This window comes from Candidatus Rickettsia kedanie (assembly GCF_045865205.1).
Taxonomy (GTDB): domain Bacteria; phylum Pseudomonadota; class Alphaproteobacteria; order Rickettsiales; family Rickettsiaceae; genus Rickettsia; species Rickettsia australis.
This window is the reverse complement of sequence record NZ_BAABMM010000016.1, coordinates 1-50,558: the sequence shown is the minus strand read 5'-3', so window position 1 is coordinate 50,558 and position 50,558 is coordinate 1. Positions and strand designations below refer to the sequence as shown.

Here is a 50,558-nt window from a genome sequence, read left to right as displayed (position 1 = left end):
AAACTTCTTTAAAAATTTACGAATAGCTTGGGTAAGTTTTTGCTTAAAAGATAAATATAGGAAAACAAAAAAATCTACTTTATCTTCTCTTAAACTTATAAACATCCCTTAACTTGACGCGTATGGTTGCGTGGATACTCTAGCCATCATTGCGAGGAGCAAAGCGACGCGGCAACCCAGAAAAATAATTAAAAAATTCTGTAAATCAGAATTTTTTACTGAATTGCTTCATCGAATTACTACGTAATTCTTCTCGCAATGACGGAAAACCGGTCCACGCAACAACGCCGCTTTGAGCTAGGAATGACATCAAAATCATCAAGTACACTAAAATTTGATAAAAAATGATTTGATGAACTATAAAGGTTATTTAGGATCAGTACATTTTAATGCTTACGAAGAACTATTTTTCGGTAAAGTAGACTTTATAAGAGATTCGATAAGCTATGAAGTATCCGACGCTAAAACTTTAATAAAGTCATTTCAAGAAGCTATAGATAGTTATCTAGAAGATTGTAATATAGTCGTAAAATACCCGATAAACCTTTTAACGGTAGTGTTAATGTAAGAATTGAGCCTGCACTACATAAAGAGTATGCTTATATGCGATGCAACACGGCTATACTTTAAACGGTATAGTTAAAAAATCTTTAAACGAATTTATAAAAATATAAGAGGTTGTTTGCATCAACTATTTTAAAAAGGAGCATAATGTATGAAAAATTTTATATTCACATCTGAATCAGTTTCTGAGGGACATCCAGACAAAATTGCTGATCAAATTTCAGATACAGTACTTGATGAAATTCTAAAGCATGACCCTAGTGGTCGTGTTGCCTGTGAAACATTTGTAACAGCCGGTCTAGTTCTAGTGGGTGGCGAAATTACTACTAGTACCTATGTGGATATTGAGCAAATAGTACGTAGCAAGATACAAGAAATCAGCTATAATAATCCAAATTATGGATTTGACAGTAGCTGTTGTGCCGTAATTTCATCCATCATTAAATAATCGCCCGATATAGCTATGGGCGTTGACAATGCAAATGACGATGTAATAGGTGCGGGAGACCAGGGTATGGTTTTCGGTTATGCCTGTAATGAAACAGATATAATGCCTGCACCGATTTACTACGCTCATCTTTTAGTGAGAAGACAAGCATATTTACGTAAACAACATGTCTTGCCTTGGCTTAGACCAGATGCAAAATCACAAGTCACGTTATGATATGAAAATAACAAACCTGTTGCCATTGATGCAGTAGTTTTATCAACTCAGCATCATCCGGAAATACAACAAAAAGATCTTATTGAAGCAGTAATAGAAGAAATCATTAAACCTACCTTACCAAGCAGTTGGCTAAATAAAGACACTAAATACTTAATTAACCCGACAGGTAGGTTTATTATAGGCACTCCTGTTGCCGATTGCGGTTTAACCGGTAGGAAAATTATCGTGGACAGCTATGGAGGCATGGCAAGACACGGCTGGCGGTTGTTTTTCAGGAAAAGACCCAACCAAAATAGATAGGTCTGCTGCTTATATGGCGCGCTATATTGCTAAGAATATAGTAGGAGCAGGACTTGCCGATCGATGTGAGATACAAATATCTTATGCAATCGGTGTTGCTGCTCCCGTATCTGTGTACGCTAAAACTTTCGGTACTAACAAATTAAGCAACGCACAAATTACTAAACTAATAACGCAACATTTTTATATGCGTCCTGGTAAAAATTAAACATCTTAAACTGCGCACTCCATGCTATCAAAAAACGGCTGCTTACGGTCATTTCGGCCGTGAAGACGCAGATTTTACATGGGAGCAATTAGATAAAATAGATATATTGAAGTGAGTATACCCCAAAGTGAAATGAAGAGTTGGTATACGAAGATCAACTTGAAAAATAGCAAAGAGTTTGTAAGCCGAGGAGCAGGGCGTACAGAACATTCAATGTCTTACAAAGACGACACAGCCAATTTTACAAGTTCATCGAGTATAATTTATTGACATTTATTTATTCGTAATACATATTAGTTGAAAATATAGCTAAGAATATAAATAATGATAGAAAGTTCAGTAACTTAGAAAATTATGATAATGAACTTACAAATACTGCTCTAAAAGAGAATAATCAAAATAAGCTGAGAGAGCATTATGAAAATATCACTCAAACCTTAAATAACATACGGGAATATGAGTATGAAGCGAAAGCAACTCAGTACCGCGAAATGCTTGATGGTGCCCGTACCTATGATAAATCCACAAAAGATTATAATTTAGGCTCAGCTCATTTTATAACGGCTAGCGGTTATAAAGCCTTACTTGGAGCTTATAAGGTTTTATATCCTGACGAAAATACAGATAAAAAATTAGACCATTTTATGAATGGCTTAGATGAGATTTATAAGCAATCCTTTTCAGCACGTCATTTAACTAGCTCAAATAAATTACCACCCGCAGAGTTAAAAAAATTTTTAGAAAAAACTACAGATGAAATATATGATAAACTGTAAAAAACCGGAGAAGCATATTTATCATATTCTAATGCTCCTACTAATACAGGATTACATGCAAATGTTATAAAATATTCTAAAGAAAACGGAAAAAATTATCATATTATATATAATGCTGGTGCTGGAGTAAGAGCAGATAATTCAAAGCTAAATCAAACACCACAAGATCAATTATCTAAAATAAATGAAACAATAGAAGCAAGAAGTAAAGCAAAATTCAGCTCCATTAAGTATGAACTTAAAAATCAAACAGATAAAGAAATAAAAGATAATATATTATCTATAAATGCACTAGAAGCAATAAAAGCTCATAATAACGAAATTAACAAGTGCAAATCGGAGAAACTTATTAACCCAACAGATGATTCAAGAAGAACAGTTACTGGACAAATTTTAGGGAATTGTAGCAGCAGATCAATAAGAGAAGCTTTAAGAGACAATATACCAGATTCAGAATTTCGTGAGATACTTGATTTTATTACACAAAATCAAGTATCTCAAATACAACTCATCAAAATCAATTCCAAAAAGATATTGACAATTCAGCTACTAATCATTTTGATGCTTTTTTTTATAATGAAGGGCATACACCAAGCACGAAGGAAAAGTTATTTAATAACGTTGCTGAAGAATCTCTGAAGAATCTAATTTAAAGTATATCAAGATTGATCTAGTAGATTTTTTACCTACTATGTTGTGTTTCCCTATAAGGATACTGATTTACCTATTACCGAGGATCTTTTAAAGCCTGTCATAAACCATATTCAAACTTGTTTTGAAGAATACAAAATAGCTCCCTCAAAAACAGTTTTAGAAAATTATAGATTATATAAATCTAATAAAGAACAAATCATTAAAGAACTATCAGAAAAATGCTTAAATGATAAAGATGTAAATATACTTATCAAAGCACAAATACAAGCAAAAATAGAAAGCCGGCCATCTATAGAGATTTTCCGGTAAATGCAACAAAGTAATACTAACCTTAAACCGCTAGAGCTATCGGAAGAACATAAGAAATTGAATGATTTCATAAAAGATATGGCATAAAAATACAAAATGACCATACTGGAAACAAAAGCGTCTAAAGAAATCACTCAAGTAGTTAAAGATTATAGTGAAAATAAATTTAATGAAGAAATAACACCTATACAGGCTCAAAAATTAGTAGATGAATTTACGCAAGAAACGCTAGATATTTTTGGAGAGAATAAATTAATAGACTCACCTATAGAAACAAAAAACGAGCATATTAATATACCGCTCCCGAACTTAGAAAAACAAGAAACTACTAATCTTAACTTGGATACAATACACTCAAAAAATTCACCTGTATCAAGCTTTTTGCATGACGCTGTACTTAAAGAAGAAAAACAAAATTTAGTAAATGAACTAATAACTGAAGCTAATAAAAATCTACCTGATTACGCAAGTAGTAGACGATAAAAAAACAAGAAGTTAAAACCGATAATATATTCAACCAAAACTCAGATCCTAAAAAACAAACTATAAAAAACAAATTTTATAAGTATTTAAGCAAATTAACGGGAAAATTGAGATTAAAATCCATAAGTAATTATTTTAAAGCATTAATTAAAGATCCAAATCTTGAGAAAATATCAATTTAGAAAAAGAAGCAAAGTTAATAGCAGACAAACATCGACTAACAAAATATATGGAGCTTATCGATAATAAAAATAATAATGTAGTATTTAGCGGTAAAACAATATCAAAGAATATTACTCAATTATATATTTATTTTACCGTCAATTCAGGTATTGCCTATAAAAAATTGACTCAAGGTTTCTACGTCATTCTTGCGAGGCATTGTTGCGTGTATACCACCCAGTCATTGCGAGCAGTCGTAGACTGCATGGATCAACTTTATCTCTGTCCACCCCCCCCCGTTGCTTGACCACGGGATCCAGTTAAAAATACTCAAATTGTTAGTATTTTAAATTTTTTCTGGATACCGTGGTCAAGCAACGGTATGACAACGGAGCGTTTTTCAAGAATCACACAATAATGTCTCGCAGAAATGACAGAAAAAGCCGAGCAACAACACTATTTACTATATCCTGTTAAAATCTCAAAATCTTGCCCTTGGAGAAAAAGCTTTTCAGATAATGTAATTTTTGCTACAAAATTCTTTACATCTTCACTTTGTAAATAGATTGTAGCTTTAGCATTACTCTGATCTCCGTTATTAGTGCGAGCTGCAAGTAAGGTTACTATCTGCTCTAATTCTTCATAATTTTTGGGATAAAGCTGTAACTCAAATTGTTTATTATTAATTGCATCCTCAATTGATGAAAAGCTTTTTGCCGTTAGTTTTATTCCTCCTTCATCTTTAACTATATCACAATTAACCACTACCAAACTTTTAACATCGAGTAAATGTACATAATCTTTTAAGACTTCTTCGCTAAAAATACTAAGTTCAAAGATATTCTCAGGATCGGAAAGCACAAGTGTCACGAATCTGCCTCTTGCCGACATACGAGAATCCTTTTTTTGTATCACACCGGCAAGATTTACTCGGTTAGTACCTTCAGGTAAATTATTATGCAAATCCGCAGTATTTAAAATATTTAAACGACTAAATATTTCTTGATATTCCGTAAGAGGATGATTAGAGATAAATAAACCCATAGACTCAAATTCATAAAAGGCTAAAGTATTTTTATCGGCATAATCACTTGATACTAAAATAGTTGGACTTAAACTAGAAACTTTAATGAAGCTAAATTGATTAGACTCCTGCTCTTCGTGATATGAAGTTGAATAAGCAAGCAACTTTGAAATACTTGAAAACAATTGCAATCGATTATCATGTAGCTCATCAAAGCAGCCAGATTTAATTAAATTTTCCAGTAATTTACTGTTAATAGACTTTGGCGGTAATCGTTCAATAAAATCAGTAATTGATTTAAAGGCTCCTCTTGCCTTTCGCTCATCTGTTACTAACTTACCGAAATTTGGCGTAACTCCCTTAATAGCACCTAAAGCGAAGATTATTGCACTTTCTTCTTTGTCATATCCGGTACCTTCTATGTCATTCCCGCAAAAGCGGGAATCCATTTTCATTGCACTCATTTTTTCTAGATCCCCGCCTACACGAGGATGACATGGAGAACTGCCGAAATGACAAGTTGTAAAATACCCTTCAGAAATATTAATATTAGGAGCAATAATTTTTATACCGCTATCTTTTGCTTCTTGTAAAAATAAATTAATTTTATCATGATTATTTAATTCAAGGTTTAAACATGCTACTAAAAACTCAACCGAATAATTAGCTTTAAGATAAGCAGTTTGGTATGAAATAACACCATAAGCCGCAGCATGTGCTTTATTAAAACCGTAACCGGCAAATTTAGCCACAGTTGCAAAAATGGATTTAGCTTGAGATTCCGAAATATTATTAGCAATCGCTCCTTTAACGAAGATTTCTTCCTGCTCCTCCATTTCTTTCTTTATCTTCTTACCCATTGCTCTACGAAGCAAATCAGCAGCTCCTAGGGTATAACCGGCAAGAATCTGAGCAATTCTTTGTACCTGCTCCTGATATATCACCACTCCGTAAGTTTCTTCTAAGATTGGCTTTAATAGCTCATGTAAATAATCAGGCTGTTGTAATTTATGCTTACAAGCTATATAGGTAGGGATATTTTCCATAGGACCCGGACGATATAAAGCCCCAAGAGCTATCAAATCATGTATAGAATCAGGTTTAAGGCGTCTAAGTGCATCTTTCATCCCAATACTTTCAAATTGAAAAACGCCGACTCCTTTACCTTTACACAACATTTGATAAGTCTTATTATCATCAAAGGTCATATTGTTAAAATCTACTTCTATTCCTTGCTCTTTAAGTAGTTTCTTACAATCGGTAATAACCGTTAGGGTTTGCAGTCCTAAAAAATCAAATTTAATTAAACCGGCAATTTCGGAATATTTCATAGAATAACCGACTACCAGCATATCGGAATTAGCATCTTTATATACCGGTACTATATCGACTAAATCAGTACCTGCTATTACGATTCCTGCAGCATGAGTTGAGGAATGCCTATGTAATCCCTCAAGAATTAACGAAGTATCAAGCACTAGCTTAATTAACTCCGCTTCACCCTCCAAATTATACAGCCCATTACCTTTAGCGGCATTTGCAAGCTCCGGAACTTCACGCATCGCCTGTTCAAGTGTAACGGGATTAACCGCACTAAAAGGTACAAGCTCCGTTAGATAATCAGCGAATTTATAAGGTAAACTAAGCACACGAGCAATATCCTTAATTACAGCCTTTGCCTGCATTTTACCAAAAGTTATAATCTGCCCTACTCGATTATTGCCGTATTTAGAACGTACGTAATTAATCACCTCCTCACGTCTTTCTTGACAAAAATCAATATCGAAGTCAGGCATCGAAATACGTTCGGGATTTAAAAATCTTTCAAATAATAAGCCGAATTTAATCGGATCGAGATCAGTAATAAGCAAGCTCCAAGCAACAACCGAGCCTGCTCCCGAACCTCTACCCGGTCCAACTAAAATCCCCTCTTTTTTACTCCATTTAATAAAATCGGATACAATCAAAAAATAACCGGCAAAATTCATATTACAGATAATATCCAGCTCATAATTAAGACGATCAAAATATTCGGTTTTCAATTCTTCTTGATTCTCTAATGAAATATTTTCAGATTTAAACTTTGTAGCAAGCCTTGCACGCAACCCTTCTTTTGCATCTTTTCTAATTAAATCCGTTTCACTAATATCTTTGGTAGCAAAATTAGGCAGCATCGGCGGGTTTGCATGTGCTGCAAAATAACAACGCTCTCTTAAATTCACAGTATTTTGTATGGCATTAGGTAGATCAGAAAAAAGCTCTCTCATCTCATGCGGTGACTTAAAATAACAATTTTCACTAACTGTTTTACGATCAGGATATTCTTTAGTAACACCGGCTGATATACATAACAGCACATCATGTGCATCATGCATGCTTTTTTCGCTAAACAAAACTTTATTAGTAGCAACAAGCGGAATAGATAATTCCGAAGCTATCTTAATATAACTATCCTCAATAAACTGTTCTTCCGGCAGATCGTGCCTCATAATCTCAAAATAAAAACGATCTCCTAAGATTTCCTGTAGAGTGCGGGCAAACAACATCGCTTGTTCTTGCTCATGAGCTAGTAAGCATTTTCCGACAATACCGTCAGTATAACAACATAATGCTATTAGCCCTTCTTGATATTCGATTAAATCTTCAAAAGTAATATGATCGCATATCTTACGATCATTTTTAGTGAAAGTAAGGCTTGATAGTTTGAGTAAATTTTTATAACCGGTTTCATCTTTAGCTATAAGCAAAATTTGAGCAAAAATATCTACATCATATTTTATATTTAGAATAACTCCATGTATCGGCTGCAGTCCTTTTTTTACTGCGTATAATGCAAATTCTAACGAGCCAAATAAATTTCCCTTATCTGCCAAACAAATAGCAGGCATTTTATTCGATGAAGCAAGTTCTACTATCTTCTCAAGCGTTAATGCACTTTCTAGAAAAGAATAAGAGCTTTGAGTTCTTAAATGAATAAATTCAGGTTGCATTTTTTATTAATGTTAAAGTTTATTGTCTTCATGACACTGTGTCACCCCGTGGCTTGACCACGGGGTCCAGTCTTTTTTAATTTTTTTTTGATACCGCGGTCAAGCCGCAGTATGACACCGAGTATATTTTCCGTTCCATACACCAAGGCTACATCTTACTCCCGACTGCATAATATCTAAAACCGATTTTTTTCATTGCTTCATTATCTAGTATGTTTCTAAGGTCAATGATTATCGGGGATTTTACTAAATCATAAATTCCGTGCCAATTAAGTTCTTTGAATTCTAACCATTCAGTTGCAATAACTATAATATCTACTGATTTACAGGCTTCAGCTACCAAATCTAAATATAGCAAATTTTTATGTTCTAAATTCTTTTTAGCATTTTCAAGCCCAATAGGATCAAATGCTTTAACATATACATCTTTATTTAATAAGATCTTTACAATTTCAATGGCAGGACTTGCCCTAACATCATCTGTTCCTGCTTTGTATGTTAAGCCTAAAATTGCTATATTTTTACCTTTTAAATCTCCGTCTAACAAAGTAGCTATTTTATCTACCATATTACTTGGACGCTGCTTATTACTTTTCATTACTGCCTTAAGAATCTGACAATCGATATGATGATTTTCTACAAGATTATTTAATGCTAGAATATCTTTTGGAAAACATGAACCACCAAAACCAGGACCTGCATTTAAAAAATTTTGACCGATTCTTTGATCAAGTCCTACACCTTTAGATAAATCTTTAATATTACCGCCAATTTTTTCGCATAAGTCAGCCATTTCGTTAATAAAAGCAATTTTGGTAGCTAAAAAACTATTTGAAGCATATTTAATAAGCTCACTCGTCACGAAATCGGTAACCACGAACTTTGCTCCTTGTTCTATTAAAGGTGCATAAATTTTTCGTAATATTTCCTCTGATTCTTTATTATGTATACCGATAACTATACGATCAGGATATAAAAAATTTTCTACCGCACTGCCCTCTCTTAAAAACTCAGGATTAGAAGCAACATTAAATGAAAAACCTTGTGATTTTAAAGAAGTTATAATATTAATGCAACTACCAGGCGGAACAGTAGATTTTATGACTATTAAACAATCTTTATTTATATGCTTAGAAACTTTATTAATAGCATCATAGACATATTTTAAATCTGCTTCTCCCGACTCTTTTGAAGGCGTACCGACCGTAATAAATATTGCCTCGGCATTTTGAAGTGCATTATTATAAATATTTGTAAATTTTAACCTATTAGCTTCTAAAGCTTGCTTAAGATATTCATCAAGCTTAGCTTCATAAATCGGCAATATTTGCTTATTTAATTTGGATATTTTCACCTCATCATTATCAAGACAAGTAACATTATGGCCTAAATAGCTCATAATAATACCTGAGACTAATCCCACATATCCGCTACCGATAAATGTAATATTCATAATTTTATATGATTTTTATATTAAATTTTTAAATTATACGTTATATTCCAAGTGTATACCTCAAATAAATGAAGAGTAGTATAGACGAAGATCAACTTCAAAAAGAGCAAGAAATCCACAAGACGAGGAATGGCGCGTATACTTAGAGTACCGCAGTACTTGTAGGATGACGTAGCCAATTTTTGAAGTTCATCGAGTATATAAAGCTTTTATCATATTTCAATAGATTTACAAGCTCAAATGAATTTTATTAAAAAAACCTTTATTAGTATTTTTATAATTCTAATTGCATTATCTTTGGCTATAACTCTAACTGTTTATAGTGTAAATAAAGGACTCTTAAATGAACCTTTGAAAAAAATAATTGAATTTTATTTAAGTAAAAATGATATAAAGGCTGTACTACATAATTTAGAATTTAAAGAAAACCGATTATCCATAGATAAAATTTCCTTAAGGCTTATAGATAATGCTAAAGGAGAAATTAACAATTTTAATCTTTTCTTTAATTTCAAAAATTTCTTCTCTAATTCGTTAATAGAGGCTAATTTTAATATTAATAAAATTTCCATAATCTCAAATAACTATGAAGAGATTATAAATACTTCAACAACCGGTGATTATTCGTTAAATATAATTAAAAAAGATTCCTTAACCGACATACGGCTAACTTCAATAAAAAGTGATATCTTAACGGATGAGCAAGGAGCAGACTTACCTCTAGGAAATGCTTTTTGCTCATATAAAACCACCTATTCTAAAGATAATCCAAAGATCGTTAATTGCAAACTCACATTTGGGGACAAAGCTTTTTTATCACTAAATGGTATAATAACCGATAAAAATATTGATGCAAGTGCAGCTGCCGCAAATATGCCTTTAATAATTTATCAAACAGTCGAAAAAATTATTCCGGATAATCCTATAATCTCATATTTACGAGCACATATAAAACAAGGTTACATCCAAAACGGAGAATTAAATATTAAATTAGATAAAAAATTTTTTAAAAAAAATATTTTAGTAGAAGATAATTTAAAAGCAAATTTACATATCTCGAATTTTGAATATAAATATCATACAGATTTACCGCCTTTGACTAAAGTTGATACTAATATAATCATTTCAGGACCAGAAATAAAATTTCTAATTAATGAAGCATATAGCGGTAAAAGTGTTGTTTCAGACGGTATTATGACTTTCAAATGGGAAGGACCGGATAAATCGCAATTTGTTTTTAATGCTACTGCTAAAGGTGAAATTAACGACTTAATTGCCTTTATTCCAAATGATGCATATCAAAATATTAAAACTCAAAATATTGATCTTAAACAAATCACAGGAACAGCAAATTCAATAATAGAGCTAATAATTCCTATTAGCCCAAATATCCCTAATAGCTATAATGTTTTGTCGACATTAACAAATATCTCTTTTAACACCTTAGACAATAATATCCTATTACAAAACGGTGAAGCCAAAGGTAGTTTTAAAGATAATAAACTAAATATTAGCGGTAAAGGTAAAATTAATAATTATACAAGCAGCTTTACTTATGATCATGATATATCAGATAAAAATAATGAGTGTTTACTTAAAATAAAAAGTAATATTACGGCAAATAATCAAAGATTTGGAGTATTTAAATTAATTTCAGGCAGCACCGTTTTAAATTTTGAGTATAAAAAACAGCATAATAATGAGAGTTTTATTACCGTTAATTCTAATCTTGATAATTTAGAATTTTATATAGATAAAGTATCTATTCATAAAAAATTACATAAAAAAGCTAATTTATATTTATATATTAAATTAAATGATAAAAATTTGGATAGCAATATTGAATTTAACCTTTCAGGGCAGGATAATCTAAAAATTAACGGTCATGCCTTAATTAAGAAAAATATTTATAATATTAATCTAGCCTCTGTTAAACATAATCATACGGATTTAAAAGGAAAAATAATCATAGATAACCATAATCTTAATACGGAACTTTATGGCAGCGGATTAGATTTATCAAATGCTAATATGATGCAGTTTTTAGAAAAAGAGGGCGATTCTACACGTAATATTAATTTAAAAACTAATATATCAAAAATCATTTTAAAGAATAATATAATTCTAGATAATCTTGATTTAGCAATTAAATGTGATAAAGTGCGGTGTTTCTCCGGTTTTCTAAACGCTAATATTGATAATAAAAAAGTTAAGATGTCGCTTACCGCTAAAGAAACTTTTGAACAATGGCTAATTGCATCCGATAATGCCGGAGCATTGCTTCAGGGACTTGGAATGTATACCACTATGCAAAACGGTCAGATTAACATCAACTTAAATACAAAAAGATATGAAGTAAAAAAAGGAGAAATAGTGCCGATATTAGACGGCAAATTTTCTATAAAACATTTTACGGTAGTCGATACTCCTTTTTTAACACGGCTTGTTTCCTTTGTTTCGTTGCCCGGTTTTCTTAGTTCAATAACTAATAATAAAAATATTTTATTTGAAGATATGACCGGTAAATTTAATTATAGAGGAAATATAATTACAATTTTCGATACGGAAGCACATGGACCGTTCTTTGATTTTACTATGAAAGGTAATATTGATACCAAGCAGCAATTAATTACGGTTAAAGGAAATGTTATTCCTTCATTTTTCTTAATCAGTACTATTGTAACTAAAATACCGGTAGTCGGTAAAATATTTTCCAAAGTAGCCCCTTACTCCTTAAAAATGAACTATAAATAGTTATATTCTGTGTACAAAAAATTATATTTAATCGGTATTTTACTTTTAGGCTTAATTTCCGGTCTTACGTTTAATTTAATTTTTTTCACGGTTCCATACCAATTATCCGAAGCAAAATACACCACTGATATAATAGGTTCGATATCACTAGCTGCTTTTCCGTATTGCTTAAAGGTCATATGGTCACCTTTTATAGATAAATACTCTATACCTTTTTTATGTTCTAAATTCGGTCACAGACGTGGCTGGGCATTGGTATCACAAATATTTTTAATCCTAGCGATGACGGGGTTCTTAAACATAAGCCCTTGTAATCACTTATATATTACTGCAATTATCTTATTTATTATTTCATTCTGCAGTTCTACGCAAGATATTGTACTTGACGCCTATAGAATTGAGAGACCTATATCTAAAGCAGAGCTTTCAATGGCTTTTACCTTTAGTAGCATAGGGTTTCGTTTAGGTATGTTACTTGGCAGCGTCGGTGCTTTATATTTATCAATTATTTTCGGCTGGAATACAGTATATAAATTTGCTTTATTCATTACTATAGTTGGACCTATAGTAATCTTATGTATCAAAGAACCGAAACCTAAAGAAAAACGTCATACGGCTAATAATTTAATAGGATTACAACAATATTTTGAAGTTATTAAAAAAAGTATTATATCCTTAAAAAATGAACAACAATATTTATTGCTAATTATATTGTTTGTCTTTTTATATAAAGCTGCAGATTCCATACCGATGGCTATGAGTTCGCCTTTATTGATAGATTTAAGTTTTACTACTCATGAAATTGCCGTTATTTACAAAGCTTACGGGTTATTAATCATGATAGTCGGAGGAGCTTTAGGCGGAGTTTTAGCTGCAAAAATAGGTATATTTCATAGTGTCTTAATTGGCGGAGTTATTCAATTATTGTCACCTCTTATGTTTATGATTCTTGCGACCATCGGCTATGATATAAGGACATTTATAATAACCGTTACAGTACAAAATTTTTGTGCAGGCTTTGCAGGAACTATTATCTCTATCTATTTTGCTAGTCTTTGTAATAGCGAATTTGTTGCCACACAATATTCTATTATTGCATCTTTTAGCTCTCTTAGCCGTATTATTCTAGCTAGCCTTGGCGGTATTTGTGCAAAATATCTTACTTGGTCTGTATTCTTTTTAGGTAATACTCTGTTTAGCATGTTATTTATACCGATATTTTATAAAATATATAGAAAGAAACTAGACTTTGTGAATATTTCTAAAAAGATATGACAATTATTAAAAAAGGTTTATAATATTGATATGTATACTTCTGCGAAATGAAGAGTCAGAATTTTTATGAAATTATATAGTTTTCAAGAACATTTATTAGAATTAAAAATAAGACTGCTTAGAATATTTACTGCTTTTATAATGATATTTGCTATTTGCTATTATTTTAGCGACAATATTTATAGTTTTTTATTAAAACCGCTTGCTAAGCTAAGCGGTGATACGGTACGAAATATAATTTATACAGGGCTTACAGAAGCATTTTTTACCTATATTAAACTTGCAGCTTTTACTGCTTTTACTATTATTATACCTATAATCGCTTTGGAGTGTTATTTATTTATCAACCCAGGGTTATATCACCATGAAAAAAAAATTATCGCTTTTATTCTTTTTATGTCGCCTATTTTATTTTGGTGCGGTAGTATTTTTGTTTTTTACTTTGTAATGCCAAAAGCTTGGAATTTTTTTCTTAGTTTTGAAAAACGTGATATGACAGTACCGATAGTTTTAGAAGCAAGAATTAGCGAGTATCTAAATTTAGTTATTCATTTAATTATTGCTTTTGGAGTTGCTTTTCAACTGCCGATTATGATAATAATATTAAATATACTCAAAATAGTTAAGGTACAAACACTTAAGCAGAAAAGACGCATTGCTGTGGTAATTAACTTTATTATTGCAGGAATATTAACGCCTCCTGACATTTTAAGCCAGTTTGCTCTTGCAATACCGCTACTTTTATTATATGAAACTTCAATAATGATATGTAATTTTATAGAAAAACCGAGGACACTAAATGTTAAATATCAAATGGATTAGAGAAAATCAAGAATTATTCGATGAAAAGCTTAGCCAAAGATTTATTGAACCTATGTCTAGTAAAATTGCTATGCTCGACGGAGAGAAAAGAAAAATTACGAGTTTAATTCAAGAATTGCAGCATGCACGTAAGGTAAAATCAAAGATTTTAGGTAATATGGCCTCTAAAAGCGGCGAAGAGTTTGAGGGGCTACAAAGAGATGTCAAACATATAAATGAGAAGTTGGAAGAACTTGCACAGGATCTAAATAACAATAACGAATTAAATGAACTATTAAATATGCTTCCTAATATTCCGGACGAAGAAGTACCTTACGGAATGGATGAAAGTATGAATAAATTAGTTCGTACTTACGGAGAGACAAATCCAAATGCTTTAAATAAACAGCATTTTGAACTAGGTACAAAATTAAATTTAATGGATTTTGAACAAACTGCTAAAATTTCTGGAGCTAGATTTGTAACGTTAAAAGGTGATTTAGCAAAGTTAGAACGTGCTTTAATTAACTTTATGATTGATGTTCATACTAAAGAGTTTAACTTCTTTGAGATGTCACCTCCAGTATTAGTTCGAGATAATGCTATGTATAATTCAGGACAACTACCTAAATTTGCCGAAGAGTCTTTTGCAACAACAAATGGTTACAGACTAATTCCAACTGCAGAAGTATCTTTAGTAAATATAGTCGCCGATACTATTATACCAAGGGAAAAATTACCGATGCGTTATGTTGCTTACACCCCGTGCTTTAGATCAGAAGCAGGTAGTAGCGGTAGAGATACAAGAGGTATGATTAGATTACATCAGTTCGGTAAAGTTGAGCTAGTATCTATTACTCCCCCGGAAGAATCAAAAAATGAGCATGAATATATAACTAATGCATCAGAGACTATTTTACAAAAACTGGATCTTCCTTATCGTGTTATGTTACTTTGCACCGGAGATATGGGATTTGCGGCAAAAAAAACCTATGATATAGAAGTGTGGCTTCCGGGACAAAAGCAATATCGTGAAATTGCTAGCTGTTCTAATTGTGGAGATTTTCAAGCACGTAGAATGAAAGCAAGATATAAGGAATTCGGCAGTAACGAAACTGCCTTAGTCCATACTTTAAATGCTTCAGGGTTACCTATCGGAAGAACTATGGTTGCAATACTTGAATATTATCAGAATGAAGATGGCTCAATCACTATACCTGATATCTTGATAAATTACATGGGAGGGTTACAAAAAATCACTACATATAGTGAATAATTGTTTATTAAATGTAAATAATAAGGTAAAGTTTTGTGATATACTTGTCTACTTACTATTCATTTATTCGAGTATATCTTAAATAATTTGAAAATTGGCGCTGTATGGTAGAAGATGCGGTTGCGTGGGTTGATTTTTCCGTTGTCACCCCGTGGCTTGACCACGGGGTCCAGTTTATAATACTAAAAATTAGTATTGTAAGTTTTTTGCTGGATACCGTGGTCAAGCTATGGGGTGACACAGTATACAAAACAATAATTTAAATTCAGGTTATTTGTGTTTAGTGATTTACGAAAATTGGACAAAGATATATATAATTATAATGCTCCTAATTTTATACCTATAGCATGTCATTATAATGAAAATACTTTACTTACCAAAGACGGTAAATTATTACAAATTATAAAAATACACGGCATTAATTCAGAGAAAATAAGCGATAACATACAAAATTTACGTGAAATGGTTAGAGTTTCTATAAAAAAGAATATAACCAATTATGATTTTGCTTTTTGGCTACATACAATACGAGAAAAACAAAATTTAGATGATTTCACTCCTTACAAAAAATTATTACCAGCAAATATTCATGCACTATGGCAAAGAAAAAACCATTGGAATGATAAATTCGTTAATACTTTATATATATCTATAGTACATGATTCTACTAAAGTTGACATCAAAAATTTTAACTCTTTAATAAATTCTTTATCTAATAAATTAATTACTGATTTTGAAAATAACTACTTAGATTCAGCTTTTCAAAAACTAGAAAATATCACTAATAATATTTTAAATGATTTAAACGAATTCGGTGCTGAGAAACTTGGTATAATATTTGAAAATGATAATGTTTTTTCTAATCCTTTATTTTTATATAATCGAATAGCTAACCTTAATAATAATGATTGTTTGGTACCTATAATAGATTTATCCGATGCACTAGGTAGAAGTATTTATACAATTAGCGGCGATAAAATGGTAGTTACGGATTATGAGAAAAATAACAAATTTGCTTCTTTACTATCTATAAAAGAATATCAAGAAACTCCTGGTAATACACTGGATAAATTTTTACAGTTACCGATTGAATTAATAATAACTGAAATATTTTACTTTGTTAGCAAAAAACAAGTAATATCCAAATTGCGTGGTCAAGATTATATTCTAAAAATTACCAATGACTCAACTTTACTTAATCATAAAGGGATTAATAAGCTTGATGCAGCTAATTTAGATTTTCAATTTTGTAATCAGCAAATTTCAATTGCCGTTATAGAAGAAGATGAAAATAAACTAGATGCAGCCGTAGCTAAAGCATCAACCGAACTTTTTAAACTTGGTATTATTCATGTAAAAGAAGATCTTAATATTGAACAAATATTTTGGTCGCAGTTACCTGCTAATTTTGCCTTTATCCGTAGAATGTCACCATTACCCGTAGAATATATTGCTTCTCTTACCGCGCTTCATAATACTACACTCGGTAATCAATATAATCCTTGGGGTAAGGCTATAACTTTACTGCGAACCGAGAAAGGTACTCCATATTTCATGAATTTTCATGATAAAACGAATAAAGGTAATACTTGTATCTTTGGTACGGCAAAAACTGGCAAAACCGTATTATTGAACTTTCTAATATCAGAATCGACTAAATACGATCCAACAATACTTTATATCTCTAATAATAATGATTCTAAAATTTTTATCGAGTCAATAGAAGGCAAATGGTTAGAACCAGACAAACAAATTATCAATCCATTTTTAGTAGATGATACAGAAAAATCACAAGCCTTTATTTTAGAATTTTTAAAATTAATCAGCGGTCATTATATTTCACCTCTTAGCGAAATAGAAATAGCCTTTCTAGAGAAATTAAAAAATAAAATTTTATCAATTGAAAAAGAAGAACGTATTTTTTCCGATATTTTAAAATTAGAGGATTTTAAGCAGGAAGGAGGAATACAAATACTTGATAAACTTAAAGTTTTTACCGAAGGACAATTATATTTCGGATTATTTGACGGACCATCTCTTAACATTGAAGAAGGGAAAGTTATAGGGTTCAATTTATATAAACTGTCTGATGAACCGTTTTCTAAACAATTTTACCCAATGGAGAGAAAATGTTTAGAACAATTTAATAATAATTTAAAGAAACACCAAAGTATTAGTGCAGCAGTAATTTATGCTTTTACTTATCATTTAAGCCTAGTTGGCACAAAACCTAAAATATTTGCTGCCGATAATTTTGATAAACTTTACAGACCTGAAGTTTATTATGATAATATAAATTTAATCTATAATAATTTATCTCAAAATAACGGTGTTTTCGTCAGTAATTTCAATTTTATTTATCTTAAGTCATATCCAAAATATACTATAAAACCTTGGTTTGATTTAATTAATACTAAAATTATGCTACCGTCTGACGTGAAAATAGGAGATTTAGATAAAATTTTAGGTTTAAGCGAAGCGGACATACGAAAATTATCACAGCTAATACTTTCTGCAAGAATGTTCTTAATTAATAAGGATAATGAATCGATAGCTTCTGAATTAAGTATTGCCGCTTTAATAGGAATTGTCCGTATTTTATCAAGCAGACAAGAGGAAATGGATATTTATCAAAAAATACTTGAACAACACCAAGGTCCTCCGGATAATTGGATTAATTACCTATATAATGAGTTAAATACGGACTGATGCGAATAGCTACTAAAACCATTGTCATTGCGAGGCGGTGTTGCATGTGTGGATACCCAAATCGTCATTGCGAGGAGGCGTTGTTGCGTGGACCGATAAAACCCAATGTGTCATCCCATGGCTTGTCCGCTTGTCCACAGGGTCCATAAAAATAATAAAAAATACTAATAATTTTAGTATTTTTAACTGTATCCCGTGGTCAAGTATCCCGTGGTCAAGCCACGGGATGACAAAGGTGAAATTGGTCCACGCAACAATGCCTTGCGAGGAGCGAAGCTTTGTTGCAATCTAGTTTTAATTTCATGAGATTGCCACGCTCCTTACAGTCGCTCGCAATGACGGAAAATCGGTCCATGCGGACAATGCCTTCTCACAATGACAACAAAACAACGAACATAAAGAATACGCAAAGTGTTAAAAAAATATTTACTATTTTTCTTATTTTCATTTTTCTCATTTAATGTGCAGGCATCTATTTGGGGTGATATAGCCGATTGTCTTAGCGATCCATGTAATTGCGGACAAAGCGATAGAATGGAAACTTGGAATAGAGGCAGCAAAAATGAAGTGACAAGAGGACCTTTTAAGCCAGACACATTATGTCCTCCTTGGAATAAAAGCGACGGTCGCGATAATGATACTTGTTTATTAAAATTTGATTACCCAGGTACATTTATCGGTTTTTTACTCAATAGATGTGCGGAAGAAGCCCCTGATAGTAGTTACTTTACTCCAAAAATTCGTATTAGAGTTCAAAGCTGTAATGCCGCAGCTTGTTGGCACGAAAACTCTACTTTAAATTGGAATGGAGAATGTGTATTATGGCCTACAGGTTACGGTCTGCCTCTAACTAGAGTCTGTGCTAGAGTTGCCGTACCGGATATGCCTCCACCTCCCGGAATAAACGCCATACCTTCCCCTGCAGATCCAGGTTATACTGATGGAGTACATCTCAATAAAGTCGGTTATACAGAAACTGATAATAAGATAATCGGTGTAGACGGCAAAATAGTTACTTTAAAATCTCCTAAACTTTGTGCTTATAGCGACCCTGGACTTGTTAACCTTGTTTCAGATTCCGGTGTACATCTTGATCCGATGGACTGGAATCCTAATAGTCAACCTCTTCATCAAACTAACGAACTTAGCCCTATTGCAAAAGTATTAAAGTTTTTAGTTAAAACGGTAAAAGGAGCAAGTTTACCAAGTTTATTAGGGCAGCTTCTTGGTATGATAGATCAAGATTCAGAATTTATAAAAGTACTTAAATCAATAATTAACGCAATAGGAGAGGTTTTTAATTTTTTCCCGAGTTTAATAATAAAAGTTATTGAAGCACTTGGATCATTAAACGGTTCTGTAGATAGCTATTCTTTTGGTTGTGTACAATTACCTTTAGGACCTTTGCCACCACCATATTGCCCAAATTTAGATTATATTAGTATTAATGCTAATGCTCATAATATATGTAGCATAAAAAATACCCCAGAGGATATTCAGAAAGGAAAACCTGTATTTAAACAATCTTCAACTGTGCCGCCTTGTGTAGTATCAAATGTTAACAACAATATTGTTAATAATACCATACGTGTTAGCTTTAGCAATCTTGTTCCGCTGTGCACGAGTTCTACCTCTGATCTCAAGACTTGTGTAGAACCACGTAATACAGATTTTCTTTCAGCAAAAATTACTCATACTAATACGGCTTTTAAAGATTTAATTAAATCGTGTAAGAATACTTCAGGAGGCACTCCATGTATTAATACAGAAATTGCTACGCCATGTAGTGTTACGTCTAACGGTTGTAATGAGGGATTTAGAATAGTATATTCGCAGAAAATTGGAAATGTAGAAACACCTAGCGATTATTACATAGAGGATATACCGGACTGTCCAAGTTCTAGTTCAACTACCTGCCAAAAAGTATGGGGAGTTAATATAGGCGAATTTAAGGATGTAAGCGTAAAGTTTCCTAAGATACAAGGGCAAGATACAAATAGCTTACTACCTATAAAGACAGATGTTACCCTAAAAGACAATAACGGTAAAGATAGAAAACTTTATGTCTCTATTAGTAATACCGAAGACGATAAGCAAAATCCTAATAATATTTGCTTATTTGAGTCCGGTAATTTAATAGATTGCGTACCGAGAGTAAATCATTCTTATAGTCTAGCTGCTTATGAATGTTCAAGACAATATGCCGGAATTACCTGTACTAATAACAATGCCAACGATGCTTATTATAAACCGCAATTCATTGCTTCAGTGCAAGTAAGAGAGAAACAAACAGATGGGACTATTAACATTATAAATGAAACAAGCACTCTTGTAACACCGTTAGCATACGCCGGACCTCCACCTCCCAATCCCACAGACACAGAAAGTATAGTAATGCTTGCAGGTTATAAGTATAGTTCTGCTGTTGCGTTTATACCTAAAGATCCGCCAAAAGATCCGACAAATGATAAATATATTGCTATGCCGTTTTCAGGAGAGAATGCTCTAAATCAGTTGACTATTCACGGTAAATATAAAGACGATAAAGAACCTTATGATAGTAATGGAAAACCTGACTCAAGTGCGGTATATTTAAAATATTTGGAATATATAAACGGTAAATATATCCAAGGTGGAACGCATGCCTGCTTGATGCCGAAAAATGTCCAACATTGTAATCCTATGCCGATTCATACTTTACCTGATGGATCACCTATTCCAGGTTATAATAATGACTCGATAAATTGTGTACTTGCTAAACTAAACAACAACAATACTATAAATTGTAAGAATTTTAAAAATACATATAGCCTTAAATATCCAAACCTTGGTTTATGCAGCAAAGATATAAATACAAGTAGCTGTACTCTAAAAGAAACAGTGGAAGGTATTACTATTTATGCTTGCAATATAAATAATACTCCAAGTAACTGCTATACTAATAATAATAGCCCTAATACTCCAGTATGTGTTTTAAGTAGGGATTATAAAGATAGAATTGAGCCAGGACCTGACAAAGGACCAACATTAGTACCATTAGATGATCCTTTTAAATATTATACAGTGAAATATACAGCAGGAGATGAAAACCATCCTCCGGAGCCGACATATAACGCTGAGACTGAGGATGTACGAGATAAAACTTGGCAAGAGCTAGATCTTTGTGCTCCTATATTAGTACCTACTTGTGCTAAAATTCCTAGCACAGCTGATGCTCCTTCCGGTAGCACCCACGGTAATGCAGAATGGGATGAAAGCGATATAGGAGAACTTGCAACAGGAAGATGCCCGATGAATTGGATAGTTATTGATCCTAGTAAACCTTTAGAACGCCATTGTTTATCATATTTTGATAGAAAAGTTGTTGAATTCGAACCTTTAGGTCCAAATGTCGGATGTAGAGAATCTACAGGATTGCCTATAAAAGTTGGTTATCACGACTTTCCATCAAGTCAATTACCTGAGACCCCTTATAATCCGGTAACTAAAATAGGTGACTATATCTTCAACAAAAAACCGGTACAACAGGGGAGCATTATGGCATTTCCAAAGTATGGGGCATTGATAGAGGCAGCAAATGAACCGGACAATACAATATTACATACTGTAGAATTCAAAGTAACTTTAGATACGATAATTGATGATATTGAGTATTTTAGAGTAGAAGATTTATGGTACGATGATTGCACATTAATATATGTCAATGGCACAAAGCTACTTAGTCTTCCTACTGACGTTGATTCTCTAGATGAGAAAAGGTACTGTAACTATGGAAATGACCAAGGTCAAGCATTACAAGCTAAAGTTAATAATCAACCTATTAGTGCAAGCAATCCTATTAATATCAAACCTTATTTAAAACAAGGAGAAAATATTATAAGATTCCAGCTAAGAGTTATGTTTAGTGGTGGGCTATATTTCCACATGCAATATAAAATGAAGAGATAGATAAATGAGTTGGATTATTTTTTATATGGTAATCGCTGCTTTACTGATTCTTGATTTGGGAATAGTACACAAAAAAAATACCGTAGTGGGCTTTAAAGAAAGCGTACTTTTTAGTCTTTTCTATTTTGTAATAACTTCTTTATTCGGTATCTATGTTTACTATAATACAGGGGCAGATCATGCTCGTGAATATTATACTTGCTTTCTCATTGAGAAAGCTATGTCACTTGATAATATTTTTGTTATCTCTATTATTTTCCAATTTTTTAAAATTCCCGGGAAATATCAACATCGTGTTTTATTTTTTGGTATAATAGGCGTAATAATATTCAGAGCCATAATGATTTATGGTGGTATTATTCTTATAAATAAATTTGCCTGGTTATTATATATTTTTGCCGTAATACTTATTGCTACAGGTATAAAAACTTTCTATGTATCACATAAAACTTTTGATATACACAATTCTTATATTTACAAGTCAATAATAAAAAATCTAAATATTACCCCTAATCTTGAAGGGGATAAATTTGTTGTTAAACTTAATAATAAACTATATTTTACTCCCCTTTTTATATCGTTAATGCTGATAGAAGCAATAGATTTAGTCTTTGCTATAGATAGTATACCGGCAATATTTGCAATTACTCATGATGTGTATATAATTTACACTTCAAATATTTTTGCTATTTTAGGGCTTAGAGCATTATTCTTTTGTGTAGCAGAAACTGTAGAACGTTTCAGTTATATAAAATATTCTTTGGCTTTAATTTTAATATTTATTGGCTTTAAAATATTTATTCATCATTATATAGCAATTCCGGCATATGTTTCGCTCACTGTAACTATTACTTTATTACTGTTTGGTATAATTGCTTCCATAATTAGAAAAAATATGATTGACCATTAATAAATGGGATATATAATATTTTTTTATTTTTTAAGCAATGATAATGATTAAATTACTAAAATTATTTTTTATTACTATCATCATTTTTAATAACATTGCTTTTGCAAAAGAAACAGGGTTCTATATAGGCGCAGAAGGCGGAATAGTTGAACCGATCGTTAGTAAATTCCGACATAAACACTCAAATACCGAAATAATTTTAAAAAAATCAAGTATGTATAGCGGAAAAATAGGCTATATAATATATCCACAGATAGCTATTGAATTCTCAGCAACTTATCAACCTAAATATCGTCTGCATTACGTATTACCTCAGCAAAATTTAAGTAATGGTCTCACTAATAAAACCCCAGGTAATACTACCGTATTATCCAATATATATATGCTAAATCTTATTTATGATTTAGAAAAAATAAAAACTTTCACACCTTTTGTAATACTTGGAGGCGGAATAGCACAAATAAAAGTTAAGCCTACCTCCTCTAGGTGGAGTATTATAAATGGTGATTATTTTAAAGTAAGAAGAACTCATAAAAATTGCGTTGCTTGGCAAGCAGGTCTTGGGATTTCACAAGATGTAACTTCAAATTTAAGTATTGATGCAACCGCAAAATTACAAACGACATATAGAGTAAGGATTAATTATGATACGCTTGATATGAAAACAGGACAATTCGTGCCGGAAAATCCTATAAAAAAAACTATAGCCGTTGGGGAATTTGGCATAGGGTTTACTTATAGATTGCCATTTTAATAATTCTGTGCAATATTCATATGAAAGCATCGTCAACGTCATTGTGAGGAAATTGCCTAACAATTGACGAAGCAATCTCAGGATATTTGACAAGATTGCCACGTCGCTTCGCTCCTCGCAATGACGTTATGATACATACAAAATCAACTATATAAGGAACAAATATGTCCCCAAAAGCTACTAACTCTTCTTCTACCCCTAACGGTCATGATCAGACAGCAAAAACTACCAAGCCTGTTCTGAATGGTGCGGTTTCAAATCATAACACTTATGATGAAGTGCCGTATGAAAGCTATCCATATGCTCTTACAACTCCTGATCACTTAAGTACACTTGCAACTCTTTTCGGTGTAAATGCTCCTGAAGTCGAGAATGCAAAAATATTAGAGCTTGGTTGTGCAGCAGGCGGTAATTTAATACCACACGCAGTTCTTTATCCAAAAGCTCATTTTGTTGGTGTGGATTTGTCTAAGGTACAAATTGACGAAGCAAATAAAAATGTTAAAGAACTAGGATTAAAAAATATAGAGTTCCATCATTGTTCAATAACCGATATTGATGATTCTTTCGGTAAGTTTGATTATATAATTTGCCATGGAGTAATTTCTTGGGTACCAAGAACCGTTAGAGATAAAATTTTTGAAGTTTGTAATAAAAACCTTATTTCAAATGGAATAGCATATATTAGCTATAATACCCTCCCTGGCTGGAATATGGTCCGTACTATCAGAGATATGATGATGTATCATTCTAGCTCATTTGCAAATGTCCATGATAGAATAGCTCAATCTAGATTGTTACTAGAATTTGTTAAGGATAGCTTAGAAAACTCTAAAACTCCTTATGCAGAGGTATTAAAAACCGAATCAGGGCTACTTGCTAAACAAACCGATCATTATTTACGTCATGATCATCTAGAAGAAGAAAATGCTCAATTCTACTTCCATGAATTTATGAATGAAGCAAGAAAGCACAATTTACAATATTTAGCCGATTGTAATCTTTCGACTATGTATCTCGGTAATATGCCTCCGAAAGTAGTAGAGCAGTTAAAAGCGGTGAATGATATAGTTAGAACTGAACAATATATGGATTTCATTACGAATCGTCGTTTTAGAACCACTTTACTATGTCATAGTGATGTGAAAATTAATAGAAATATTAACAATGATGATATAATGAAATTTAATATGATCTTTAATATAGTGCCTGAAAAACCACTCAAAGAAGTAGACCTGAATAATGCTTCCGAAAATTTAAAATTCTTCTTAAACGGTAATAAAGACTCTCACTTAACAACTAGTTCGCCTTATATGAAAGCTATTTTATATACTTTCAGCGAAAATCTAAATAATCCGTTAAGCTTTGAGAAAATAACCGCTGAAGCTAATAAAAAGCTACATAATACTAAATTAAACGAAATCAAAGCTGAGCTTTTAAATAATGCAATGAAGCTAGTACTACAAGGTTATATTAGTATTACAAATCAGAAACATAGAAATAACCCTGAGCTTGATAAGCCTAAAACAACAAAAATGGTCATACATCAAGCAACCCATACACCTTCTATGTGGGTCACAAATTTAAAACATGAACCGATCGGCGTTAATTTCTTTGAGAAGTTTGCACTTAGATATATGGACGGTAAACATGATAAAAAAGCAATCATTGAGGCTATACTGGGTCATGTAGAAAAAGGCGAGCTAACTTTAAGTAAAGAAGGTCAAAAAGTAGAAAATAAAGAAGAAATACGCAAAGAACTAGGAAGCTTATTTACTCCGATGATCGAGAAGTTTTCTTCTAATGCTTTGTTGGTTTGATGTGTTATGTCATTCCCGCGAAAGCGGGAATCCAGAAAAAACTATAAATACAACAAATTTTTGACATTAAAAGCTCGATTTATTTTGCTTTATGCTGGATTCCCGCCTACGCGGGAATGACATCGATAACGATGCAAGCGTACTCAAAAACACAAAAATAACTTATGCCCATATTTTTTTATTTATTTGCAACATTAATAACTATTAGTAGCTTATGCGTTGTTTTAAGCAAAAATTCCGTATATTCGGTATTATGGTTAATTTTTACATTTATCAACGGTGCAGGACTTATGATTTTGCTTGGAGCAGAATTTTTAGCTATGATTCTTATAGTGATTTATGTTGGAGCTGTAGCAGTATTATTCTTATTTGTGATAATGATGCTAGATATGCATTTTGATAAGACAATAACGCAGTTAAAAGCAAATCTAGCTTTAAGTATTTTTATAGCTTTAATTATGTTTGCCGATTTAGTAATCATTATTTTACTTGGTACTAAAAACATTAATTTTAGCTCAGATATATCATTTGCCATAACAAATAATATCTCAAATACTAAAGCGATAGGTAACGTGCTTTACACTAACTTTATGCTACCGTTTCAAATGTCGGGGCTTATTTTATTTGTCGCTATGATTGCATGTATTACGTTAACACTAAAAAAACGTGAGGGAGTAAAACATCAAGATATTACAAAACAACTCTCCCATAATAAAGGTAATGTTGTATTGATGACAAAGCCTACTCTAAATAAAGGTGTCGAGAATATTAAATATGAATGAATATATTTCGCTTAATCATTATTTAATCTTAAGCAGCTTAGTTTTTACTATTGGGATGTTTGGATTATTTATGCATCGCAAAAATATTATCAATATATTAATGTCCATTGAGTTAATGTTGCTTGCAGTTAACATAAATTTTGTTGCATTTTCCGTATATATGCAAGAATTATCGGGACAAATTTTTAGTATTATAATCTTAACTGTAGCAGCTGCCGAAACCTCAGTAGGGCTTGCAATATTACTAATATATTTCCGTAATAAAGGCTCAATTGAAATCACTGACATTAATCAGATGAGGGGGTGAGATGTATCAAAATTTTGCCATAATGATCATCATATTACCGCTTGCATCTAGCGTAATAAACGGGTTATTCTTAAAGTTAATAGATAAAAAATTAGCTCAAATAATTGCAACCGGTTTTTTATCATTATCTGCCTTATTCTCATTAATAATATTTTGCGATGCGGGTTTAGGCGGGAATATAATCCATATTAAGTTATTACCATGGATTGAGGTTGGAAATTTTAAAGTAAATTGGTCGATTTATATCGATCAGCTCACTAGCATAATGTTTATAACCGTAACATGGGTGTCAAGCGTCGTGCATATTTACTCGCTTGGCTATATGGCGGAGGATAAGGGAATTGTACGTTTCTTGTCTTTTCTTTCTTTATTCACTTTTTTTATGTTAATACTAGTATCAGCAGATAATTTCTTACAATTATTTTTCGGCTGGGAGGGCGTCGGGGTTTGCTCATATTTATTAATCGGATTTTGGTATTCAAAAGAATCAGCCAATAAAGCAGCGATTAAAGCTTTTGTTGCAAATAGAGTCGGCGATTTTGCTTTTATCTTGAGCGTAATAACGATTATTGTTTATTGTGGTTCGGCAAATTATAAAGATGTATTTGCATCTGCAGAGTTACTATCTAATACAAAAATATTTTTACATTTTTCCATTCTAGACATTATGTGCTTGTTATTATTCATCAGTTGTATGGGTAAATCTGCACAGATCGGTTTACATGTATGGCTTCCTGATGCGATGGAAGGACCAACTCCCGTATCCGCACTTATTCATGCAGCAACCATGGTAACAGCGGGAGTATTCTTAGTAGCACGCTGCTCGCATTTGTTTGAATATAGCCCTTTAGTTCTACAATTTATTACCATAATAGGAGGCGTTACTTGTCTTTTTGCCGCAAGCATTGCTATTATGCAAAGCGATATCAAAAAGATTATTGCTTACTCTACCTGTAGTCAGCTTGGTTATATGTTTATGGCTTGCGGGGTATCTGCCTATAATAGCGGGATATTTCACTTAGTCACTCACGCATTTTTTAAAGCCTTATTATTTTTATCAGCCGGAAGTGTAATACACGCAGTTCATGAGCAAGATATTTTTAAAATTGGTGATTTAAGAAATAAAATGCCGGTAACTTACGGAAACTTCTTAATCGGTTCACTTGCATTAATAGGAATTTATCCACTTGCAGGGTTTTACTCTAAAGATTCGATTTTAGAAGCAGCGTATAGTAGCGGCTCGTTTATGTTTATTTTTGGAATAGCAGCAGCAATACTTACCGCTATTTATTCAATGAAGATTATTATGTTGGTATTTCATGGTAAAACTAAACTAGAAAAAGATGTTTTTGAGCATGCCCATGAACCGGCTAAAATAATGAATAATCCTCTTATATTACTTGTAGCTGGGAGCTTTGTTAGCGGTATGATCGGCTATTATTTACTTTCTATGGACAAACCAAACGGCTATTTCCATGAAAGTCTATTTAATTTACATATTGATAAACTACTAATTAGCCACCCGCCTTTATATATTAAGCTACTACCTATGGCAGTTGGTATAATGGGGATTGTTATTGGGATTTGGGTATTTTCATTGTCATCCCGCGAGCTTGTAGTGGGATCTAATAAAAATAAAAACAACTGGATCCCGTGGTCAAGCCACTGGATGACACCCCTTGGATTAATTTCCAACATACTACGAAATAAATATTACTTCGACGAGATATATAATTTCTTAATTGTTAAGCCTACTAACTGTTTAGCCTATTTATTTTATCTTGGTGACCAGAAAATAATCGATCGTTTTGGACCAAACGGTTTTTTACGAGTTGTTAATTGCTTTAGCGTTCTTACCGGTAAAACACAAACGGGATATGTTTTTAATTATGCTTTGTATATAGTATTATTTATTGTTGTAACAATTAGTTATTTTGTTTGGAAAGGCTTTGAGTGTCATACTGTGGCTTGACCCACAGTATCCAATACTTTTGCCACCCCACGACTTGATCGCGGGGTCCAGTTAAAAATACTAAATTATTAGTATTTTTAGTTGTTTTTTGGATATCGTGGTCAAGCAACGGTATGACATCGAATGCGTTTTGCGATCCACGCAAGAATGATATATACTACTAAAAAAACTTATATAATCTTAAAAGAATGTTAGAATTACCTATTATATCTATCAGTATTTTTCTGCCGCTAATAAGCGTGCTATATATTTTGCTGTTTATTAGTCAAAGTAAAAAGACGGATAAATCGATATATGTAATGTATGTGGCGGTGCTTAGTGCTGTTTTAACATTCATCTTAACTATCTATATTTTAATAGAGTTTGACTCCTCAAATCCTGCTTATCAATTTGTTGAACGCTACGCTTGGCTTGATAAAATCGGGCTTGAATTTCATGTTGGTGTTGATGGTATATCAATATTTTTTGTGGCTCTAACTTCTTGTCTGACTCTTATTTGTATAATCGGAAGCTTATTTACCGTTAAAAAATATATTAAAGAATATTTAGTATGTTTTTTATTAATGGAATCTTTTTGTATAGGAGCATTTACCTCAGTAAATTTATTATTATTCTATCTCTTTTTTGAAGCAATATTAGTGCCGATGTATATCATTATAGGCGTATGGGGCGGCGAGAACAGAATATATGCGGCTCTTAAATTCTTCTTATATACTTTCTTCGGCTCGGTATTTTTCCTACTTTCATTAATTTATATTTACAGTAAAATTCATAGTTTTGATTTAACTTATATTCCTGAACTTACAGATAATATTCCATTATTTACTCAGCAAATTTTATGGTGGGCTATCTTTATAGCCTTTGCCGTTAAAATCCCTATGATTCCGGTTCATACTTGGCTACCTGATGCACACGTACAAGCTCCAACTAGCGGCTCGGTTATTCTTGCCGGTATTCTGCTAAAACTTGGCGGTTACGGTTTTTTAAGAGTATTACTACCGCTACTCCCAAGTGTATCACAAGAATTTGCAATTTACGTAATTTACCTTAGCGTTATTGCTATAATATATGCTTCCCTTGTTGCTCTTGCTCAAAAAGATATGAAGAAGATGATAGCCTATTCATCAATTGCACATATGGGATATGTTACGATAGGTATTTTTAGCTTTACTGAAGCCGGGGTTCACGGAGCAATATTTCAGATGCTTAGCCATGGCGTGATTTCCTCATGCCTATTCTTAATAGTCGGTACTTTGTACGAAAGATTGCACACTAAAGAAATAGCTAAATACGGCGGTGTAGCAAGTAAAATGCCTGTGCTTGCCACATTTTTTATGATTGCAATGCTTGGCTCTGTCGGCCTGCCCGGTACTAGCGGCTTGATCGGAGAATTTCTAAGCTTGCTTGGGATTTATAAGGTGAATGTAGCAGCAACTTTTGTAGCGGCTCTCGGCATAATTCTTGGGGCGGTTTATATGCTGAAATTATATAAAGAAATTATGCTTGGTGAAATTACCAATAAAGAAATTATGCATTTCAGAGATTTATATAAATATGAAATAATCTCAATAGCTCCTTTAATATTATTAATTATTTACTTTGGTCTCATGCCGAGTTCTATTCTAAATGTATTTAGTTTATCGGTGGAGAATTTGTTGGTTAAATTTTAATTGCTTACAAAAAATATAAATGCTACTCTAATTATAGAACTTAAAAGTGAGTTCTATATAGAAAAAGAAGCTAATAAAGTAACAGGCATAGATATAAGTCATGTAGTAAATCCTGAGGCAGATCATAAAGAAGCTTTAAGAAATGCTCGTGACAAACTTGGAATTGCTCATAATAATCAACAAGATAATACAGAATTAACTGGGGCTACACCAGCAGAGCATCATGAAAATTAAATTTATTGAAAAGCAACAGATATCATACCGTGGTCAAGCCACAGTATCCATAAAAGCAATTCAAAATACTAATCATTTTACTAGATACCGTGGTCAAGCCACGGTATGACAGGGACATGCTATCACTTCATCAATTACAATTTAATATAGAACAAAGAAATTTATTTGATCTATGTATCACTTTTCTTCCTTCTTCTATCACCTATATAAAAGGAGCTAATGGTTGCGGTAAAAGCTCACTACTGCGAATGATAGCAGGAATTATGCAACCAAGTAGTGGTAATATCTACTATAAAAATAGTAATATTAATAATATCCATAAACCTTACTGCACTTATATCGGTCATAATTTAGGTCTAAAACTCGAAATGACTGTTTTTGAAAATCTGAAATTTTGGTCGGAAATTTATAATTCTGTTGAAACTCTATACGCCGCTATTCATTACTTCAAATTACAAGATGTATTAGATAAAAAATGCTATAGTTTGTCTAGTGGGATACAGAAAGTCATAGCCGTATCAAGGCTTATTGCTTGCCAATCTGACTTATGGCTACTTGATGAAGTTGAAACTAACTTAAGTAAAGAAAATAGGGATTTATTAAATAATCTAATTGTCATGAAAGCAAATAGCGGCGGTATTGTGCTTCTATCCTCTCATCTAGAAAGTTCTATAAAATCTGCACAGACATTACAACTTGAGTCATTATTAGACTTCTTGCCTAACTTGCAAGGGTAATTTGTACGTCGATCCGGTACTCTCGAATTCTCACGTTACTTGCGTGTACGCTGTAGTGCGAGGTGAAGTATCTCATTCAAATTCTTCCTTATTAGCTTTATGCGAGAGGTCTATTATTGTTTTGCGTATTTTTATAAATCTTCCAATGTACAATAAAAAATATAAGACTAACTATAATTCAAATTGAACAATTAATTATTGTACTTACAGTACGTGCTTTAGTAACTTCTATATATTCATGCTTATAGCTAATTCTCTTTTCTTCTAGCTCTTTTGGAGGCAAGACTTTTAATTGTTAATATAAAATCCTTATCATATGATTTTAGCTTTAAATATTGCTCATTAGTACTATATTTATGAGTTCCTCTTATTAGTATATCCGGTAGGGATAATGTAATGAATGCATTAAATATAATAGAGAGCGTTATCAATAAAACTATAGTAGTAACAAAGCAAACTACCATACTATCAATCTGTTTTATAATGATTTACAATTAAGAGAATAGAAGTCAAAAAAAAGAAAAGCAATACTTATAGTGAATTACAAAGGTTTATGAAATTTCGAATGCAAAGTTCGAATTTTCAAGGGATTAACGGCTATGTCATGCCTGCGAAAGCAGGAATGACAAAGAGTAAAAACTATCCAGTGCTATAGTAATTTACCTATACTCATAATCCTTATGTAGTTTACTAGCGAGTGCCTGCTCCCATCTATCGCCGTTTTGCAGTAATCTTTCTTTATCATAAATAAGTGCGGTATGAGTTAGGCTTGCAAACTCAAAATTAGGACCTTCAACTATCGCATCTACTGGGCAAGCTTCTTGACACAACCCACAATAAATGCATTTTGTCATGTCTATATCATAACGTGTTGTACGCCTACTGCCGTCTTCTAGTTCGTCCGCTTCAATTACTATTGCTTGTGCTGGACAAATCGCCTCGCAAAGCTTACAAGCAATACAACGCTCTTCCCCGTTTTCATAGCGACGCAGTGCATGCTCACCCTTAAATCTAGGGCTAACAGGGCTTTTTTCATAAGGATAATTTATGGTAACTTTGGGCTTAAAGAAATACTTTAAGGTCAAAGCCATTCCCCTTATTATCTCATATAGAAAAAATGATTTTAAATAGTTTATCATAAAAATATATATATATTAACGATCTATGGCTTTGTTGCAGCTTCTATGTCATTCCCGCGTAGGCGGGAATCTAGAAAAAAGTATAGATAAAGCAAATTTTTGGAATTAAAAGCTCGTTTTATGCTGGATTCCCGCCTACGCAGGAATGACATAGATCCATACAACAATACCGGTTTTAGCTAGAAATTAATTATAATAATAACTTTCAAACATTCGGCAAATTATCAGTGTAGAAAAGTACACTTGACACTAACACCACCCAAAATAAAGTTAGAGGTAAAAATACTTTCCAGCCGAGTCGCATCAATTGATCATAGCGATATCTTGGCAACGTCGCTCTAATCCATAAAAAGCAGAACAATAAGAACCCAACCTTAAATACAAACCAAAAGAATCCATGAATACAATCTAACCATGATATATTAAAGGGCGGTAAATAACCTCCTAAAAAGAAAGTGGTAGTCATTGCACTAACCAATATCATATTAGCATACTCACCTAGGAAAAATAAAGCAAATCCCATAGAGGAATATTCAACATTATAGCCTGCGACTAATTCCGATTCTGCTTCAGGTAAATCAAAAGGTAACCTATTTGTTTCGGCAAGTACCGAGATAAAGAACACGATGCCCATAGGTAGTAGCATTAAATCAATCCACCACGGTATTGTTCTTTGTGCTTCAATAATCCCACTTAAATTGAGAGTACCGGTAGTAAGTAACACAGTAATAATAACGAATCCCATAGATACTTCATAAGAAATCATTTGGGCCGAGGAACGTATAGCACCAAGGAATGCATATTTTGAGTTACTAGCCCAACCGGCAATAATAATGCCATAAACGCTTAAAGAGGATATAGCAAGAATATATAAAACACCGACATTAATATCTGCAAGAACTACGCCCTTTGCAAAAGGTATAACTGCCCAGCCGATTAAACTTAATATAAAAGTTATCATCGGTGCTAAAATAAATAATATTTTATCGGCATTGGTTGGAATTATCGGTTCTTTGAATAAAAGCTTAACCGCATCAGCAATAGGCTGAAGTAATCCAAACGGACCAACGACATTCGGTCCACGTCGTAACTGCATTAATCCAATAACACGACGTTCTGCATATGTTAAATACGCAACACATAAAATTAAAGGGATAGTGATCGCCACCACCTTTAGAGCGATGATAATTAACGGAAAAATATATTCTGTCATAATGTTATTTAATTGTCATACAACTGTCATTGCGAGGAGCAAAGCAACGTGGCAATCCAGAAAAAGATTAAAAAATTCTGTAAATCAGAATTTTTTACTGGATTGCTTCGTCAATTACTTACGTAATTTCCGCGCAATGACGACTCTTTATGCTACCTCCCTACTCTTGCTTCCTTAGCCTCTACGCACTTAGCCATAGTGACCGAGTTTTTGCTAATTACGTCAGTCATGTAATAATTACTAGGCTCCGTAGTTATAGGCTCTTTTGATAACTTATCTTTAGCGCTAAATTTAGCAAATTTACTCTCTACAATTTTATCAATATTAGCAAATATCTTATATTCTTTAGCAAGTTTGGCTCTTACTTCTTGTAAATCACTCATTCCGATATCTAGTTTCAGATAACCGGCAAGCTCTTTAATAATTTCTATATCTTCTTTAGCTGTTCCTACAAGCGATACTGCTTTTTCTGCTATTTGCGGTCTTCCTTCTAAATTTACGTAAATTCCGCTCTGCTCTGTATAAGCAGCCGCAGGTAAAATTACATCAGCATTCGCAGCACCTGAATCCCCATGATGTCCTTGATATACTACAAAAGCCGATTTCAGCTTATCAAATGAGACGGCATCCGCTCCAAGCAGATAAGCGAGTTCCAGTGCCTCAAGCTTAATAGGATTATTCAAACCAACGTCAAGACCGCCAACTATAGAAGCATGATTATACAATATATTAAAGCCCTTCCAATCATCACGCATAATATTATATTCAGCCACTATCTTATGGATAAGCGACAATATAGCATATCCGTCATCTCTCACATATACGCCATCACCTACTATAATCATCGGATATTTTACTGCTTTTAAAGCTTTTGTAAACTCATGAGTACCAATAGCTAGCTCCTCAAGAATCTTAATATCACTTCCTAGATCCTGAATTCTATAAGTTTGGTTATGTCCTTCACCTATTCTTGCTACTTTTAATGAACCGGCGCGCACTTTCTTTCCTATTCGGCTATTTAACACCGGAGCTATCTGCCTTGGATTTGCTCCGATTAGTAAACATAAATCAGCCTTTTCGACACCGACAATAGTTGTATTAAATAAGTAGTTTCCTCGCTGCGTAGTATCTATTTTATAGTTAAACTGATTAACACTATAATTATTACAGCCAAGATTTTGCATTAATGTTTTCAGCATAAACATTGCTTCAACAGAAGCAAGAGAACCTGCAATAGCAGCAATTTTCTTCGGTTTTACGGATTTAATTTTATCTGTTATCGTCTTTAAGGCTTCGCTCCAACTAGCCTCTACTAACTTACCGTTTTTTCTGATATAAGGGCGATCTAAACGCTGATATTTCAAACCGTCATAACTAAAACGGTTTTTATCAGCAAGCCATTCCTCATTTATTTCTTCATTAACACGAGGTAATATTCTCATTACCTCATCGCCTCTACTATCTATACGAATATTGGAACCTTCGGCATCATGTACGCCAATGCTAGCGGTATGTTTTAGTTCCCATTTACGAGCTTTAAAGGCATAAGGTTTGGAATTTAAAGCACCGACCGGACAAATATCTATCATATTACCAGAAATTTCAGAATCGAGTGTTTGCTCTAAATATGAAGTTACCTCCATATGCTCGCCACGATGGATAGCTCCCATTTCTTCTATTCCGGCTATATCATTTGCAAATCTAATACATCTTGTGCATTGTATACATCTAGTCATCGCTGTTTTAATCAGCGGTCCCATATATTTATCTTTAATAGATCTCTTATTTTCATGGAATCTATTAGTACCTTTGCCGTATCTAAAAGCCTGATCCTGCAAATCACACTCACCTCCTTGGTCACAAATAGGGCAATCTAAAGGATGGTTAATAAGTAAAAACTCCATCACCCCTTCACGTGCTTTTTTGACCATCGGTGTATCGGTGTGAATAACCATACCGTTACTTACCGGCATTGCACAAGCAGCTATAGGCTTTGGTGATTTTTCCATTTCAACCAAACACATACGGCAATTACCGGCGATTTTTAAACGCTCATGATAACAAAAATGAGGAATTTCTTTACCTGCTTGTGTACAGGCTTGATAAACGGTGCTACCTTCTGATATTTCTATTTCAGAACCGTCTACGTTCAGTTTTATCATCTTATTTAATCCAATACGTCATAGGGTTTGGGTATGCCTGATCCGCTATCATATATTTAAAACCTGTGGCAACACGAAGTACATACCAAACAGCGAGTGCAAAATATAGTACTACTCCAATAATGATAAACGTAAATATGAAACATACAATCCACCCAAGTACCACAAGGCAAAAAGTACGAAATAACAACACATAATGACTAGTAGCAAAGTTATCACCTTTATCTTTATTGAGATATGCAAAAAATACTCCAATTAACGGTAATATCGGTGCTACTATCCCACATAGATATAATATATATACCACAATTAGGTTCTTCTTACCACTCTCGGTATATTCTTTAAGATGCTTGTCCATATACTTTTCCTTTTTTACTTCTCAATTTCATCTTTTAATCTTTGTATTTCTTTCATAGGTAATTCGGTAATTTCATGAATTTCTTCTATAGATTCTGTTTTCATTAACATCTTTTTTGCTATTTTTTCCATAGCTTTCTCTTCGCCTCTTTCTTCAGTCCTTTTAATAGCACTAGCTTCAATTCTAAACCAATTTAAGCGGTTTTCATATTCTTCTCTTTTTCATCACTTAAATTTATTACTTCAAGCACATTTAATGCTTTCTTGAGCTCTTTACTGTTTAATTCTTTAGGAAGCTTATCTTTATTTAGCAAATCATTTCTAGTTAAAAAAACAACCCATATATCTAAAGCATTCTTTACTTTTTTACTATATCAGATAATTCTTCTTTGATGTTATCAGTAAACTTATTGAGTTCTATAGTGTGTAGCTCTATATCCTCAAAATATTTTAAACCGGTTTCATATTCTTTCAACCTAAATATATTATGATATTTATCAATATTTGTGATGCCGGTAAAATTAAGTATATGGATTCCTATCGTTTTGTTTAATTCTGAATATCTAGAACCTTCTTTTAGCTGTCCAACATATAGCTTTGCCCAATAATATAAAGCTCTTTTATCATAATTTGCTTCATCCTTTACTTGAATTTCGATATTAAATATTTTACCTCTTTCGCCTTTAGCTTTAATATCTAAAACAGAAAGCTTATCGTTTAAAAAACTCTTTGGATTATATGGATTAAGTAGAGTTACTTCTTTTACCTGATCTTCCTTGGTTACTATCGAATTAATAAGCGATATTAATAAATCTTTGTTTTCTTCTACTCCAAAGATTTTCTTAAATGCCAGATCTACTCTTGGATTAACTCTATACATAGTTATTTTTTTAAACTCTCTACCACAAAATGCATGATACTGCCGTGCTGTATATAATTTATCTCATTATCCGTAAATATTTGCAATATTAAATCGATTGTTCTTGTTTCGCCAGTTTGTTTTTTTATCACGCATTTAACAGGATTATAAGGCTTTATTGGTTCACTTAAGCCTATGATATCAATAGTTTCTGAACCGTCTAACTTTAAATCTAATCTTGTATTATTGCCGGTAAAAGTTAGCGGTAAAATACCCATACCAACTAAATTTGAACGATGTATTCGCTCAAAGCTCTCGGCAATCACTGCCTTTACACCAAGCAGTTGGGGCCCTTTTGCCGCCCAATCTCTAGACGAACCGCTACCATATTCTTTACCGGCAAAAATCACTACCGGTACATCATTAGATTTATAGTCCATAGCCGCATCGTAAATAGTTTGCTGCGTACTACTTAATTGGTTTATAGTAAAGCCGCCTTCTACTGCCTTACACACTTCGTTTTTTATACGGATATTAGCAAATGTGCCACGCATCATCACTTCATGATTTCCTCTACGTGATCCGTAAGAGTTGAAATCTAGAGGCTCTATATGATGGTCCGTTAAATATTTAGCAGCAGGGCTGGTGTTACTAATACTTCCTGCCGGCGAAATATGATCGGTAGTAATAGAATCACCGAAAATTGCTAGAATTTTTGCAGATTTTATATCTTTTATACTATTCTTGCTGCCTATATCCTCAAAATAAGGTGGATTATTAATATAGGTACTATTCTTACTCCAGTTATAAGTAGAACTATTAGTAACCTCTAGACTTTGCCACTCTTTTGTTCCACTAAATATATCGGAATATTTTTCTATAAACATAGAGGAATTAATTGAATTTGCAATAACTTCATCTATCTCTTCTTTACTTGGCCAAATATCTTTCAAATAAATATTTTTTCCTATTGGTTGGCTATTTAAATCTATATTAAGGGTGCCGCTAAGTGCATATGCTACGACTAAAATAGGCGATCCGAGATAGCTCGCTTTAGTAAGGGGATTAATTCGCCCTTCAAAGTTCCTATTACCCGATAAAACGGAAGCAATAACTAACCCGTTTTTATTAATAGTTTCCTCTATTTCCGGATTTAAAGGACCAGAATTACCGATGCAAGTAGTGCAGCCATAACCTACTAGATTAAACCCTAGCTCATCTAAATATTTATCAAGACCGCTAAGCTTCAAATATTCCGTTACGACTTTTGATCCAGGAGCAAGAGAAGTTTTAACCCAAGGCTTTACCTTTAACCCATGTTCTAGTGCTTTTTTGGCAAGAAGTGCTGCACCAATCATCACGCTAGGATTTGAGGTATTAGTACAGCTAGTGATCGCTGCAATTACCACATCACCGTTACCGATTTCGTAATTCTGATTTGCTACGGCATATTTTTTATCAATGCCTTTACTTTCTATACCGAAATTCGGCAATTCATGTTTAAAACTACTTGCTACATCGTTTAAATTTACCCTATCTTGCGGACGTCTTGGCCCGGCAAGCGAGCTATGTACCGTAGATAAATCTAGCTCTAAAATTTCAGTATATTCTGCCTCATGCTCAAAATCATACCAAAGATTCTGCTCAGTTGCATATTTCTCTACTAATTTTATTTGTGCTTTTTCTCTACCTGTTAGCTCTAGATATTTTATAGTTTCTTGATCAATCGGGAAAAAGCCGCAAGTAGCACCATATTCAGGCGACATATTAGAAATAGTAGCACGGTCGGCAATCGTTAGGTTTTTCAAGCCCTCACCGTAAAACTCAACAAACTTACCTACTACTTTCTTTTTCCGCAACATCTCGGTAACGGTTAAAACTAAATCGGTTGCTGTAGATATACCTGTTAATTTTCCTGTTAGTTTCACTCCGATTACTTCCGGTAAAATCATAGTAAGCGGCTGACCGAGCATTGCAGCTTCTGCTTCTATTCCGCCAACTCCCCAACCAATTACCGACACTCCATTTACCATAGTTGTATGGCTATCCGTTCCAACTAAACTATCAGGATAAGCAAGTCCGTCTTTATGCCACACGACTTTTGCTAAATATTCTAAATTGACCTGATGACAAATACCCGTACCAGGCGGCACTACTTTAAAATTATTAAATGCCTGCTGCCCCCATTTAAGAAATGCATAACGCTCTATATTACGTTTCATTTCCATTTGCACGTTTTTATCGAATGAATCATTAGCTGCATAAGAATCAACGCTTACTGAATGATCTATTATCAAATCAACAGGAATAAGCGGATTAATTTTTAACGGATCGCCTCCTATTTTCTTCATCGCATCACGCATAGCAGCCAAGTCTACAATAGCAGGCACACCGGTAAAATCCTGCATCAAAACTCTTGCCGGCATAAAATCTATTTCTGCATCGGATTTTTTAGTGTTCAGCCATTCTTTAAATACAAGTAAGCTTTCTTTATTACCACTGGTACGTAGCACGTTTTCACATAATACTCTTAAACTGTAGGGGAGCTTTTTTAAAGGAAGTTCGATATCGCTTGCCGCTTTATTTATATCATAAATTTTGTATGAACTATTATCGACTGATAACTCTTTTATATATTCTGAATTATGCACTTTTGACATTTGTTTCTCACTTGATATTCGTTATGTTAGTAACATCACCGGCTATGTCATTCCTGCGTAGGCAGGAATCCAGTACAAAAAGTATAAATACAGTATACTTTTAAAACTAAAAGCTCGATTTATCTTGGATTCCCGCTTCCGCGGGAATGACATAAAAACTAGAAATAATTATTACAATAACCTTATCCCAAAACGTAGATTTTTTAAACAAACTAAACAATTCTCAGCTATAAGCTGAGAGGTTATAAAGTGGAATCAATTAGAAATCGATCATCATTAATAGGCTCACCTTCTTGCTCATCAATATACTGCTGATTTCATCAGTAATATTACCCGAACTAATTGCCATATAACCTCTAGCCCAAAAATGATTGCCTCAAAACTGCTTGCCCAAATGAGCAAATTCTTGCAATAATATTCTTGAGCTACTACCCTTAAATACTGCACAATTTTGCTAAGTGTTATTTGCGGTCTATACGAGATAAACATATGAACATGATCACAAGCTACTTTGCCTAAAATTATATGTACTTCATGTTCCATACAAATCCGCCTCAATAAATCTCTAGCTCTCTCCGCTACCTTTCTCGTTAATACCCTCTTTCTATACTTTGGTATCCATATAATGTGTACTTTCAAATCATACTGGCTATGGCTACTTTTTCTATAACTCCTCATATCTCTTTATAAATTCGTTGCCAAGGCAACTTCATTATATCTTCCCTTCGCCTTTAGGCGAAGGGATTTCTCATCCCCGATAGGGACATTAATGTTGTTCTGATAAAGGTTTTTGAAGACCCTGAAGCTTAGTTGCTATCTCCGCTTCACTTAAATTCGTAACGTTAATAGCCGTTTCTGTAGCTATGTTAACATAACTGCCCTTTACTTCGGTTACACCGCTGGAAACAAGATAAGTAATTTGTGGGTTGTGTATATCATCTATATAAACCTGTACTAAACCGGCTTTTAAACTAACGATCATCGGAGCGTGATTCGATAGCACACCAAACATACCATCCTCACCCGGCATTGTTACCATTTTAGCTTGCTTTTCAAATGCAATACTTAAAGGAGTAATTATTTTGACTAGAATTGTTTCGTTCATAGAATAATATAGTAAAATTACTATGTCATTACGAGGAGCGAAGCAACGTAGCAATCCAGAAAAATAATAAAAAAATGCTATAAATTAGCATTTTTTACTGGATTGCTTCGTCAATTACTTTGTAATTTTCCTTGCAATGACAGGACAACTGATCCACGCGACAATGCCACGTGGGAATGACATAAACATTACTTCAAAATCTTCGCTTTCTCAATAGCCTCATCTATAGTTCCGACCATATAAAAAGCAGCTTCCGGTAAATCATCATATTTACCCTCTACCAATCCTTTAAAACCTGCGATAGTATCAGCTAGATTAACAAATTTGCCTTCAGCTCCGGTAAATACTTCGGCGACATGGAAAGGCTGTGATAAGAAACGCTGTATTTTTCTAGCACGCGACACGGTTAGTTTATCTTCTTCGGATAGCTCATCCATACCTAAAATAGCAATGATATCCTGCAATGATTTATAAGTTTGTAAAACCTGCTGTACTTGTCTTGCTACGCTATAATGCTCCTCACCGACAATCATCGGGTCAAGTACCTGAGAATTACTATCTAACGGGTCAACTGCTGGATAAATTCCAAGCTCGGCTATCTGACGGCTAAGTACCATTGTAGCATCTAGATGTGCGAAAGCAGTAGCAGGAGCAGGATCAGTTAAATCATCCGCCGGTACATATATAGCCTGCACGGAAGTTATTGAGCCGTGCTTAGTAGAGGTGATACGCTCTTGTAGTGCTCCCATATCGGTAGCAAGAGTAGGCTGATACCCTACCGCTGACGGAATCCTACCAAGCAGTGCCGATACTTCAGAACCTGCTTGAGTGAAACGGAAAATATTATCTACGAAAAACAAAACATCTTGCCCCTCATTCATATCTCTAAAACTTTCCGCAATGGTCAGACCGCTTAACGCAACTCTTGCCCTTGCTCCCGGCGGCTCGTTCATTTGTCCATAAACAAGAACTACTTTTGAATTTTCCGGTTTCTCAAGGTCAATCACACCCGAGTCAATCATTTCATGGTAAAGATCATGACCCTCTCTAGTTCTCTCACCGACTCCTGCAAATACTGTATAACCGCCATGTGCCTTAGCTACGTTATTAATAAGTTCCATAATTAACACGGTTTTACCTACACCTGCACCGCCGAATAATCCTATCTTACCGCCTTTAGTATAAGGAGCAAGTAAATCAATAACTTTAATACCGGTTACTAATATATTACGCTCGGTTGACTGATTGGTAAAATCAGGAGCAGACTTATATATAGCAGAAATATTTGAGCTTTTAATGTCTCCTTTACCGTCAATCGGCTCACCTACAACATTCATAATACGCCCAAGCGTCTCAGTACCTACAGGAATACAAATAGGACTACCTGTATCTATTACTTCTACACCCCGCACTAATCCTTCAGTAGAATCCATAGCAATACAACGCACCGTATCATCACCTATATGTTGGGCTACTTCCAGCACTATCCTTTGTTTATCGTTATAGCACTCTAGAGCATTTAAAATTTTCGGTAACTCACCGTTATTCGTAAATTTTACATCCACCACCGCTGAAATAATCTGAGTAATTTTACCGATATTTTTTGTCATAATTTTTTCTGTTAAGATAATGTTCTTACATAGTTGCCCATGTCATTCCCGCGTAGGCGGGAATGACATAATACACATATCTACACCGCCTCAGAGCCGGCTACAATCTCTATCAACTCCGTAGTAATAATAGCCTGTCTTGATCTATTCAACTTTAAAACTAATTTACTTATTAAATCATTAGCATTATTTGTTGCATTCTCCATAGCGGTCATTCTAGCTCCCTCTTCACTTGCTCTACTTTGTAGTAAAGCATAATTTATTTGGGAATTCACATATAAATTAATTAGATTAGAAATTAGATTTTCTCCCTCATACTCATAATGGTCATTCTCTATTTTAGAATCATCATGATCTTTTTCTACCGGTAAAACCTGTTGTCTAGTCATAATTTGAGTCATTGCGTTCTTGAATTTATTAAAATATATCACACAATTACTAACTTCTAGATTTACGACTAGCGACATAATTTTTTGTTTTACTTGCAGCATCAGATTTTCAGCATGAATGTTGGGTAACTCAAAATAACTATCAATATAATTTGCATATTGCCTTTTTAGTGCTTCGTAACCTTTTTTTCCTATAATGATAAGCTTTATTTGTTCGCCTTTATTTTCTAACTCTTTAATATCATTCTTAACTTGCTTAATTATACTGTAATTAAACGTTCTACACAAACCACGCTGTGATGTCATAACTATCAATAAATTTGCTTTATTCGGTATAGTATTAAAAAATTTCTGCTCTTCTATAGATAGCTCATACATGTCAATTGATACTATATCGGACATCATTTTACTAATAGCCTCAATATAAAAATTTGAATTGGCTATTTGATTTTTTATTTTTGCCATTTTAGAAGCTGATACTAATTGCATTGCTTTAGTAATCTTTTGTGTAGATTTAACGCTTTTAATTCTAGTTCTTAATTGCTTTAAATGTGACATATAGTTTTTTGGTTTTCCATTGTCATCCCGTGGCTTGTACCTGTGGGGTCCAGTATTTTTAACTTATTTTACTGGATGCCGTGATCAAGTCACGGCATGACACAGTAGGCTTTTACAAAATTTTCTAAAAATGCTTTTAGTTTCTGCTCGGTTTCTTCGGTTATACGTTGCTCATTTTTTATTGATTCCAAAATATCTTTTTTATTTAACCTTATCTCCGTAAGGATTTTATCTTCAAATGCTTTGACTGTCTGAAGCGGTACATCATTTAAATATTTTTTAGTTCCGACATAAATACTTATTATTTGTTCTTCTACCGGAAAAGGATTATATTGAGCTTGTTTTAATATCTCAACTAATCTTTTACCGTGATCGATTTGTGCTTTAGTGGCAGGGTCTAAATCTGATCCAAATTGCGAGAAAGACTCCAGCTCTCTAAATTGAGCAAGTTCTAGCTTTACCGAACCTGCTACCTGCTGCATAGCCTTTATTTGTGCTGCAGAACCAACGCGACTTACTGAAATACCGACATTAACGGCAGGTCTTACACCTTTATAAAATAACTCACTTTCTAAGAAAATTTGACCGTCGGTAATTGAAATAACATTCGTTGGGATATAGGCAGATATATCACCTGCCTGCGTCTCGATTATAGGAAGAGCAGTCAGTGAACCGCTGCCTTTTTCCTTTGACATTTTAGCAGCTCGCTCAAGCAATCTTGAATGCAGGTAGAACACGTCACCGGGATATGCTTCTCGCCCGGGAGGTCTTCTAAGTAATAATGAGATTTGTCTATATGCGACGGCATGCTTACTTAAATCATCATAAATAATAAGTGCATGCATACCGTTATCACGAAAATATTCGCCCATACTACAGGCAGAATAAGGGGCAATGAATTGAAGAGATGCAGCTTCCGAAGCAGTAGCCGAAACAACGATTGTATAGTCCATTGCTCCGGCATCTTCTAGTTTTTTTACTATCTGTGCAACACTTGATTTTTTCTGCCCAATAGCTACATAAATACAATAAATTTTATCGCTTTCATTAGTAAGTGAATGAGCTTGTTTTTGATTAATAATAGTATCAACCGCTATCGCCGTTTTTCCAGTTTGTCTATCACCGATTATTAACTCTCTTTGCCCTCTACCTATCGGAATTAACGAATCTATAGCCTTTATTCCGGTTTGTACAGGTTCGCTTACGCTCGTTCTTTCTATTATGCCCGGAGCTTTCATCTCGATATGTCTGTACTCTTTACTTGCAATATTGCCTTTGCCGTCAATAGGGTTACCAAGAGCATCAACAACACGACCAAACAAGGCTTTTCCTACCGGTACTGCTAACACTTCTTTAGTTCTTTTGACATTATCTCCTTGCTGTACTTGGTTATCATCGCCCATAATTACAGCACTGACGCTATCATGCTCCAAATTTAAAACAAGCCCCTTAACACCGGATTGAAACTCTACTACTTCACCGGATTGTACATTAGCAAGACCATAAATTTTAGCAATACCGTCACCGACTGAGATTACATGCCCTACTTCTTCAATCTCACTTAAGCAATTAATATTAGCTATTTCCTTTTGTAATATTTCAGCCACTTCAATAGGCTTTAGTTTCATGTGGGATGACTCCTAATTACGCATTGTCATCCCGTGGCTTGACCACGGGATCCAGTTAAAAATAACAAAATAATATACAGCTTTAGATTGCTTATGGATCCCGTGGTCAAGCCACGGGATAACAAGAGTACTCAAGCAACAATCCTAACTTTCTTTAAAGTTTTCGTTATTTTTTCTAAACTACCTTTTATTGAGTAATCTTGCAACATACTATCATATTTAATTACAATACCGCCAATAATAGTACTATCTATATCAAATAATATTTCTGTTTTTTGATTTAATTCTTTTTCTATACGAGATTTAATCCACTCCTGCTCTTTAGGTTGTAACTTATTTGCAGAAATAACCTGAACTATCTTTATGTTTTTACTTTCATATAGTAAAGTATTATAAGTATCTACTATATTAGATAAAATAGCAGTACGAGAATTTTTTACCAATAACAATAAAAAATTTTGTACTATTGTGCTAATTTTGATATTTTTTGCTAACGCATTGACTGCGTTAATTTTGTTGTTCTTATTTACTATAGGAGAAAATAGGAACTCTCTAATATCAATATTATCGGTAATTATACGATTTATAGCGGTAATTTCTTCAAAGATTTTATCTTGTATATTATCAACCATAGCGTTATTAAATAACGCCACTGCATAATTCTCGATTAAATTATCTTTGTTCATACATGTATTGCCCTATCATAAGCAACGAGTACTGACTCGTGCATCATTTCCGATAAAGTCGGATGTGGGAAGATAGTATTAATTAAATCCAACTCTGTTGCTTCTAAATTTTTTGAAACCACATATCCTTGTATTAATTCTGTTACTTCCAAGCCTATCATATGAGCACCGAGCAACTCACCCGTCTTAGCATCAAATATAGTTTTAATTAAGCCATCGCTATCACCGATTACTAAAGCCTTACCGTTAGCCATAAAAGGAAACCTACCAATTTTTAATTCATAGCCTAAAGCTTTCGCTGCTTCTTCCGTAAATCCGACGCTTGCTATTTGCGGCGAAGAATAAGTGCAACCCGGTATATTATGCTTATTGATAGCATGGGGTTTTAAGCCCGCTATGCTTTCTGCTGCAATAATACCTTCATGGCTTGATTTATGAGCTAAACAAGGCACTCCTGCTACATCGCCTATAGCATAAATTCCTAGTTCTGCAGTTTGCATTAATCCGTTAGTAACTATATAACCATTTTCTACTTTAACTTTGGTTTTTTCTAGTCCTAAATTTTCTGTATTCGCCGTAATACCTACTGCCATAAGTAAGATTTCAGCTTGTAATTTTTGTGTTTTACCGGATAACTCTAACTCAACTTCTATCTTATCTTTTGATTTTGTTTGCTTAATTAATTTAGCATTTGTAATAATTTTTATTCCCTTTTTCTCAAAATTCTTATGAGCGATTCCGGCAATTTCCGTATCTTCAGCAGGTAATATTCTATTATGTGCCTCAATTATGGTAACATCCACACCAATACTATTATAAAATGAAGCGAATTCTATACCTATTGCGCCTGAGCCGACAATAATCATAGATTTCGGCACATGATGCGGTATCATAGCTTCTTTTGAAGTCCATATTTGCTTGCCGTCAGGCTCAAAGCCTTTTAAAACCCTAGATCTTGCTCCGGTAGCTATAATAATATTCTCTGCTTTTACTGTAGGTTTATTCTTTATATTTATTACCTTATTTCCTGCAAGACTTGCTACTCCGTCTATCACGGTAACTTTATTTTTTTTCAATAATAACTTAACACCACCTGCAAGCTTATTTGAAATCTCTCTTGAACGCTCAACTATTTTCTTAATATTGATTTCAGCACCTTTAGAATCAATTCCATAATCTTTAGCGTGTTTTATATATTCAAAAACCTCAGCAGATTTAAGCAAGGATTTAGTCGGTATACACCCCCAATTAAGACATACCCCTCCTAAATGTTCTTTTTCTATTAATACAACTTTTTTCTTTAATTGTGCTGCTCTAATTGCTGCAACATATCCACTTGGACCACCGCCTATGACGGCGACATCATATTGTTCCATTTTATTTTTGTTTTGTTTATTTTGTCATCCCGCAACTTGATCACGGGATCTAGATTTTGATTCTTTGGATCCCGCAATCAAGTCGCGGGATGACTAAGTATTACTAAACCATACTACTCTTCAACATCCATCTGTTTTTTTCATGCACCTTAATCCGTCCAATAATCATATCGGCTGTACTCTCGTCGCCCTCTGCTTGTGCTACTTTGAGTCCCTTATATAATGTATCTCTAATAATATCTTGATCTTTTGTTAGACTTTTAAGCATTTCGTTTGCTGTTACGTTTGGATTTGCCTCATCTATAGATGCAAGTTTTATTAAATTTGATAATGCTGGGACTTTAGCACCTAAACTTCTCACTCTCTCAGCAAGTTCATCTAAGCTTTCAGCTAAATCTTCATATTGTCCTTCAAATAATAAATGTAGACTTCTAAACTCCGCTCCTTCTACATTCCAATGATAATTCTGTGTTTTAAAACATAAAGCATAACTATCTGCTAAAATTTGTTCTAAAGCTTTTACTACTTGCATAAATATCCCTCAAATTTCTATGAACTTTTTGACTTTATAACATTTCTTTAGATACTTCAAGAGATAACAGGGTTTATATAAATTCCTGATATATTGCTTTTCTGTGTTTGATTGCAATAATAATTACCGTAGATGTTTCTTGTTCAATACGGTATATAATACGGTAATCACTTACTCGGAGTATTCTATGACCTTTCAAACTATAGCGTAACGGTTTACCAAAAGCTATGGGATCAAACATTAATCATTCTTCAATTGCGCATTTGATAAGAGTTTTTGCATTGGAGGAAAGCATTGGGATATGCTTATTTGTTACTTCTTCTAGATAACGTATTTTATAATTCATTTCCACGCTTCTTCGTGATAGTAAGTTTTAGCATTCTCTTTATCAAGCTTTTTAGCAACTTTTGACAGAAATAAATCTTCTCTCATTTCAAGAGCTTCAAGTGTTAATTCTCTGATTAAACTCGATAAAGACTTATTTTCTTGAACTGCTAAATTACTAGGCAAAGTGGAAATTACCGGCTCAAAAGTGATATTAACTCTTGGACTTTTAGACATATAGACTTATTTTTATTGATTAGTATTATTATTGTAACATTTTTACATCACTCAAACAATAAAATTATCAATTCAGACTAAAATTGCAATGATTATATATTAATTTTTATTAGTAGTTTCTTGACTACTCTATTAGTTTTATCTATTGTGCCACTTTAATGTAAAACTTAAGGATGGAAATAGAACGGCATGAATTACATATTACACTTTTCGTTAACTACCGTAGCAAAACTTACTAATACAATAAAAACAATTGGTGATCAAGGATACCGCATGCTTACAATAGGACATAATGTGGCAAGTTACTATCTAACTACTAACCTTAGTTTAAGTGAACAGACTTGCCATAAAGAGAATGTATTAACAACCATGTGTAGTAAAGGAATTGCATTATTAAATACTGAAACAAGAAATTTGGTATTTGAAGGAATGTTCAAAATAAAGGAAGTATTAACTGCAAATAAAGCTATTATTACAGCGATTAATGATAATGGGCAAACTATACGGGATTATATATTGCAAAAACAAGGTGATAAGACTTATATATATGAGGAACGCTTGCTTAAAATATGTCAAGAAAATCTTCAAGACAATCTTACTATTGAGGGTATACTTAATATCGCAGAGGATAATAACCCTATTATAGGAGATATTAAAGGGTGCGAAATATTTGAAGTAGAGAAAGAAAATGCTCTACAGGCGCTTCACTCAGAAATAAAGGATTTAATAGCTAACCCGATATCTAGCACTACTCAAGCAAGTGATATTAATACAACCGAAGGATGGATAGAGTCCATAACAGAATATTTATCGGAAATGACAACTAATGCAATCAATCACACAATAACAAATTCTACTGCCGAAATTTCTGAACCAATCTTTTCCGATAACACTGAAAGTTGGACTAAAACGGGAATAAATTTAATTACTAACACCGTAGCAAACTTTACTAATAACGCTTTTAATACAACTTACAGCTCTCAAGAAAATATGTTTGATGAGCGTGATAACGATAATTCCTTAGTTGCATATATAGGCATTGGTACAGCTGTAGCTGCCTCCATAGTTGTTGCAATAGGTGCAGGAGTAACTTGGTATTGCGTTAGAAGTAACAACGCAAAAAAAGCTAAATTAAAACAATATATTGATGAAATTGAAGCTACAGGAGCTGCTGCTATAGCTGAAGATCAACTTGCTGCTAACACTAATGAAGAGCATGACGTTCCGCCTACGGTAGAGATGACCGGACTCTCCTATACAGACGCAGATACTCCTGTATAGATCACTTAGGTTCTTACTTTTTAATCAACAACCAATAGCAAATTCACTGTTGGTTGTTCCTCGCAAATAAAAATTGAGATGTACACAAAAAACTGTTCTGTCATTTTTTTGTAGCCAACCTATAAACCATCCAATTGTTGTTTATCTTTTAACTTTATGGTTCTATCTCGGCTAAGTTTATTACCGCTGCCTGTTTTACCGTAAAGCTTCCAACCATCTACAAAATCTTCAATAAATAAGATATTTTTAGTCATTTCCTGAGCTTGAACGCTTACAGGCAATTTATTATCTTCTAGTTTTTGAAGAAAAGTTAATTGTTCTTCCGGTGAAATTTCTAAAGAACTAGAAAGCCATGCATTAGTTAAACCGTTATTCTTTCCTTTATCTCCTAAAATATCATGATTACCATAATCAAATTTCGTTACATAATCACGAAATTTTTCCATACCTCATTCTTTGGTAATAACCTGCGCGTACCAAAGACAGCTATTCTTCATCCAGTCTTTAGGAGTATGTGGCTGTTTCCAAACTCTAGCATATCAGCATAACCATCTTTAAAAGGTAATTTTGGATGAGTTTCATCAATTAAAAATTCATCATCATAACCCATTAAACTTATAGCAATTTTAAATGTTGAGCATGGAGCATAACGAGACTCGCAATGACCTGCCCGTTTAATAAATTTATCATTTTCTTTCACTAAAAAACAATCAGCTTTAGTTATAAAATGTATAGTAAGTGATATTACGACAGTTAATAAAACAATTTTTTCATATAACTAAACACCTCTCAGCTATAAGCTGAGAGGTTATAAAGTGGAATCGATTAGAAATCGATCATCATTAATAGGCTCACCTTCTTGCTCATCAATATACTGCTGTATCATTTCATCAGTAATATTAC

The 50,558-nt window shown here is 33.3% G+C and carries 43 protein-coding genes and 7 pseudogenes; 26 read left to right on the top strand and 24 right to left on the bottom strand.

Going from position 1 to position 50,558, the window contains the following annotated elements; translation table 11 throughout:
- Positions 1 to 334 precede the first annotated feature (334 nt).
- The 8 genes and pseudogenes from ACKTSD_RS01975 (at position 335) to ACKTSD_RS01935 (ending at position 4,303) form a co-directional block, all read left to right on the top strand.
- Positions 335 to 568, top strand: coding sequence for a hypothetical protein (locus ACKTSD_RS01975; RefSeq protein ID WP_412707772.1), 234 nt, complete (start codon positions 335 to 337; stop codon positions 566 to 568).
- Entirely contained in the window at positions 532 to 630 is a 99-nt protein-coding gene (locus ACKTSD_RS01970; protein WP_412707774.1) for a toxin-antitoxin system HicB family antitoxin, read from the top strand. The genes ACKTSD_RS01975 and ACKTSD_RS01970 overlap by 37 nt, the downstream gene beginning before the upstream one ends.
- An 85-nt stretch (positions 631 to 715) precedes the next feature.
- Positions 716 to 1,854: pseudogene (gene metK / locus ACKTSD_RS01965) on the top strand (methionine adenosyltransferase).
- Between the two features lie 190 nt (positions 1,855 to 2,044).
- Positions 2,045 to 2,308: pseudogene (locus ACKTSD_RS01955) on the top strand (hypothetical protein); the annotation flags it as partial.
- Between the two features lie 75 nt (positions 2,309 to 2,383).
- A pseudogene (locus ACKTSD_RS01950) lies at positions 2,384 to 2,641 on the top strand (hypothetical protein); the annotation flags it as partial.
- A gap of 570 nt (positions 2,642 to 3,211) precedes the next feature.
- Entirely contained in the window at positions 3,212 to 3,478 is a 267-nt protein-coding gene (locus ACKTSD_RS01945; protein WP_412707771.1) for a hypothetical protein, read from the top strand.
- 96 nt (positions 3,479 to 3,574) lie between these two features.
- The gene (locus ACKTSD_RS01940) at positions 3,575 to 3,961 is read left to right on the top strand and encodes a hypothetical protein (protein ID WP_412707770.1); all 387 of its coding nucleotides are present in this window, start codon (positions 3,575 to 3,577) and stop codon (positions 3,959 to 3,961) included.
- Between the two features lie 107 nt (positions 3,962 to 4,068).
- Positions 4,069 to 4,303: pseudogene (locus tag ACKTSD_RS01935) on the top strand (hypothetical protein).
- Positions 4,304 to 4,579: 276 nt separating this feature from the next.
- Here the strand turns inward: ACKTSD_RS01935 and dnaE are convergent.
- Together dnaE and ACKTSD_RS01925 are read right to left on the bottom strand one after the other, a co-directional pair.
- Complete coding sequence (dnaE, locus tag ACKTSD_RS01930; RefSeq protein WP_412707769.1) at positions 4,580 to 8,137, bottom strand: DNA polymerase III subunit alpha; 3,558 nt, start codon at positions 8,135 to 8,137, stop codon at positions 4,580 to 4,582.
- A gap of 148 nt (positions 8,138 to 8,285) precedes the next feature.
- Entirely contained in the window at positions 8,286 to 9,590 is a 1,305-nt protein-coding gene (locus ACKTSD_RS01925; RefSeq protein ID WP_412707768.1) for a UDP-glucose dehydrogenase family protein, read from the bottom strand.
- 240 nt (positions 9,591 to 9,830) lie between these two features.
- Here ACKTSD_RS01925 and ACKTSD_RS01920 point away from each other — a divergent pair, with 240 nt between their 5' ends.
- From ACKTSD_RS01920 to ccmA, 17 genes are all read left to right on the top strand, one after another.
- Complete coding sequence (locus ACKTSD_RS01920) at positions 9,831 to 12,344, top strand: YhdP family protein (protein WP_412707767.1); 2,514 nt, start codon at positions 9,831 to 9,833, stop codon at positions 12,342 to 12,344.
- A 9-nt stretch (positions 12,345 to 12,353) separates the two neighbouring features.
- Positions 12,354 to 13,619, top strand: a complete 1,266-nt coding sequence (locus tag ACKTSD_RS01915; protein ID WP_412707766.1) for an MFS transporter — start codon at positions 12,354 to 12,356, stop codon at positions 13,617 to 13,619.
- A 66-nt stretch (positions 13,620 to 13,685) separates the two neighbouring features.
- Positions 13,686 to 14,441: a twin-arginine translocase subunit TatC gene (tatC, locus tag ACKTSD_RS01910; protein WP_412707765.1), complete on the top strand. Its 756-nt coding sequence runs from the start codon at positions 13,686 to 13,688 to the stop codon at positions 14,439 to 14,441.
- Complete coding sequence (serS, locus tag ACKTSD_RS01905) at positions 14,419 to 15,696, top strand: serine--tRNA ligase (RefSeq protein ID WP_412707764.1); 1,278 nt, start codon at positions 14,419 to 14,421, stop codon at positions 15,694 to 15,696. The genes tatC and serS overlap by 23 nt, the downstream gene beginning before the upstream one ends.
- A 104-nt stretch (positions 15,697 to 15,800) precedes the next feature.
- The gene (locus tag ACKTSD_RS01900; RefSeq protein WP_412707763.1) at positions 15,801 to 15,959 is read left to right on the top strand and encodes a hypothetical protein; all 159 of its coding nucleotides are present in this window, start codon (positions 15,801 to 15,803) and stop codon (positions 15,957 to 15,959) included.
- A 13-nt stretch (positions 15,960 to 15,972) separates the two neighbouring features.
- Positions 15,973 to 18,405 carry a VirB4 family type IV secretion/conjugal transfer ATPase gene (locus tag ACKTSD_RS01895; RefSeq protein ID WP_412707762.1) on the top strand — a complete coding sequence of 811 codons (2,433 nt, stop codon included), beginning with the start codon at positions 15,973 to 15,975 and terminating at the stop codon, positions 18,403 to 18,405.
- Positions 18,406 to 18,451: 46 nt separating this feature from the next.
- A complete protein-coding gene (locus tag ACKTSD_RS01890) occupies positions 18,452 to 18,697 on the top strand; it encodes a hypothetical protein (RefSeq protein ID WP_412707761.1) in 246 nt (81 codons plus the stop codon).
- A gap of 119 nt (positions 18,698 to 18,816) precedes the next feature.
- Positions 18,817 to 22,353, top strand: coding sequence for a hypothetical protein (locus tag ACKTSD_RS01885; RefSeq protein ID WP_412707760.1), 3,537 nt, complete (start codon positions 18,817 to 18,819; stop codon positions 22,351 to 22,353).
- 4 nt (positions 22,354 to 22,357) lie between these two features.
- Positions 22,358 to 23,263 (top strand): TerC/Alx family metal homeostasis membrane protein, encoded by a 906-nt coding sequence (locus tag ACKTSD_RS01880; protein WP_412707759.1) that lies wholly within the window; start codon positions 22,358 to 22,360, stop codon positions 23,261 to 23,263.
- A 43-nt stretch (positions 23,264 to 23,306) separates the two neighbouring features.
- Complete coding sequence (locus ACKTSD_RS01875) at positions 23,307 to 24,017, top strand: outer membrane protein (protein WP_412707758.1); 711 nt, start codon at positions 23,307 to 23,309, stop codon at positions 24,015 to 24,017.
- Between the two features lie 164 nt (positions 24,018 to 24,181).
- Positions 24,182 to 25,837, top strand: coding sequence for a class I SAM-dependent methyltransferase (locus ACKTSD_RS01870; protein WP_412707757.1), 1,656 nt, complete (start codon positions 24,182 to 24,184; stop codon positions 25,835 to 25,837).
- Between the two features lie 164 nt (positions 25,838 to 26,001).
- Positions 26,002 to 26,619, top strand: coding sequence for an NADH-quinone oxidoreductase subunit J (locus ACKTSD_RS01865; RefSeq protein ID WP_412707756.1), 618 nt, complete (start codon positions 26,002 to 26,004; stop codon positions 26,617 to 26,619).
- The gene (nuoK, locus tag ACKTSD_RS01860) at positions 26,612 to 26,926 is read left to right on the top strand and encodes an NADH-quinone oxidoreductase subunit NuoK (protein ID WP_412707755.1); all 315 of its coding nucleotides are present in this window, start codon (positions 26,612 to 26,614) and stop codon (positions 26,924 to 26,926) included. The genes ACKTSD_RS01865 and nuoK overlap by 8 nt, the downstream gene beginning before the upstream one ends.
- Position 26,927: 1 nt before the next feature.
- Positions 26,928 to 28,898 (top strand): NADH-quinone oxidoreductase subunit L, encoded by a 1,971-nt coding sequence (gene nuoL, locus ACKTSD_RS01855; RefSeq protein WP_412707754.1) that lies wholly within the window; start codon positions 26,928 to 26,930, stop codon positions 28,896 to 28,898.
- Between the two features lie 188 nt (positions 28,899 to 29,086).
- Positions 29,087 to 30,568, top strand: a complete 1,482-nt coding sequence (locus tag ACKTSD_RS01850) for an NADH-quinone oxidoreductase subunit M (protein WP_412707753.1) — start codon at positions 29,087 to 29,089, stop codon at positions 30,566 to 30,568.
- Positions 30,569 to 30,802, top strand: coding sequence for a hypothetical protein (locus ACKTSD_RS01845; protein ID WP_412707752.1), 234 nt, complete (start codon positions 30,569 to 30,571; stop codon positions 30,800 to 30,802). It begins immediately after the preceding gene.
- A 116-nt stretch (positions 30,803 to 30,918) separates the two neighbouring features.
- Complete coding sequence (gene ccmA, locus ACKTSD_RS01835) at positions 30,919 to 31,539, top strand: heme ABC exporter ATP-binding protein CcmA (protein ID WP_412707750.1); 621 nt, start codon at positions 30,919 to 30,921, stop codon at positions 31,537 to 31,539.
- A gap of 248 nt (positions 31,540 to 31,787) precedes the next feature.
- Here the strand turns inward: ccmA and ACKTSD_RS01830 are convergent, their stop codons facing one another.
- The 19 genes and pseudogenes from ACKTSD_RS01830 to ACKTSD_RS01740 all read right to left on the bottom strand — a co-directional run bounded on the left by ACKTSD_RS01830 (position 31,788) and on the right by ACKTSD_RS01740 (position 48,374).
- Positions 31,788 to 32,003, bottom strand: a complete 216-nt coding sequence (locus ACKTSD_RS01830) for a hypothetical protein (RefSeq protein WP_412707749.1) — start codon at positions 32,001 to 32,003, stop codon at positions 31,788 to 31,790.
- 195 nt (positions 32,004 to 32,198) lie between these two features.
- On the bottom strand, positions 32,199 to 32,678 hold the full coding sequence (nuoI, locus tag ACKTSD_RS01825) for an NADH-quinone oxidoreductase subunit NuoI (RefSeq protein WP_412707748.1): 480 nt from the start codon (positions 32,676 to 32,678) through the stop codon (positions 32,199 to 32,201).
- A gap of 205 nt (positions 32,679 to 32,883) precedes the next feature.
- Positions 32,884 to 33,891, bottom strand: coding sequence for an NADH-quinone oxidoreductase subunit NuoH (gene nuoH / locus ACKTSD_RS01820; RefSeq protein ID WP_412707747.1), 1,008 nt, complete (start codon positions 33,889 to 33,891; stop codon positions 32,884 to 32,886).
- Between the two features lie 152 nt (positions 33,892 to 34,043).
- Positions 34,044 to 36,053, bottom strand: a complete 2,010-nt coding sequence (gene nuoG, locus ACKTSD_RS01815; protein WP_412707746.1) for an NADH-quinone oxidoreductase subunit NuoG — start codon at positions 36,051 to 36,053, stop codon at positions 34,044 to 34,046.
- Position 36,054: 1 nt separating this feature from the next.
- Positions 36,055 to 36,411: a DUF4870 family protein gene (locus ACKTSD_RS01810; RefSeq protein ID WP_412707745.1), complete on the bottom strand. Its 357-nt coding sequence runs from the start codon at positions 36,409 to 36,411 to the stop codon at positions 36,055 to 36,057.
- Positions 36,412 to 36,425: 14 nt separating this feature from the next.
- Complete coding sequence (locus tag ACKTSD_RS01805; protein ID WP_412707744.1) at positions 36,426 to 36,542, bottom strand: inorganic polyphosphate kinase; 117 nt, start codon at positions 36,540 to 36,542, stop codon at positions 36,426 to 36,428.
- A 226-nt stretch (positions 36,543 to 36,768) separates the two neighbouring features.
- Positions 36,769 to 37,290, bottom strand: coding sequence for an Rpn family recombination-promoting nuclease/putative transposase (locus ACKTSD_RS01800; RefSeq protein ID WP_412707743.1), 522 nt, complete (start codon positions 37,288 to 37,290; stop codon positions 36,769 to 36,771).
- A gap of 2 nt (positions 37,291 to 37,292) precedes the next feature.
- A complete protein-coding gene (acnA, locus tag ACKTSD_RS01795; RefSeq protein ID WP_412707742.1) occupies positions 37,293 to 39,929 on the bottom strand; it encodes an aconitate hydratase AcnA in 2,637 nt (878 codons plus the stop codon).
- Between the two features lie 242 nt (positions 39,930 to 40,171).
- Positions 40,172 to 40,607 (bottom strand): annotated as a pseudogene (tnpA, locus tag ACKTSD_RS01790) (IS200/IS605 family transposase).
- A gap of 88 nt (positions 40,608 to 40,695) precedes the next feature.
- Positions 40,696 to 41,034 carry a F0F1 ATP synthase subunit epsilon gene (locus ACKTSD_RS01785; protein WP_412707740.1) on the bottom strand — a complete coding sequence of 113 codons (339 nt, stop codon included), beginning with the start codon at positions 41,032 to 41,034 and terminating at the stop codon, positions 40,696 to 40,698.
- Between the two features lie 188 nt (positions 41,035 to 41,222).
- Entirely contained in the window at positions 41,223 to 42,644 is a 1,422-nt protein-coding gene (gene atpD / locus ACKTSD_RS01780; RefSeq protein ID WP_412707739.1) for a F0F1 ATP synthase subunit beta, read from the bottom strand.
- Between the two features lie 80 nt (positions 42,645 to 42,724).
- Positions 42,725 to 43,591, bottom strand: coding sequence for an ATP synthase F1 subunit gamma (gene atpG / locus ACKTSD_RS01775; RefSeq protein WP_412707738.1), 867 nt, complete (start codon positions 43,589 to 43,591; stop codon positions 42,725 to 42,727).
- Between the two features lie 89 nt (positions 43,592 to 43,680).
- Positions 43,681 to 45,219, bottom strand: coding sequence for a F0F1 ATP synthase subunit alpha (gene atpA / locus ACKTSD_RS01770; RefSeq protein ID WP_412707737.1), 1,539 nt, complete (start codon positions 45,217 to 45,219; stop codon positions 43,681 to 43,683).
- 12 nt (positions 45,220 to 45,231) lie between these two features.
- Positions 45,232 to 45,354, bottom strand: coding sequence for a hypothetical protein (locus ACKTSD_RS01765; protein WP_412707736.1), 123 nt, complete (start codon positions 45,352 to 45,354; stop codon positions 45,232 to 45,234).
- Positions 45,351 to 45,905, bottom strand: a complete 555-nt coding sequence (gene atpH, locus ACKTSD_RS01760; RefSeq protein ID WP_412707735.1) for an ATP synthase F1 subunit delta — start codon at positions 45,903 to 45,905, stop codon at positions 45,351 to 45,353. The genes ACKTSD_RS01765 and atpH overlap by 4 nt, the downstream gene beginning before the upstream one ends.
- Positions 45,902 to 47,281, bottom strand: a complete 1,380-nt coding sequence (gene lpdA, locus ACKTSD_RS01755; protein WP_412707734.1) for a dihydrolipoyl dehydrogenase — start codon at positions 47,279 to 47,281, stop codon at positions 45,902 to 45,904. Before lpdA ends, atpH begins: the two co-directional genes overlap by 4 nt.
- A gap of 103 nt (positions 47,282 to 47,384) precedes the next feature.
- Entirely contained in the window at positions 47,385 to 47,813 is a 429-nt protein-coding gene (locus ACKTSD_RS01750; protein ID WP_412707733.1) for a Dps family protein, read from the bottom strand.
- Between the two features lie 73 nt (positions 47,814 to 47,886).
- Complete coding sequence (locus ACKTSD_RS01745) at positions 47,887 to 48,054, bottom strand: type II toxin-antitoxin system RelE family toxin (protein WP_412707732.1); 168 nt, start codon at positions 48,052 to 48,054, stop codon at positions 47,887 to 47,889.
- Between the two features lie 101 nt (positions 48,055 to 48,155).
- Positions 48,156 to 48,374 (bottom strand): DUF6290 family protein, encoded by a 219-nt coding sequence (locus ACKTSD_RS01740; protein ID WP_412707731.1) that lies wholly within the window; start codon positions 48,372 to 48,374, stop codon positions 48,156 to 48,158.
- Positions 48,375 to 48,647: 273 nt separating this feature from the next.
- On the opposite strand from ACKTSD_RS01740, the gene ACKTSD_RS01735 reads away from it, so the two are divergent.
- Positions 48,648 to 49,655, top strand: a complete 1,008-nt coding sequence (locus tag ACKTSD_RS01735) for a hypothetical protein (protein WP_412707730.1) — start codon at positions 48,648 to 48,650, stop codon at positions 49,653 to 49,655.
- A gap of 78 nt (positions 49,656 to 49,733) precedes the next feature.
- Here ACKTSD_RS01735 and ACKTSD_RS01730 read toward each other — a convergent pair.
- From ACKTSD_RS01730 to ACKTSD_RS07815, 3 genes and pseudogenes are all read right to left on the bottom strand, one after another.
- A pseudogene (locus ACKTSD_RS01730) lies at positions 49,734 to 50,101 on the bottom strand (penicillin-binding transpeptidase domain-containing protein); the annotation flags it as partial.
- A gap of 47 nt (positions 50,102 to 50,148) precedes the next feature.
- Positions 50,149 to 50,355, bottom strand: a complete 207-nt coding sequence (locus tag ACKTSD_RS01725) for a penicillin-binding transpeptidase domain-containing protein (RefSeq protein ID WP_412707729.1) — start codon at positions 50,353 to 50,355, stop codon at positions 50,149 to 50,151.
- Between the two features lie 108 nt (positions 50,356 to 50,463).
- Positions 50,464 to 50,558: pseudogene (locus ACKTSD_RS07815) on the bottom strand (IS200/IS605 family transposase); the annotation flags it as partial.

Coding starts and splice junctions, on each gene's coding strand:
- ACKTSD_RS01940 (WP_412707770.1), top strand. CDS start 3,575: ATGACCATACTGGAAACAAAAGCGTCTAAAGAAATCACTCAAGTAGTT.
- dnaE (WP_412707769.1), bottom strand. CDS start 8,137: ATGCAACCTGAATTTATTCATTTAAGAACTCAAAGCTCTTATTCTTTT.
- ACKTSD_RS01925 (WP_412707768.1), bottom strand. CDS start 9,590: ATGAATATTACATTTATCGGTAGCGGATATGTGGGATTAGTCTCAGGT.
- ACKTSD_RS01920 (WP_412707767.1), top strand. CDS start 9,831: ATGAATTTTATTAAAAAAACCTTTATTAGTATTTTTATAATTCTAATT.
- tatC (WP_412707765.1), top strand. CDS start 13,686: ATGAAATTATATAGTTTTCAAGAACATTTATTAGAATTAAAAATAAGA.
- serS (WP_412707764.1), top strand. CDS start 14,419: ATGTTAAATATCAAATGGATTAGAGAAAATCAAGAATTATTCGATGAA.
- ACKTSD_RS01900 (WP_412707763.1), top strand. CDS start 15,801: ATGGTAGAAGATGCGGTTGCGTGGGTTGATTTTTCCGTTGTCACCCCG.
- ACKTSD_RS01880 (WP_412707759.1), top strand. CDS start 22,358: ATGAGTTGGATTATTTTTTATATGGTAATCGCTGCTTTACTGATTCTT.
- ACKTSD_RS01875 (WP_412707758.1), top strand. CDS start 23,307: ATGATTAAATTACTAAAATTATTTTTTATTACTATCATCATTTTTAAT.
- ACKTSD_RS01870 (WP_412707757.1), top strand. CDS start 24,182: ATGTCCCCAAAAGCTACTAACTCTTCTTCTACCCCTAACGGTCATGAT.
- ACKTSD_RS01865 (WP_412707756.1), top strand. CDS start 26,002: ATGCCCATATTTTTTTATTTATTTGCAACATTAATAACTATTAGTAGC.
- nuoK (WP_412707755.1), top strand. CDS start 26,612: ATGAATGAATATATTTCGCTTAATCATTATTTAATCTTAAGCAGCTTA.
- nuoL (WP_412707754.1), top strand. CDS start 26,928: ATGTATCAAAATTTTGCCATAATGATCATCATATTACCGCTTGCATCT.
- ACKTSD_RS01850 (WP_412707753.1), top strand. CDS start 29,087: ATGTTAGAATTACCTATTATATCTATCAGTATTTTTCTGCCGCTAATA.
- ccmA (WP_412707750.1), top strand. CDS start 30,919: ATGCTATCACTTCATCAATTACAATTTAATATAGAACAAAGAAATTTA.
- ACKTSD_RS01830 (WP_412707749.1), bottom strand. CDS start 32,003: ATGGTAGTTTGCTTTGTTACTACTATAGTTTTATTGATAACGCTCTCT.
- nuoI (WP_412707748.1), bottom strand. CDS start 32,678: ATGATAAACTATTTAAAATCATTTTTTCTATATGAGATAATAAGGGGA.
- nuoH (WP_412707747.1), bottom strand. CDS start 33,891: ATGACAGAATATATTTTTCCGTTAATTATCATCGCTCTAAAGGTGGTG.
- nuoG (WP_412707746.1), bottom strand. CDS start 36,053: ATGATAAAACTGAACGTAGACGGTTCTGAAATAGAAATATCAGAAGGT.
- ACKTSD_RS01810 (WP_412707745.1), bottom strand. CDS start 36,411: ATGGACAAGCATCTTAAAGAATATACCGAGAGTGGTAAGAAGAACCTA.
- ACKTSD_RS01805 (WP_412707744.1), bottom strand. CDS start 36,542: ATGGAAAAAATAGCAAAAAAGATGTTAATGAAAACAGAATCTATAGAA.
- ACKTSD_RS01800 (WP_412707743.1), bottom strand. CDS start 37,290: ATGTATAGAGTTAATCCAAGAGTAGATCTGGCATTTAAGAAAATCTTT.
- acnA (WP_412707742.1), bottom strand. CDS start 39,929: ATGTCAAAAGTGCATAATTCAGAATATATAAAAGAGTTATCAGTCGAT.
- ACKTSD_RS01785 (WP_412707740.1), bottom strand. CDS start 41,034: ATGAACGAAACAATTCTAGTCAAAATAATTACTCCTTTAAGTATTGCA.
- atpD (WP_412707739.1), bottom strand. CDS start 42,644: ATGACAAAAAATATCGGTAAAATTACTCAGATTATTTCAGCGGTGGTG.
- atpG (WP_412707738.1), bottom strand. CDS start 43,591: ATGTCACATTTAAAGCAATTAAGAACTAGAATTAAAAGCGTTAAATCT.
- atpA (WP_412707737.1), bottom strand. CDS start 45,219: ATGAAACTAAAGCCTATTGAAGTGGCTGAAATATTACAAAAGGAAATA.
- atpH (WP_412707735.1), bottom strand. CDS start 45,905: ATGAACAAAGATAATTTAATCGAGAATTATGCAGTGGCGTTATTTAAT.
- lpdA (WP_412707734.1), bottom strand. CDS start 47,281: ATGGAACAATATGATGTCGCCGTCATAGGCGGTGGTCCAAGTGGATAT.
- ACKTSD_RS01750 (WP_412707733.1), bottom strand. CDS start 47,813: ATGCAAGTAGTAAAAGCTTTAGAACAAATTTTAGCAGATAGTTATGCT.
- ACKTSD_RS01745 (WP_412707732.1), bottom strand. CDS start 48,054: ATGTTTGATCCCATAGCTTTTGGTAAACCGTTACGCTATAGTTTGAAA.
- ACKTSD_RS01740 (WP_412707731.1), bottom strand. CDS start 48,374: ATGTCTAAAAGTCCAAGAGTTAATATCACTTTTGAGCCGGTAATTTCC.
- ACKTSD_RS01735 (WP_412707730.1), top strand. CDS start 48,648: ATGCTTACAATAGGACATAATGTGGCAAGTTACTATCTAACTACTAAC.